Source organism: Micromonospora palythoicola, assembly GCF_036689795.1.
Taxonomy (GTDB): domain Bacteria; phylum Actinomycetota; class Actinomycetes; order Mycobacteriales; family Micromonosporaceae; genus Micromonospora; species Micromonospora palythoicola.
The window spans coordinates 1-57,671 of the sequence record NZ_JBAGKI010000019.1 but is presented as its reverse complement, the minus strand read 5'-3'; the positions used below and the strand labels follow the sequence as shown (position 1 = coordinate 57,671).

The window sequence follows — 57,671 nt, the reverse complement described above, 5'->3', positions numbered from 1 at the left end:
AGCAGCTCCCCGCTCTGGCGGCTGGTCCTGATCCCCTGCCCACCGACCACGCGCCGGACCACCCGCATCCGCAGCTCGTGGGACTCCTCGGTGACCGCCCGGGACAGGAACCAGAAGCCTGACCGCCAGCCCATGGTGAGGGCGGTGAACAGCGCGAAGATGCCCAGCACGGACCAGAGCATCGCCGAGGTCGACCCGGTTCCGACGGCCTGGTCGATGACCAGGCCGATGGCCACCGGGACCAGAGCCTCACACAGCTGGTGCAGTGACCAGAAGGCGGCGCACAGGGCGGTGTCGCGACGCTGCCGCCAGAACATCCGGCGGATCAGTCGCCCCGTGGTCTGTGTCATGCCCCCGCCTCACGCTCGCTGAGTTAGGGCAGGCTAACCCGCTGTCCGCACGGAACGCCATTTGCGGGGTGTCCGGTGCTGGCCGGGGCTCAGAAGTCGGCGTGCGGAAGCGGCGGCCGGTCGAGCCCGGCCCAGGAGCGCAGCAGCCGACCGCCGATGGAGTCGGCCGGCCCCGAGCCGGGACCGTTACGGATCCGCTCGACGATCTCGGCGCGGGTGAACCACCGGGCCTCCGTCAGCTCCCGTCCGTCCACGGCGATCGTGTCGTCGACGGCCCGGGCGACGAAGCCGACCATCAGGCCGGCGGGGAAGGGCCAGCCCTGGGAACCCTGATAGGTGACCACACCGACCGTCACCCCGGCCTCCTCGCCGACCTCGCGGCGGACGGCGCCCTCCAGGCTCTCGCCGATCTCGACGAAGCCGGCGAGCAGCGAGAAGCCGTCCGGGCCGGCACCGTGATGGCGGGCGAGCAGGCAGCGTGGCCGCGGGCCGGGGTCTTCCACCAGCACGATGACGGCGGGCTCGATCCGGGGAAACAGCTGCCGACCGCAGTCGGGCCCCTGGCAGACCCGCAGGTGACCGGCTTCGGCACTGACCGTGCTCGCGCCGCAGGTGCCGCAGTATCTGGCGTGCCGGTTCCAGTGGAGCAGGCCGCGCGCGTACGCCAGGGTCGCGGCGACCGGGCCGGGCAGGGTGCTGGCCAGTGCGCGCAGGTCGGCGCTGACCTGTGCGGCACCCAGGCGCAGCGCCTCGGTCTCCTCGACCTCGCTGAGGTCGGCGGCGAAACTCGCCGTGGTGCCGTCCAGGCCGAGCAAGGCGGTCTGCCCGGCCCTCGCCAGCAGAGTGCGGGCGGGCGGACCGGTGAGCCGCACCGGCCGGCCGTCGGCCGTGAGCAGTGGCCGGCCGCGCCACATCGGTAGCACCTGGCTGTCGTCGCGGCCGAGCAGGTCGGCGACCCAAGCCGGGTCGGCGCGCAGGCTCGCCGCCCGGTCGTGCGTTGTCGCGGTGTACGCGAGCCCGTGAAACACCATGCTGCCGATCGTGCCGGAAGCCCCTGGTGGCGCGGTCACCGGCTCGACGCTCCCTTACCTATTGTACTATCACCGTAGTACAAGAGGTAAGGGAGCGTCGGTGATCGAATTCGTACTGGACGGCCGGACCAAGGTGAACACCTACGTACAGCTGGTGCAGCAGGTCAAACAGGCGTTACGGGTGGGGTTGCTGGCGCCCGGCGACCAGCTGCCGAAGGTCCGCGAGGTGGCCCAGTCATTGGCGATCAACCCCAACACGGTGCTCAAGGCGTACCGCGAGTTGGAGCTCGAAGGACTGGTGGAGGGGCGGCCCGGTGTCGGCACGTTCATCACCGCGTCACTGCATCGTGAGGCGCTGGTCAACCAGGCCGAGCTGCGCGCCGAGCTGGTCGACTGGGTGCGTCGGGCGCAGGCGGTGGGGCTCACGGCCGAGGAGGTCACCGCCCTGGTGGCGACGACGATGCGGGCCACCTTTCCCGCCTCGGTGACGGAGGAACCCGCGTGAGAGGAAGCGGTATGGAGTTGGTGCTGGAGGCCGACGGGCTCGGCCGAAAATACGGCGGCACCTGGGCGCTGCGCGACTGCTCGCTGCGGCTGCCGGCCGGGCGGGTCGCCGCGCTCGTCGGGCCCAACGGGGCCGGCAAGAGCACGTTGCTGCACCTCGCGGTTGGCCTGTCCCGGCCGGACGCCGGCGAGGTACGGGTCTTCGGTCAGGTGCCGTACGGCAACACGGAGCTGCTGGCGGAGATCGGATTCGTCGCGCAGGACACCCCGATCTATCGGGACCTCACGCCGGAAGAGCTGGTCATCATGGGCGGCAGGCTCAACCGGCGGTGGGACGCGACCCTGGTACGGACCCGGCTCGCGCAACTGGGCATCTCGCCCGGTCGGCCGGTCGGCAAGCTTTCCGGTGGGCAACGGGCCCAGGTGGCGCTCGCCCTCGCGCTGGCCAAGCGGCCCCGGCTGTTGCTGCTCGACGAGCCGGTGGCCAGCCTGGATCCGCTCGCCCGCCGCGAGTTCATGCAGTCGCTGATGGGCAGTGTCGCCGAATCCGGCACCACGGTACTGCTCTCCTCGCACATTCTCGGCGACCTCGAACGGGTCTGCGACTACCTCATCGTGCTGCACTCCGCAGAGGTGAAGCTCGCCGGCCCGGTGGAGGAACTGCTCGACGACCACCGGCAGCTCACCGGGCCGCGCGCGGCCGGTGAGCGTCCGATCGCCGGGGTCGCGGCGGTGGTACGGGCCAGTCACACCGACCGGCAGTCGACCCTGCTGGTCCGAGGCGACGGAGACCCCATCGACCCGGAGTGGACGGTCCGCGACGTCACCCTGGAGGACCTGATCCTGGCCTATCTCACCGACGGCAAGACGGCGTCGGCCAGCCACGAGGCGTGGGGAGTTCCGGCATGATGTGGGTCGCCTGGCGCCAGCACCGCAGGCAGGCGCTGGTCACGCTGATCGGGCTCGCCGTCCTGGCTGCCGTGCTGGTCCCGACCGGGCTGGCGATCCGGGGCAGGTTCGCCGAACTCGGCCTGCCGCAGTGCCTGCGCCAGGACGCCGAGACGGCTGAGTGCGTCCGGGCCTTCAACCAGTTCAACAGCCAGCACGACACGACGCTGCTCGTCGGCATCCTCTTCCTCGTCCTGCCGCTGCTGGTCGGGCTCTTCTGGGGCGCGCCGCTGGTCTCCCGGGAGGTCGAGCAGGGCACCCACCGGTTCGTCTGGACGCAGGGGATCAGCCGAACTCGGTGGGCGGCGACCAAGTTCGGGCTGGTCGGCGCGCTCACGCTGGGCGCGGCCGTCGGGTACGGGCTGGGCATGGCGTGGTGGCTGTCGCCGCTGGTGGCGGGCGGTGGCCGGAGCCGCTTCGACGTGCTCTTCTTCGACATGCAGGGCGTGGCACCGATCGGCTACACCCTCTTCGCGGTCGCGCTCGGGGTCTTCGCCGGCACCGTGTGGCCCCGCATGCTGCCGGCCATGGCGGTGACCCTGGCCGGGTTCGCCGCCGTACGCGTGGCGCTGACGGTCCTGGCCCGGCCGCACTACCTGCCCGGCCGTGAACACGCCACGCCGTTCGTCTCCGCCGCCGGCCTGGACGAGACCGCGCTGCGGGGTACCTGGACCATCTCGAACGGCATCCGGGATGGCAGCGGAGCGATGGTGGCGCCGGGCGCCCAGATCATGTGTCCACCGGGCGCGACCGCGCCGACAGGTGGGCCGTGCGGTGGTGAGTTCGGCGCGGGCGCGTACAACTGGGTGCTCTACCAGCCGGCCGACCGGTACTGGTTGTTCCAGGGCATCGAGACCGGGGTCTTCGTCGCGCTCGCCGCGATCCTGCTCTGTCTCGCCGTGTGGCAGGTCCGTCGGATCGCCTGAGCATCCGGTTGGTGCCCCCGACGAGGGGGGCACCAACCGGACCCACGGCCCGCCGTGCGGTCAGGGCAGGGTCGCGTCGACGTAACCACCGTCCACCCCGATGTCCGGCACCGGTCCGCTGGACGGACCGGTGCCGGACGGTCGCTTTGATCAGCTAGCCGTGCAGGTCGGCGTGGGTGTGCTGGATGTGCCGGTGGTGGCGCCGAGGAAACCGAACGTGGTGCTGGCACCGGCGACGAGGTTGCCGTTGTAGCTGACGTTGCGGGCGGTCACCGTCGATCCCTGGCTGGTGACCGTCGCGTTCCATGCCTGCGTGACCGTCTGCCCGGCCGGGTACGTCCAGGTCACGGTCCAGCCACGGATCGCCGAACCGCCCGCGGTGACCCGTACCTCGCCCTGGAAGCCGCCGGACCACTGGTTGGTCACCGTGTAGGTCGCCGTGCAGCCGCCAGCGCCGGGCGGCGGCGTGGTGGGCGGTGGGCTGCTCGGCGGCGGCGTGGTGGGCGGGGGAGTGGTGGTCGGCGGGGGCGTGGTCGGCGGGGGAGTGGTGGACCCGCCCCAGCCGGCGGTCGAGTCCAGCCAGGCCGCGCGGCGCAGCATCCAGTCCCGCATGTACTGGACCTGTCCCTGCCAGGTCGGCGCGGTCGGTGTGATGAACGGCCCGACGTTCCGGTTGCTCAGGTTGGGCCAGCGCTGGAAGTTGCGCTGTGCCCCGTTGGCCAGCGGCCCGGTGAGGGCGTCGATCCGCGACTGCAACGACGCGTCGGACAGCGGGCCCCGGCGTAGCGTCTGCCAGCGCAGCCGCACCTCGTTGACGAAAGCCGGGTCACGCATCAACTGCGTGTACCAGTCGTTGGCCACCGGTTGGCGGATCTGCTGGTACTGCCAGCCGGCGGTCTGGTCGTTCTGGAAGAAGCCGCCGACGCCGAAACTGAGGTCGTAGTCCCAGAGCGGCCCGGCGAAGATCTTGGTGTCGCGGTCCTTGTAGAAGTAGGCGCTGCGGATGTAGGAGTCCATCTCCCGGCTCAGCTCGTTGACGATGAGCTGGTCGATGAAGGAAGCCACGTCGATGTACGCCCGGTACCCGGTTGTCGGATCGGCGAAGTTGGGCGCCCGCAGCACGTTGTGGAACTCCTGGATGTGGTTGCGCAGCCAGTCGCGTTGCTCGGGTTGCAGCGGTGACGGGTCGGCGACCTCGAGGTAGTTCCAGCAACTCGCCGCCGGCCCGGTGCAGGGCAGGGTCGGCTCCTCGGCGGCCATCCACTCGAACTTCCAGATGTAGCCGCCGGTGATCCTCGGCAGGGTCACGTCGTCCTCGCGGAGCTGCTTGAGGTCGAGACGGTCCTTGGAGTTCTTGATCGTCTCGACGATCATGTAGACACCCATGTAGTCGTCGGAACCGACCGGGCCGGCGTCGGTGTTCAGGTAGAACTCCGCGAAGGCGTACCGGGGCGCCGGCAGGCCCATCTGCCGGCCGAGGTCGTAGACGAACGCCTCCCGGATCAGGGACTTGTCGCTGAACGGCCCGCGCAGTACCCAGTCGGAGTCGGCCGGCATACCGAGCACCGGGTAGTCGGCGTCGTCGTCGGCGTTGTCCCAGAATTCGAGCCGGAACGGCGTCTTGGCGAACATCGCCGACGACTGCCCGCGCAGCCGGAACCCGGCCCGGGTGGCCACCGTGGGTGCGGCGGCCAGGGAGGTGCTGCCGCCACCCGGCTCGAAGATCATCGTGGTGGCGTCGAAGTACTCCCGGTCGGGCCGGCCGGCACCGTACGAGTCGATCAGGACGACCGGCAGGTCGTGTGCGGTGCTGGTGTTGCGCGCGACGTACATGGCGGTGCCCGGCGCACCCGAGGCGGTCTGCCCGACGAACGCCTGGGCCCGCAGTTGCGTCGTACGCGTGAACCGCAACGCCGATCCGGAGTAGAGGGGCGACTGTGCGTTCGGCAGCGCTCCGTCGGTGGTGTAACGGATCTGGGCACCGCTGACGGTGGTGCTCAGCGACACCGAGACCTCGCCGGAGAAGGTGCCACTGGGTACCGAGAAGCCGATGTCGCCGATCAGGTCCTCGGCGGCGTCCGCGGCGGCGGCGGCGTCCGCGGCGGTCCGGTCGACCGGTGTGGTGGAACTCGACGTGTCGGCGAGGGGCTCGGCGCCGGCCGGTGCCGGCGACGGGACGAGAAACGCGGTGACCAGCATGGCGACGGCCGCGATCCCCGCGATGCGCAAGCGGGGTGCCGTCGAGGTGCCGACGCTGGGGTCGGTCAGACGCACGATGCCTCCTGGACGGGACGGTGGGTGGTGGCGGTCGGTGCCGTGCCCACCGACGGGGTGGTGCGGAAGTGCCGACGGAGTGTCCGGCGCCAGGGCGAGTCCGGCAGCTCCGGGCGCAGCGCCGCCAGGCCCGTGGCGTACTTGGAGATGCGGGCGGGCCGCAGCCCGCGCTGCCACAGCAGCCGGTCGGCGGGCGACGCGGCGGCGCTGGTCTTGGTCTCGACCACGGCCAGGTCCGGCAGGTGCAGTGCGGTGTCGCCGGCCTGCCAGGAGAGCCCGGTGTCGATGGTGACCCGGCTGGCGGTCGCCGGCAGCAGCAGCGTCACCCGTCGGTAGCTGGTGACCAGCACCGGGTCGAGGGCGCTGCCGGCGGGCGGGCAGATCGCCTCCCGCACGAGCGCCTCGTCGACGAACTCGCGGCCGGGGACCACGGTCGTGCGGTGGTGCGGCTCGTACGGCAACCGGTGTTTGGTGATGCTGTCGCGCGCTCCACTGATCTTGACTTCGAGCCAGCACTGCGCCGAGTCGAGGTAGGTGCGGGTACGTACCTTGAAGCGGCGTCGCCGCCGGTAGGCCGCGCAGTGGTAGCTGGCCAGCAGCGGGGTGTCGAAGTAGACCGACTCGTAGCGGAAGCTCCGCGCGCCGTCGATGTCCAACACCCGCGCGTACGGGGTGAGCTGGTCCAGCAGGTGGGGCAACCGGTCGAGGGGGACGAGGTACTTGCGGTCCACCCGGGTCTGCAGCGCGGCCCGGTCGATGAGTTCGGCCAGCCCGATCGGGTCCATGGCCGTCAGCGGCGCGGTGATCGGCTGGATGCTCATCGGGCGGCTCCCGCCGTCGCCGGAGTCGCGGACGCCCTGGTGGAGCGGCCCTTGACCGAGTACCGGACGTCGACCACGGTGGTCTCGTTGACCAGGTCGAGTCGTTGCACCGTGGCGACGTGCACGCGGGCGCCGAGCAGTTGCTCCAACTGGGCCACGAGGGTCACGTGGTCGGTCACCGCCGAGTCGAGCACCATGATCTGGTGTCGGTAGTGGCGGAGCAGCCGTGGGTGGTCACCCAGGAACATCACCACGACCAGGAGACCCATCAGTCCGGCGCTGAGCCAGATCGAGGTGGTGCTCAACGCGCCGAGGATGCCCAACGCCAGGGCGGAGAAGTAGTACGCGACCTCGTGCTGGTCCAGCTCCGTCGACCGCAGGCGGATGATCGACAGTACGCCGAACAACGCCAGCCCGAGCCCCAGCCCCGCGCCGACGTTGCTGGCGCTGAGCGCGCTGGCCACCGCGAGGACGCCGACGTTGACGCCGAGGTAGGCGACCACGAGATCGCGGCGGCGGTGCCTCGGAAAGTAGAGCCCGAAGACGAGTAGCACCACCGCGCCGATGTCGATCGCGAACAGGATGAGCTGCGACATCTGCTGTCTTCCTCCTGGATCGCTGCCGCGCCGGCCCCCGTCTCATCTCGTCGGCACGAGCTGCGGTCAGGCGACCGAACGCAACCGAAAATCTCGGTAAACTTGCGGGAACTATTCCGGGAAGCGTAATGGCACACATTGAAGTAGGTCAATGGTCATGTGGTGCCAACCTGGACTTTTGGCGCGCTCGATGCCGTCGTGGTCGGCGGCTCGCGACTGGTCATCCGGCTCGACGGCGGATCACGCCTAGGTGAACCCATCATGTACCAGAGGTGAATCAAGGGTAAACGGCCCTGGCGGCACGCCGCTCGTCGCGGGTGTGTCCGGGCAGCCACCGAGCCGCGCCGGTGGGTCGTCGTTCCGGTCGGCCCGCGAGGGGGTGCCGTGAGTCACGGTCGGGGTGGGCCGACCGGGTGGCGGGGACCGGTAATCACCGAAACCATATTGACATGTTTCGTTTTTGTGTTCGAAACTTACCCAAGGTCTATCGACATTGATCGATTGAGTCCGATGGTGTCTCGCCGTCTCCCCGAAGGGGGCCCGAGTGATCAGCAGGTTGGGCCGCTCCCGTAACCGTTCGATACCGGTGCTGGCGGTGACGGCACTCACCCTCGTGGCGGCGACCTGGTCGATGGCCGAGGGCGGTGCGGCCCGGGCCGCCGCCGGGCTCACGACCGCCTCTTCGGTCGAGGACGAGGGTGTCGACTGCCCGACGTCGAATCCCGGAACGCCCTCGGCCAACCCCAGGCTGCCCGACCCCTTCCGGCGGCTCGACGGCAGCCGGATCTCGGCCAAGGCCGACTGGCGTTGTCACCGTGCGGAGACCAAGCAACTGGCGCAGCGGTACGTCTACGGCGACAAGCCGGCGAAACCGCAGACCGTCAGCGGTACGGTCTCGAACACCAGCATCACGGTGAACGTGGCCCACAACGGCCGTACCGCCAGCTTCTCCGCGAGCGTGCAACTGCCCAGCGGCGGCAGTGGGCCGTATCCGGCCGTGGTGGTGCTGGGTGGGTTCGGCGCGGACACCGCCACCATCCGGTCCGCCGGCGCTGCCGTGATCAGCTACGACCCGCTCGCGGTCGGTCGGGAGGGCACGCCCCGCACCAACAAGCAGGGTGCCTTCTACAGCATCTACGGCTCGTCCAGCAGCAGCGGACTGCTGGTCGCCTGGGCCTGGGGGGTCAGCCGGATCATCGACGTGATCGAGCAGTCGGGCGGCGCCATCCTGCGCGCGGACGCGACCGGCGTCACGGGTTGCTCCCGCTACGGCAAGGGTGCCTTCGTGACGGGCGCCTTCGACCAGCGCATCGCCCTGACCATGCCGATCGAGTCGGGCAGTGCCGGTTCGCCGATCTTCCGCGGCATCCCGGGCGAGTCCGGCGCCCAGCCGTTGAGCAGCGCGTACGGCGAGCAGCCGTGGCTGGGCGACGCCTTCGGGTCGTACACCGGCAACCCGGCGAACCTGCCGATCGACACGCACCAGACGGTGGCCATGGTGGCGCCGCGTGGACTGCTCATCATGGACAATCCGCACATCGACTGGCTGGCCGCCCGATCCTCGAGTGTCGCCGCGCTGGCCGGAGCGGAGGTCTACCGGGCACTCGGCGCCGGTGACAACATCAGCTACTGGTCCGACGTCCAGGACGGCACGCACTGCGCCTCCCGGCCTGAGTGGCGTACCCCGTTGCAGCAGAACATCCAGAAGTTCCTGCTCAACACCGGCAGCTCGACGGGCGTGTTCCGGATCTCCAGCCGGAAGGCCGGCAACCTGTCGCAGTGGCGGGACTGGCAGACGCCGACCCTCGCCGACGGTCCGACCACACCGCCGACCACACCGCCCACCTCCGCGCCACCGACGACGCCACCCACCACGCCTCCGACGACCCCGCCCACCACGCCACCGGCGAGTGGTGCCTGCTCGGCTTCGATCTCGATCAACCAGTGGACGGGTGGCTTCGTCGCCACCGTACGGGTCACCGCCGGTGCCGCCCCGGTCAACGGCTGGACGGTGGCCGTGACGTTGCCCTCCGGCGCCAGTGTCACCAACACCTGGAACGCCCAGCGCAGCGGCTCCAGTGGCGCGGTCACCTTCAGCAACGTCAGCTACAACGGTTCCATCGCCGCCGGGCAGTCGACCGAGTTCGGCTTCCAGGGCACCGGTACCGGTGGTGGGACGAACCCCGCCTGCTCGGCCCGGTAGCAACCGTTGCGGGCGCGGCGACGAAAGGTCGCGTGTCCAGTAACTCTCCGAAACTTCCGGGCCAACTTCCGGAAATCATTGACGCGCGTGAAATCTCGCTGCAATACTTCGGCCCAGTAAGGCCGATGCGATCCCTTTGGCCGGGATACGCCTCACCCATCCTCTTCGCACACACACGTCCGGGTTCATGCTGCCCAGCGCGGGCCACCGGACCCCGGAAGGAGCGTCATGGCCAACTCTTCCCGAGCACCCGGACGGTCGAGGCGACTGCGCGCCGCGCTCGTCGTCTCGGCCGCCGTCGGCCTGCTCGCCACCGCGGGCGCCGTGGTCCTGCCCGGCAGCGCCAGCGCCGCGAGCACCCTCGGTGCCTCCGCAGCGGAGCGCGGCCGTTACTTCGGCACCGCGGTCGCGGTGAGCAGGCTCAACGACTCGGCGTACACGACCATCCTGAACCGCGAGTTCAACCAGGTCACCGCCGAGAACGAGATGAAGATCGACGCGCTCCAGCCGAACCAGGGGCAGTTCAACTACGGCAACGCCGACCGGCTCGTCCAGCACGCCCGTAGCCAGGGCATGCTGGTCCGCGGACACACTCTGGCGTGGCACTCGCAGCAGCCGGGCTGGATGCAGAACATGTCCGGCACCACGCTGCGCAACGCCATGCTCAACCACGTCACCCAGGTCGCCACCCACTTCCGCGGCCAGATCGAGTGGTGGGACGTGGTGAACGAGGCGTTCCAGGACGGGTCGAGCGGCGCTCGCCGTGACTCGAACCTCCAGCGCACCGGCAACGACTGGATCGAGGCGGCCTTCCGGGCCGCGCGCCAGGCCGACCCGAACGCCGACCTGTGCTACAACGACTACAACATCGACAACTGGAACGACGCCAAGACCCAGGCCGTCTACCGGATGGTCCAGGACTTCAAGAGCCGCGGCGTGCCGATCGACTGCGTCGGCCTGCAGTCGCACTTCACCGGTGGCTCGAACTACCCGAGCAACTACCGCACCACGCTGTCCAGCTTCGCCGCCCTCGGCGTCGACGTGCACATCACCGAACTGGACATCCGCAACGCCCCGACCGACGCGTACCGCAACGTGGTGAACGACTGCCTCGCCGTCGCGCGCTGCAAGGGCATCACCGTGTGGGGCATCCGCGACTCCGACTCGTGGCGTTCCAGCGAGAACCCCCTGCTGTTCAACGGCAGTGGCCAGAAGAAGCCGGCGTACGACGCCGTGCTCGCCGCGCTGAACAACGGCACCGCGCCGCCCACCGGCAACCCGACCACTCCGCCGCCCGGTGCCGGGTGCACCGCGACGGTGACGCCCGGCCAGGTCTGGGGCGACCGCTACAACACCTCCGTGACGGTCAGTGGGGCCAGCACCTGGTCGGTGGTCGTCGCCATCACCGCGCCGCAGAAGATCTCCTCCACCTGGAGTGGCAACCCCACCTGGGACAGCAGCGGCAACGTGATGACGATGCGCTCCAACGGCAGCGGCAACACGTTCGGCTTCACCACGATGATGAACGGCAACTCCAGCGCCCGACCGCAGATCAGGTCCTGCACCGCAGGCTGACCGAGTCGAGCCACACCGGCCGTGCGGGGGGTTCGCCCCGCACGGCCGGTCCTCGTTCGGTCACGGCGTCGTCGGCGCACCCGGCGCGCCGGTCGCCGCCGGCTGGTAGTCGAACCAGTCGAAGGCGGCACTTCCGTCGGTGACGTAGAGGCCGAAGACCCGGCCGGTGAAGCCGGCGGCGACCTCCGTGGACAGATAGCGGCCGTCGAGTTCGGCAAGCACCACGGGGCCCTGCTCGGTGTCCACCACGAAGGTGACCATGTCGCAGGCGGCGGGGCGTACGCCGAAGGGGGTTCCCGGTGTCGCCGCCTGGTCGGCGGCGGTCGCCGTCGGCGGCAGCAGGTCGTGCGTCCTGGTGGAGATGGTGAGCGTGACCGGCCCGGCCGGCACCTGCCGCTCACCGAACACCTGACGGAACGGTCCGACCCGGCCGATCACCCGTACGGTGCCGTCGGCGACCTCCAGGTCGTAGTGGTGGGCCTCGTCCAGGCGCAGGGTCAGCCCGGCCCGCCCGGTACCGGGATCGACCCGGACGGCGGCCCGGCAGTCGTGATGCAGTTGCCGGTGGGCGACGAGCGTCGCCCCGGCGCGGTCGAGGGTCGTACCGTCGGCGTGCAGGGTGAGCCATCCCGGCCGTTCGGTGAGCGACAGGCTCGTCCTCGGCCGGTGCCGCACCGAGATCCAGCGCGGCGACAGTTCGCCGCCGTCGAAGTCCTCGCGGTACCCGCCAGCGTCGGGGGAGGGAGCCAGCGCGGGCGGGCTGCCGGCGGGGGCGGCCATGACCTCCTCGACCGGGTCGACCACAGGCCAACCGTCCACCCACCGTACCGGCACCAGAAACGTCTCCCGACCGAGCACGTGGTACGGCGGCCACTGGCCCTTGGCGCGAATGCCGAGGAGCACCATCCACCAGCTGCCGTCTCCGGCCTGGACGAGGTCGGCGTGGCCGGTGGCCTGCACGGTACGCCTCATGCCGCGGTGGGTGAGGAAGGGGTTGACCGGCCCCGGCTCGAACGGCCCCCGAATACTGCGGGACCGGGCGATGGAGATCGCGTGTCCGGTGTGGGTCCCGCCTTCGGAGACGAGCAGGTACCACCATTCGCCGATCCGGTACAGGTGCGGGGCCTCGGGGTACTGCCCACCGGTGCCGGACCACATCGGCACCGGCCCTTCCAGGACCGTGCCGGCCTGCGGATCGACGCGATAGGACTCCACCCTCGACACGGTCAACCAACAGTCACCGTTGTCGTCCCAGGCCAGCGACGGGTCGACGTGCGGCAGGTCGAAGTAGACCGGGTCCGACCACGGTCCGGCCGGGTCGACGGTCGAGCACGTTGCCGATCTGCCGCCAGTTCACCAGGTCCCGGCTGTGGAAGATCGGTACGCCCGGAAAGTACTCGAAGCTCGAACAGACCAGGTAGTAGTCGTCGCCGACGCGGCAGATACTCGGATCGGGATGGAAGCCCGAGAGCACCGGGTTCCGGAACGTGGTCGAGGAGGCCGTCATGCCGACCGATGCTATGCAGCTCGGTGCCGGCGGCGTCAGCTCCGGACGGGCCCGATCAGCCGTGGCCTGTCGATTTCGGTGATCCCGAGTAGGCCGGCCCCTGAGGCGCGGGCACGGTTCATTGACTGTCGCCTGACTGCCGTCGTACCGTCGCAGCGACGGCCATCGATGACGGGCGGGGCGACCGGGCCGGCGCCGTGTCCACCGGGCGACTACCAGGGCACGGTCGCCGGGCGCGATGGACCGCGACGGCCGAGGCGGCGCCGCAGGCGTGGTCCGGCCACGCGTACGCCGCTGCCGGCTGCCGCCTCAGTTCGTGATCACAACCTGCCCGGCGGGATCCGGTTGTGAACGCGAACAGTCCCGGTCGCCCGGACCGCGGCCGGGACTGAAGGAGAGAGCAATGGTGAAACGGAAGCGCATCGCCCTGCTCGCCGCCGCGGTGGCCAGCACGGTCGTCACCGCCGTCGTCGGGGTCGCGGTGGCACACGCCGCGACCGTCGCCTGCGCGGTGCGATACACGGTCTCCGCCCAGTGGCCGGGCGGATTCAACGCCGACGTGACCATCACCAACCTCGGCGACCCGGTGTCGTCGTGGCGCCTGACCTGGGCCTACGCCGGCGGACAGCGGGTGACGCAGGCGTGGAACGCGACCGTGACGCAGGACCTCGCGCAGGTGACCGCGGCGAACATGCCGTACAACGCGACGATCGGCCTCAACGGCACCGCGAACTTCGGTTTCTCCGGCTCGTGGAGCGGCGGCAACCCGGTGCCGACCGCGTTCGCGCTCAACGGGGTGACCTGCACGGGCTCCGGCAACCCCGGTCCGACCCCGACGCCGACCCGCACCACTGCCCCGCCGATACCCGACTATCCCCCCACCGGTCGGCTGTGCGACAGCGACGATCTGATCGAGATCGGCAAGTACTGGATTCCCAACAACCAGTGGGGCGCCACCGGTGCCACCGGCAGCCAGTGCATCTGGTCCAACGGAGGCCCGGGGGACCCCATCTACTGGGGGACCAGCTACACCTGGAGCGGCGACCCGAGCAGCGTCAAGTCGTACGCCGCGGCGATCCTCGGCTGGCACTGGGGTTGGCGGCGGCCGAACACGGGGCTGCCGGTGCAGGTCTCGGCGAACCGTGACGTGACCACCAACTGGCGGTTCAACGTCACCACCAACGGCTCGTCGAACATGAACGTCGCATACGACATGTGGTTCCACCCGATGGCCGACCCGGGCTCGGCGGACCAGCCGACCGACGAGTTGATGATCTGGCTCTACCGTGCCAACGCGTCGCCGGCCGGCAGCCGCCAGGGCACCGTCACCATCGCGGGTACCACCTGGGAGGTCTGGCGTGGCCACGTGGGCACCTGGAACGTCTACTCCTACGTGCGGACCAGCAACACCACGAGCGCGACGCTCAACATCCGCGACTTCACCAACGACGTGGTCTCCCGGGGCTGGATGAGTAGCTCGAAGTACCTGACCAGCGTCCAGGCGGGACCGGAGATCTTCACCGGCAGCGGCGAGGTCAGCACGACGCTGTACCAGGTGACCGTCGGCTGAACCGGACCGATGGTGCTGATCGAAGGACATCATTGACCGTTACCGTTAACACTCTTTAAGATTTGGCTGCCTCGAGGAACCCAGCACCCGTACGCCACGGCCGGTCATCGGCGGCTCCACAACGACCGGCCGTGGCGGCACGGCACCCGCACCTGTCACGGGAAGGTCCCCGATGTCCTCACCACGTCCCCGGCCGCGCTCGGCCCTGGCCGCCGGTCTGCTCGCGCTGGTCACCGCCGGTGCCACTCTCGCCGTCACCCCGACCGCCGCGCAGGCGGTGGTGCTGCCCGACAACTTCAAGAGCGTGGGCTATCTGCCCTCCTGGACCGGCAACGTCAACTCGGTGCAGTACACAAAGCTCACCCACATCAACTACGCCTTCGTGCTGCCGAACAGCAACGGCACCCTGCGCGCGGTGGAGAACCCGAGCAAGCTCACCTCGCTGGTGTCGCTGGCCCGGGCGAACAACGTGAAGGTCTCCATCGCCATCGGCGGCTGGAACGACGGGGACGACTCGGCCTTCGAGGCCCTCGCGGCCAACGCCGGCACCCGCACCACGTTCGTCAACAGCGTGGTCAACTTCGTCAACCAGTACGGTCTCGACGGTGTCGACATGGACTGGGAGTACCCGGACCCGGGCGCCTCGGCCAACAACTTCGGCCTGCTGATGCAGCAGTTGAGCAACGCGTTGCGCCCGCAGGGCAAGCTGCTCACCGCGGCGGTCGTGGCGGAGGGCTACTACCGCGAAGGCGTACCCACGTCGGTCTTCAACCACGTCGACTTCCTCAACATCATGGCGTACGACGGTGGCAGCCCACACGCCAACTACGACTGGTCCATCAACGCGGTGAACGGCTGGAAGGCCCGGGGCCTGCCGGCCAGCAAAGCCATCCTCGGCGTGCCCTTCTACAGCCGGCCCGGGTACTACACCTACACCCAACTGGTCGGCATGGACCCGGCCAACGCCAACCGGGACTGCACCACCGTGGGCGGCGCCCAGCAGTGCTACAACGGCGTACCGACGGTCAAGCGCAAGACCCAGTGGGCGATGGCGAACGCCGGCGGCATGATGAACTGGGAACTCACCCAGGACACCAGCGGCTCGACCTCGCTGGTCAGCGCGATCTACGACACCGTGACGGGCGGCTCCCCGCCGCCGACCGGCCGGACCGGCCAGATCACCGGCATCGCCGGCAAATGCGTCGACATCGCCGCCGCCGGCACCGCCAACGGCACCGCCATCCAGCTCTACACCTGCAACGGCACCAACGCGCAGCGCTGGACCGTGGCCACCGACGGCACGCTGCGCGCCCTCGGCAAGTGCCTGGACGTGACCAGCGCCGGCACCGCCAACGGCACCCCGATCCAGCTGTGGGACTGCAACGGCACCGGTGCCCAGGTCTGGCAGGCCCAGTCCAACGGCACGCTGCGCAATCCGGCGTCGAACAGGTGCCTCGACGCCACCGGCAACAGCTCCGCCGACGGCACCCGGCTCCAGATCTGGGACTGCTTCGGCGGCGCCAACCAGGTCTGGCGCCTGCCGGCCTGACCCCGCCTGCCCCGCAACGCCTCGGCGGCCCCGTCCCGGTCGGGACGGGGCCGCCTCGGCCGGCGGGCACTCATCGGCCGGGATCGGCGGTCACCGGCCCCACAGCCGCCAGGTCTGGTTGAGCGGGCCGCCCTGACCCACCGGGTTGCAGGTCCACTGGTGCACGGGGGCGCGGGGCGCGGTGGAGATGGTGCTGACGTCCACGCACTTGCTGCTGTGCCGAGCCACCAACTGGTAGTCGTGTGGGTCGTTGCCCGAGTAGGTCACCTTGCGCAGGGTGAACTGCTGGTTGAGGCCACCGTGGCAGCTCCACTGGAGCACCGCCGCGCCGTCGGCGGTGGACACCCCGCTGACGTCCAGGCACTTGCCGGTCTGCTGGTTGACCACGGTGAAGGTGTTCGCCACCCCGGCGACCGGCTGGAAGTTCCACAGCTGCTGGTCGCCGCCCACGCAGTGGAACTGCTGCTGCACGTTGCCGTCGGCGGTGTTGCGGTCGGTGTTGTCGAGACACTGCTGGGAGTGCTGCGCCACGGCCACCGACTGGAAGCCGCCGTCGGCGGGTGGCAGCAGGGTCAGCGTGTAGGTGTCGGTCTGGTTGGAGTAGGGCACGGTCACCGTGGCGTTGTTGCCGCTCACACCCACCACGCCGTTCGAGACGGTGATCGGGCCCTGCACCGCGCCGCCACCGTTGTGCGGGATCCGTTGGGTGAGCACCCGGACCTGGTTGTTCTGCACGATGCCGGTGGTGTCGAGCCGGTTCAGGTTGACCGTCAGGTTTCCGGTGGTCCGGCCCCCACCGAGCAGCACCTTCGCCGAACCTGTCGTCTTCGTGGCGAAGGCGTCGTACGACGGGCTGGCCGAGACCGGGACGATCTGCCCGGTCTGCGAGCCGTGGAAGCGGTAGGCCCACCACTCGCCCTTGGGCTGGTGCTGCCCGGCCGAGTTGCGTACCAGCAGGTTGCCGAGGTCGTTGTGCAGGTTGCCGGCGCTGGCCCAGTTCGCCCGCAGGCCGTCGGCCCGGGCGCGTTCCAGGCGGGCGATGTACCAGGCGCCGTCGGCGGGGTTCTGCTCGTCCGGGGCGGCGTACTCGTTGATCTGGTACGGCCGGGGGTGGGGGATGCCACGCGGGTCGAGGGTCGCGTTGGCGGCGGCGACGTTGGCCACCGGATCACCGGGCAGGGCGTGCCAGCTGACGATGTCCGGCACCGTGTTCGTCGAGCGGACGAAGTCCAGGTACTGGTTCCAGAAGGCGTGGTTCGTGGACGGAACGCAGGCACAGCTGGGCCCGACGATGAGCTGGTTGGGGAACTCGGCCCGGATGCGCTGGTAGGTGCGGCGCCACAGCTCGAAGTACTGGGAGATCGGGCGGTTCCAGAACAGCGTGATGTTCGGCTCGTTCCAGATGTCCCACTGCACGGTCAGCCCGGCCGCGCGTACGTCACCGATGACCCGGTTGAGGAAGTTGTCGTAGTCGGTCCAGTTGCCGTTGTCGCCGGGAAAGCGGGAGATCGCCGCGCCGTCGGCGCCCCACAGGTCGTGCGGCAGGATGATGAACTCGCCGCCGAGAGCGTTGGTCCGGCGGGCCTGGGCGAGTGTGGAGTTCCACCGGCGCTCGTAGGTGCCGCCGACCCAGCCGCTGCCGGGTAGCTGCGCGCCGCCGGCGCGCATGTAGCGGAACTTCACGTCCCGGTAGAAGTGGTCGGCCGGGCCGGAGGCGTTCTCGGTCATGCCGTAGATCCAGCCGGCCGCGCGGTACGTCGGTGTGCCGCTGGTGACCGAGAAGTCGACGCTTATCGCCTCGTCGGCGGCCCGGGCCGGCGCGGACACCGCGACGACGGAGGTGGCCGCGAGGAACCCGATCGCGAGCCGGGCGGTGAGACGGCGGACAGGTCCTGATCTGCTCGTGCGGGGGAGGGGCACTTGGACTCCTTTGCGACGGGAGCACGTCTGAAGGGCGATGGGCTGCGGCCGAATCGATTCGCTGCGGAGCGTAGAAGTTCATCGTCGTAAATGTCAACGCCGTGGCGGTGACGTGAAGCGGTTGTTTCGCCACCGGTCTCGTCGTCGCACTGCGCGCTCTTGACCGGGCTGCGCGGCCGGGCCTATGGTCGGCGAACCGATTCCGCGAATCGGTTCGACAGCGAGTTGATGTTGCGCACCCGTCCGCCACAGCTATCGAAGCGAGGCGTCAGATGACCCGATCCATCCCGCGCGGGCGCCCCGTCGGTGCCGCCCTGTTGGCCGTGGCCCTCGCCGCCACGGCTGCCGCCTGCTCCGCGGAATCCCCGCCGACCGAGGCTGGCGGGACGTACGCCATCTGGGACCCGTACCCGCAGTTCACCGATGACTCCGACTGGGTCGGGCTGCTGAAGGACTGCGGCACGGCGGCGGGGGTGACGGTCGAGCGGACCGGCTACGACACCACGGACCTGACGAACAAGGCGTTGCTCGCCGCCCAGCAGGGCAACGCACCGGATGTGCTGATCATCGACAATCCGGTGATCTCCACCTTGGCCGAGGCCGGCGCCCTGACCACCACCGACGAGACGAATCTCGACGTGTCGGCGATGGAACCGAACCTGCTCGGCGCCGGGCAGAGCGACGGCAGGACGTACGGGGTGCCGATCGGCGCGAACACCCTCGCCCTGTACTACAACAAGGAGCTGCTGACCGAGGCGGGTGTGGACGTCGCCTCGGTGACGGACTGGCCCTCCCTCACCGCGGCGCTTGTCAAGGTCAAGGCCGCCGGCAAGAAGGGCATCACCTTCTCCGCGATCGGCACCGAGGAGGGCAGCTTCCAGTTCCTGCCCTGGTTCTGGGGCGCCGGTGCCGAGCTGACCGCGCTGGACGCGCCGCCGGCGGTGGCGGCGCTGACCCTGTGGACCGACTGGCTGGCCGCCGGCCACGCGCCCAACTCGGTGATCAACAACACGCAGACCACCAGTTGGCAGGAGTTCGCCAGCGGCGACTACGCGTTCAGCGAGAACGGCACCTGGCAGCTGGCCAACGCGGCGAAGTTGGACTTCGAGTACGGCATCATCCCCATCCCGGCCCGCACCGGCGGCACCGCACCGGCACCCACAGGTGGTGAGTTCGTCTCCATCCCGGTGCAGGAGGACACCGGGCGGTACGCCACCTCACGGCAGTTGGTCACCTGCCTGACCAGCGGCGACAACCTGCTCACCACCGACAACACGCTGTCCTACATCGCGCCGGTCGCGGCGGTGCAGGAGCAGCAGGTGGCGGCGAACGCCGAGTTGAAGGTCTGGGTCGACGCGGTGCGGGCGGCGAAGGGCCGCACCGGCGACAACCTCGGCACCCGGTACCCGCGAATCTCCGAGCCGCTGTGGACGGCGGTGCAGTCCGCGCTCAGCGGCGCGCAGCAGCCGCAGGAGGCGCTGTCGGCCGCCCAGCGGACCGCCGCGAGCGCGACGAGCTGAGCAGGCGCGCCGGCGACATGGGAATCGACGTCATCCGTAATCCGCGATCGGAGACGGCGCCCGAGCCCGGTGGGGCGGCGAACCCCGCCCCACCGGCACGCCGACGCCGTCGTACCGACGGTGCCCGGTGGACGGCGTGGGCCTTCCTGGCCCCGGTGGTCGGCTACCTGGCCGCGTTCTACGCCTATCCGCTGTACCGCAACGTCGAGCTGAGCCTGCGCGAGTACACGGTCCGCTCCTTCGTCCAGGGTGGCGCGCCGTTCGCCGGGCTGGACAACTACCGGACGGTGCTGTCCGCGCCGACCTTCTCACCGGCGCTGCTCAACACCGTCGTCTTCACCGTCACGTCACTTGTCTTCCAGTTCGCCCTCGGGCTGCTGCTGGCACTCTTCTTCCATCGGCACTTCCCGCTGTCGCGCACGCTGCGCGCGCTGTTCCTCGTACCCTGGCTGTTGCCGTTGATCGTGTCGGCGTCCACCTGGTCGTGGCTGCTCAACAGTGAGGCCGGCGTGGTCAACGCCGCGCTCGCGGTGCTCGGCGTGGAGCAGGTGAACTGGCTGACCTCGCCCCGGTGGTCACTGGCGTCGGTGATCATCGCCAACATCTGGATCGGCATCCCGTTCAACCTGGTCGTGCTCTACAGCGGCCTGCAGGCGATTCCCCGCGTCCTCCACGAGGCGGCGGAGCTGGACGGCGCCGGTCGCTGGCAGCGCTTCCGATGGATCACCTGGCCGTTGCTACGGCCGGTCTCGGCGATCACGCTGCTGCTCGGGCTGGTCTACACGCTCAAGGTCTTCGACCTGATCTGGATCATGACCAGGGGTGGCCCGACCGACTCGTCGACCACCCTGGCCACCTGGTCGTACCGCCTCGGGTTCGGCAACCTGCTGCCCGAGTTCGGTCCCGGAGCGGCCGTCGGGAACCTGCTGATCCTGCTGGCGGTGGCCGCCGGTGGGTGCTACCTCGGCTTCGAGCGTCGGCGGCGGCTGTCATGAGCCGTCGTCGCGACTGGGGGCGAAGCGTTCTCGGGATCATCCTGACCGGGCTGATGCTGTTCCCCGTCTACTGGATGATCAACGTTTCGTTCACCCGGGACCAGGACATGCGCAAGAGCCCGCCGCAGCTCGTCCCGATCGAGGGCACCCTCGACGGCTACCGGGCGGTGCTCACCCAGCAACTGCCGTACGTCGGCACCAGCCTGGTCGTCGGGCTCGGCACCGTGCTGCTCACCCTGCTGCTGGCCGCCCCCGCCGGGTACGCGCTGGCGAAGCTCCGGCCGCCCGGCGGCGGAGCGGTCCGGTTCGTGCTGCTGATCGCGCAGATGATCCCCGGCATCATCATGGCGATGGGCTTCTACGCCATCTACCTGAACCTCGGTGTGCTCAACACCGTGCCCGGGTTGATCCTGGCCGACTCGACGATCGCGGTGCCCTTCGCGGTGCTCATCTTCACCGCGTTCATGTCCGGGATACCCGACGAGCTGATCCAGGCCGCGCTCGTCGACGGTGCGAACCGGCTGCGGACGTTCTGGTCGGTGGTGCTGCCGCTGAGCCGCAACGCGACAGTCACCGTGTCGCTGTTCGCGTTCCTCTGGGCCTGGTCCGACTTCGTCTTCGCCGCCACGCTGGCCGGCGGCGGCGCTCATCGGCCGATCACCCTCGGCATCTACCAGTACATCGGGAACAACAACCAGCAGTGGAACGCGATCATGGCGACCGCCGTGGTGGCGTCCATCCCCACCACCCTGCTGCTGGTCCTGGCCCAACGCTACGTCGCCGCCGGAGTCACCGCCGGCGCCGTCAAGGACTGATCCGGCCGATCCTCGGAGCAGTCGCACCATCCGTACCCGGAAAGGCAGCCACCCGACATGACCGTCGTCCGTACCGGCCCGACCTTCTCCATTCAGGAGATCCCCTTCAGCTACCACGGGTCCTGGTTCAGCATCTCGCCGGTGGTGGCGGCGCACACCCGCGCACCCGAGCTGCATCTGGTCTCGCACCAGACGGGGATGCATCCGGTGCTCCGGCTGACACCGTCGGCGCGGACCACGGTGACGGCGAGCGCGGCGCTGCTGACCTGGCGCAACCGCACCGGTCTGATCGAGTTGACCTACGACGGCCGGGACACCGTGCGGTTGCGCGGGCGCGGCCTCGGCCTGCGGATCGCCGCGGCCCGGGACACCCTCACCCCGTTCAGCGGCACCTACCTCTTCCACGACCCGGTGACCGACGCGTACGTCTTCACCTCGTACGAGACCGGCCGCCGCTACCGGATCACGTCGCTCCACGGCCACCTGAGTGCGCGGGGCGTCGAAGCGCTGGGCACTGCCGAGCGGGTCGTGCAACTGCCGGCCGACCAGCCGTGGGAGATCGCCGTCGAGGAGTACGAGTCGGCCCGCCGCCGCTACCCGGGCGACCGTGACTTCGATCAGCTCGTCGGGTCGACGGCCGCCGAGTTCGCCAGCTTCGTCGACCGGTTGGCACCCTGGCGCAGCGCCGAGACTCCCGCCGCCGAACTGGCCGCGTACGTCCTGTGGTCGGCGACTGTCGCGCCGGGCGGTTTCCTCACCCGGCCGGCCGTGCTGATGTCCAAGCACTGGATGAACAAGGTGTGGAGCTGGGACCACTGCTTCAACGCCCTGGCCCTCGCCGAGGCGGACCCCGAGCTGGCCTGGCACCAGTTCCAGCTGCCCTTCGACCATCAGGACCCGACGGGTGCGTTGCCGGACTCCGTCGCCCACTCCGAGGTGCTGCACAACTACGTCAAGCCGCCGGTGCACGGCTGGGCGCTGCGGCAGCTGCGGCAGCGGTTGCCCCGGCCACTGCCGCGCGGCGAACTGTCCGACATGTACCGCCGGATCGCCCGCTGGACGGCCTTCTGGCTCGACCAACGCCGGGTCTCCGGTCATCATCTGCCGCACTACCAGCACGGCAACGACAGCGGATGGGACAACGCGACCACCTTCGACGGTGCTCGGACCGTCGAGACACCGGATCTCGCGGCCCTCCTGCTGTTGCAGCTGCGTCAGCTCGCGGACCTGGCCGGCGAGTTGGGGCTGCCGGAGGAGGTGGCCCAGTGGAGCCGCACCGCTAGCCAGATCCGCGCCGAACTGCTCGGCGAACTCTGGGACGGCCAGCGGTTCGTGGCCCGCAGCGCCAGGACCGGGCAGCCGAGGTCGAGCACCAGTCTGCTCGACCTCATGCCCATCGTGCTCGGTGCCGACCTGCCCGTCGGGGTGAGCGCCGGGCTCGCCGGCGGTCTCAAGCGCCATCTGACCGCACATGGCCTCGCCACCGAGCCTGTCGACTCTCCGCACTACGCGGCCGACGGCTACTGGCGTGGGCCGATCTGGGCGCCGGCGACCGTCCTGATCGAGGACGGCCTGCGCCGGGCCGGGCACGTCGGGTTCGCCGACGAGATCAGCCACCGGTTCCGCGCCCTGTGCGAGAAGTCCGGCTTCGCGGAGAACTTCGACGCCGAGACCGGCGCGGGCCTGCGCGACCGCGCCTACACCTGGACCGCCAGCAGCTACCTCATTCTCGCCGCCGCCCACCAACGCCGTCGCCCGCACCACTCACCCGGTTGATCAAGAGGTTTTCGTCGCGCCGCGCCGCCGGGCACGGCGAAAACTTCTTGATCAACGCTGCGGTCGGGGGGCGGGGGGGCGGGGGGCGGGGAGGTCGGGGGTCGAGCGGGTCAGGGGGTGGGCGGTGGGGCGGTGCTGGCTCGCAGCGAGATGGGCGGCTGGTAGAGGTGGTGGCGGGGGGCGGCGGTCGGGGCGGCGATCCGCTCCAGCAGCAGCGCCACGGCTTCGGCACCCATCTCCAGGGTGGGCACGTCGGCCGCCGTCAACGGCGGGCGGAAATCCTCGGCCCAGTGCGCCGCGGCGACTCCGACGACGGAGAAGTCGCGAGGCACCAGCCTGCCCTCGGCCTGCAGGGCGCGCTGTACGCCGGGCAGGGCGGCCTCGTTGATCGTGGCGACGGCGGTGACCTCCGGACGGGTGGTCAGCAGCCGGCTCATGGCGGCCTCGCCGGCGGGCGCGTCGTCGCCGCAGCACAGGTCGACGCCGGTCAACCCGCGTTCGGCCACCGCGTGCGAGAACCCGACCAGGGCGCGGTGCCCGGGACCGTAGCCGGCGGCCACCAGCTCGGCCGAGCGGTTGACCAGGGCGACGTGCCGGTGCCCCAGGTCGGCCAGGTGGTGCACGCACCTGGCGATCAGACCCTCGTAGTCCACGTCGACCCAGCTGGTGCCGGTCGGCTCGGCCGTGCGGCCGATGGTCACGAAGGGCAGCCGACTCTGCCGCAGCCGGGTCACCCGGTCGTCCTCCAGCCGGATCTCCATGAGGATCACCCCGTCCACCCGGCGCCCGGTCACGATCCGCTCGAACGACCGGTCGTGGTCACCGCCGGACGGGGAGAGCAGCACGTCCAGGTCGGCACGGGCGGCGGCCTCGACCACGCTGGCGACGAAGCCGAGCTGCATGTCGGTCAGCCGCTGGCTGGCCGGGGGGATGACCAGGCCGAGGGTGCGGGTACGGCCCTCCTTCAACGCCCGGGCGTTCGCGTTGGGGCGGTAGTCCAACTCGTCGATGACGGCCTGGATCCGCTGCCGGGTCGGCTCCGACACCGTCCGCTTGCCGCTCAACACGTACGACACGGTGCTGCGGGACACGCCCGCACGGCGGGCGATCTCCCCGATGTTCATCCCGCTCCTCGCAGTCGAATCGATTCACCCAGGCTATGGGGGGTGCCGGGCAGGGTCAACGCCGGCGGCAGCGCCCGGGACCGATGGCCCGACCCTGGTGTTCTGCCCGTGCGCTTCGTGTCGTCAGGCAGCCGCACCGCGCGTACGTCACGCGATCAGCATGCTCCGGGCCTGGGCGAGGCCACCCACCAGCTCGCGCAGCGCCGCGACGATCGCCGCTTCGAGTTCCGGGCTCAGCCGGCCGACCGGGACCGAGACGCTCACCGCGTCGACCGCCGGGCGGGCCAGCGGTACGGCCATCGCCACGCAGCGGATGCCCTCGGCGTTCTCCTCCCGGTCGACGGCGTGGCCGGTGGTCCGCACCGCTGCCAGGGCGGCGTGCAGGGCCTCGGGGTCGGTGACCGTGTGCGGGGTGAGGCGGGCCAGCGGCCAGGTCAGCATCCGGTCGACGTCGGTGTCCGGATGCTCGGCCAGCAGGGCCTTGCCCAGCGCGGTGGCATGCGCCGGCAGCCGGCGGCCGATCGCGCTGTACAGCCGCAGCCGGTGCACCGACTCCCGTTTGGCGAGGTAGACGACCTGGTCACCGTCGAGTCGACCGAGATGCACGGCTTCGCCGAAGCGGCGCGACAACTCGTCGAGCACGCCGGACAGCAATCCGACCAGGTCGTCTCCGTCCAGGTAGGCGGCGCCGACCCGCAGCGCCCGCAGGCCGAGCCGGAACCGGTTGCCGCTCTCGTCGGTCTGCACCCAGCCGCGACCGACAAGCGTCCGTAGCAGGCCGTGCAGGCTGCTCTTCGGTATGCCGAGGGCGCGGGCCAGGTCGCCCAACGCCCAGGGTTGTGGCTGCTCGGCGAGCAGTTCGAGCAGGTCGAGGGTGCGGCCGGCCGACTTCACGGGCTGGAAATCCTCGGGCGCGGTGGGCACGCGGCCACTCTAGCGAAGGGCGTACCCCTCCAGTAAGGTCACGTACGTGACCAACGTTCATGGTTCTGAACATCTGCCGGTCGGTCGGGTGCTGCCGGTGGTGGTGCTCGACGACGCGCGGCACGCCGACCCGCTCGGTGACGCCCTGGTCAAGGGTGGCCTGACCGCGGTCGAGGTCACCCTGCGTACCGCCGCCGGGCTGGACGCCATCGCGGCGCTGGCCGCCCGCGACGACCTGACCGTCGGCGCCGGCACGGTGCTCACCGTCGAGCAGGCCGAGCGGGCGATCGGGGCCGGTGCCCGGTTCGTGGTGACCCCCGGCTTCGCGCCGGCCGTGGTCCGCGCCTGCCAGCGGGCCGGCGTGCCGGTGGTGCCCGGAGCGGCCACCGCGACCGAGATCCAGATGGCCCTCGACGCCGGCCTGAACGTGGTCAAGTTCTTCCCCGCCCAGCAGCTCGGCGGGGCGGCCATGATCAAGGCCCTGGCGGCGCCGTTCCGCGACGTCAGGTTCATCCCGACCGGCGGCATCACCGCCGCGGTGATCGCCGACTACCTGGCCCTGCCGGCGGTCCTGGCGGTCGGGGCGAGCTGGATGGCCTCGGCCGACCTGATCGCCGGCGAGCAGTGGGACGAGATCGCCAACCGCACCCGGGAGGCGCTTGCCGCCGCAGGGGGTGCGGTGTGAGTGCGGTGGAGCCTCGGCCGAAGGCCGACTGCCGGTACGACCTGGTTTCGCTCGGCGAGGTCATGCTGCGGCTCGACCCCGGTGAGGGTCGCGTCCGCACCGCCCGCCAGTTCCGGGTCTGGGAAGGTGGCGGCGAGTACAACGTCGCCCGGGGGCTGCGCCGCTGCTTCGGCCTGCGCACCGCCGTGGTCACCGCGTTCGCCCGCAACGAGGTCGGCCTGCTGCTGGAGGACCTGATCCTCCAGGGCGGCGTGGACACCAGCCTGATCACCTGGCTGCCCTACGACGGGATCGGCCGCACCGTCCGCAACGGACTGAACTTCACCGAGCGCGGCTTCGGCGTCCGGGGCGCGGTCGGCACCTCCGACCGGGGCCACTCCGCGGCCAGCCAGCTCAAGCCGGACGACGTCGACTGGGAGCACCTCTTCGGCGCGCTCGGGGTGCGCTGGCTGCACACCGGCGGCATCTACGCCGCACTGTCCGACACGGCCGCGCAGACCGCCGAGGCCGCGATGACCGCCGCCCGCCGGCACGGCACCCTCGTCTCGTACGACCTGAACTACCGACCCAGCCTCTGGAAGGCCGTCGGTGGTCAGGAGCGGGCGCGGGAGGTGAACACCCGGCTCGCCGGCCTGGTGGACGTCATGATCGGTAACGAGGAGGACTTCACCGCCTGCCTGGGCTTCCCGGTGCCGGACACGGACATCCACAGCGGTGCGTTGGACGCCGGCAACTTCAAGGCGATGATCGAGGCGGTCGTGCGGGCGTACCCCAACTTCAAGGTGGTGGCGACCACCCTGCGCGGGGTGCGCAGCGCGACGGTGAACGACTGGGGTGCCGTGGCCTGGGCCGGCGGCGCGTTCGCCGAGGCCACCCACCGACCCGGCCTGGAGATCCTGGACCGGGTCGGCGGCGGGGACAGCTTCGCCTCCGGGCTGATCTACGGCCTGCTCGAACGCGACGGCGACCTGGCGCTCGCGGTGGAGTACGGTGCCGCCCACGGCGCGCTGGCGATGACCACGCCGGGCGACACGTCCATGGCCAGCCTGGCCGAGGTGGAGGCGTTGGTGCGCGGCGGCGGCGCCCGGGTGCAACGCTGACCCGGGTCGCTTCGGAGTGTCATTCGTGTTCGGTTGGCGTCAGTGCGGAAATTGACACACGTGTTGTGGTCCCGGCCGGGTGGCCGAACGATGAGCTGCATGAGTGACAAGTCATTCGATTGACCGACCTCCGGAGAGGAGTGCCGGTCATGCCGGACGAATTCATCATGGGCGTACCCGAGGAACTTCGCTTCGATGTCATCGAGCTGCTGCCCCCGGAAGCGCTCGCCAGCCTGGCGAGAGAACCCTATTCCAGGGAGCTTCTCCAGGAGTACTTCCAGAAGGCCGATGTCTACTTCGTCGACAGGCCCCGCGACGTGGCGGATCGGAAGTCGGTCGACGAGCTGATCGACGGCCTCCGGAACAATCTCTATTTCCGGGGGCCCGCCAACGAGACGCTGAACAAACTGTTCTACAAGACGCTCATCAGGCTGCCGAGCTGGGTGCCCCGGCCGGACGGCGGAGAGCGGGGCGACCAGGTCGAATTCGTGGCTGCCTGCGTCAGTGGCGGAATCCCGCGAAGCTCCGACGCGATCAACCGCCGGGAGGCGCTTGAGGAGTTCACGAAGACCGCCATCCGGCTGAACCTCTTCTCGTACTCCGACACGGGCGAGCGGTATCCGGGCCAGGACCTGTCGACGGTCGTCGACGCCTGGACCAGCGGCAAGATCGTGTACCTGTTCAACCCGGAGCAGCCCGGCAACTAGCCTGGTTTCAGGTCCAGCGGACGGTAGACGCCGCACCCGGGACCGGTCCGCTCAGGGGAGCAGATCGGTCCGGGCGGCACCGGTGGCCGGGTCGAACGGGTAGGACAGGTGCTGGTGCACCAGCTGCCAACCGCCGTCGCGGCGCGCGAAGACCCGGGTACCGCGCGACCAGCTCTCGACGGTCCCGTCACGGGGCGGGGTCACCCGTACCCGGTTCAGGCCCCAGGACACGGCGAGATCACCGTCGACCACGAGCGTCTGGTCGGGCACCTCCCAGCTCACCGCGCCATCACCCGACGCGTCCAGGCCGGCCTGACAGATCTCACGTACCGCCGGTTCGCCGACATACCGCAGCGGCGCCTCGTGCTCGTACGACACGACGTCGGCGGCGATCGGCTCCATCAGGGCGTCGAGGTCCTTGTCCGCCGTCGCCGCGAACCACCGCTCGTGCAGTTCGTGCAGTTCCCTCTCGTCGGCGGCGGAGTTGCGGTCGGCCACCGGGTCGAGGGCGAACGAATGATGCTCGTGGGTGACCACCCACCGACCGTCGTCACGGCGTAGGCCCAGGGTGAGGCGCAACCGCCGGTCAGGCGCCTCGGCCAGGTCCGCCGGAGTGCCACAGCGCAGCAGGGCGTACGCGAACGCCACGTCGTCGCCGGCGGTGACCTCCAGCGACTCGATGTCGAACGACGCACCCTGGGCCTGCCAGCGGAAGAACGGCGGCCAGGTCTGCCGGTACGCGTCGAGGCCACGCACCCCCTGCTGCGGTGGCGGCACGTCGAACATCACGATGTTCTCGGCGTGGTCGGCGAGCACTGTGGCGAGATCCCCCTGGTGTACCGCCCTGGCCCAGCGTTCGATCAGTTCGCGGATCTGTTCTTCAATGGTGGTCATGCTCGGCTCGGTCCTTCCGGGGATGATTCACTCCGTCACACCTACAACCCCGGCCGGAGCGGAAACTCACCGCCGGACGGCGGTTTCGTCCTCGGAAAGTCGGTCGGGCAGGCCGAAGGCCGAGAACGGGGCGTCGAGGAAGGAGACCACCTCGGTGACCCGGGCACCGTCGAGCGCCAGCAGGTCCAGGCCCGCCGGCAGGTAACTCCGTCGGGCGTCGTCCCACAGGTACGTGCCGAACGCGAGCTGCCCGTTGGCCCGGGCGGGCAGGAACCGCCACCGGTGCGACAGCACCGCCTCGACCAGGAAGTCACGGATCGCGGCGCGGCCCTCGTACCAGACCCGCTGCGGCGGCATCGAGTACCGCGCCTCGTCGGTCAACATCGCCACCAGGGTCTCGACGTCGCCGCCCTCCCAGGCTGCCGCGTACCGCCGGGCCAGCTCCTGCCGTGCCGGGTCACCGAGCGTGCCCAGGGTCCGTTGCTGGGTCCGGTCCGGCAGCCGGTCCGCGAGCACCACGCGAGCCCGTCGCAGGGCGCTGTTGACCGCCACGACTGTGGTGCCCAGCAGGTCGGCGACCTCGCGTGCCGGGAAGTCGAGCCCGTCGCGCAGCAGCAGGACGGCACGTTGCCGGGCCGACAGGTGTTGCAGCGCGGCGACGAACGCCAGCTCCACACTCTCCCGGGCGATCACCCGCGCCGCCGGGTCCAGGTGATCGGCCCAGGCCATCAGCCGATCCGGGTACGGCTGCAACCACGCCACCTCGGCCGCCGCGTCCGGACGCAGGGCGGCGGGCAGTTCACGGCGGCGTCGCCGCTCGGCCAGGGTCAACGCCCGGTTCGTCGCGATCCGGTACAGCCAGGGCCGGATCCCGGTGTGATCGTCGAGGCGGTCCAGCGCGCGCCAGGCCCGATCCAGCGTCTCCTGTACCGCGTCCTCCGCCTCGTGCGGCGAGCCCAGGATCCGGTAGCAGTGCGCCCGCAACTCGTCCCGCACCGGCCCGACGAGACGACCGAAGGCCACACCGTCACCGGCCCGCGCCGCCGCCAGTAGCTCCGCGTCCGACCCGTCCGCCCGGCGCGGTCGCTGCCCAGGCGTCCGATCAGGCTCCACACCGGCACGGTACGCCGGCCGAACCTCGGCGTGTCGGTCACTCCACCTGCCGGCCCGCCGGACCCGGGACGCGTCGATCGTGCGACGATGCGCCTGTGTTGATCGCTGCTGGCCAGTGGCGGCCGGCGGGCCGGTCCGCCGGGTGCCCTGTCGACAATCCGGACCGGTCGAGGGCACGGTCGTCCGGCCGGGGCGGACGACCGTGCCTCTGCTGACCCGGCGACCCGCGTGGCAGCGACGCGGTGACCGCTTCCGACATCCGGCGCAGATGATCGCCGTGGGATTCGCCGGTGCGATCGCGGTGGGCACCGGTCTGCTGTCCCTGCCCTGGGCAACCCGATCGGGAGATCCTCCCGACCTGGTGGACGCGCTGTTCACCGCCACCTCGGCGGTGTGCGTCACCGGCCTGGTCACGGTCGACACCGGCAGCTACTGGTCCGGCTTCGGGCAGGCGGTCATCCTGCTGCTCATCCAGATCGGCGGCCTCGGCATCATGACCCTGGCCACGCTGTTCACCGTGCTGCTGTCCCGTCGGCTCGGGCTGCGTGCCCGCTTCCTCGCCCAGGCGGAGACCAAGAGCCTCAACCTGGGCGACGTACGCGGCGTGGTGCGTCGCATCGTCGTGTTCAGCCTGGTCAGCGAGGCGGTGGTGGCCACGCTGCTCACCATCCGGTTCGCCACCACGTACCAGCGCCCGTTCGGCGCCGCGCTCTACGAGGGCGTCTTCCACGCGATCTCCGCGTTCAACAACGCCGGCTTCTCCACCTACGCGGACAGCCTGATGGGATACGTGACCGATCCCTGGATCACCCTGACCGTCACGGCGGCGGTCATCCTCGGTGGCCTCGGCTTCCCGGTCGTGTTCGAGCTGGTCCGCACCTGGCGCCGCCCGGCGTACTGGTCGGTGACGACCCGGATAACCGTCGCGCTGACCGTGGCGCTGCTGGCCCTCGGCACGGTGGCGTTCACCCTCGCCGAGTACTCGAACCCGGCCACGTTCGGCCCGCTCGGCGGTCCACAGAAGCTGCTCGCCGGGTTCTTCGCCTCCGCGATGACCCGTACCGCCGGGTTCAACAACGTCGACATCGGTGCGATGCGTCCGGAGAGCCTGCTCGCCAGCGACGTGCTGATGTTCATCGGCGGTGGCAGCGCGGGCACGGCCGGCGGCATCAAGGTCACCACCTTCGGACTGCTCGCCTTCGTCCTGTGGTCCGAGATGCGGGGCGAGACCCAGGTCAACGTCGGTCACCGGCGGATTCCGGCCAGCAACCAGCGGCAGGCCCTCGCGATCGTCCTGCTCAGTGCCGGTGCGGTCGCCGTGGCCACCTTCATCCTCCTGGCCATCACCCCCTACCGGCTCGACGCGGTGCTGTTCGAGGTGGTGTCGGCCTTCGCCACCGTCGGCCTGTCCACCGGCATCACGGCTGACCTGCCGCCGCAGGCCGACGTGCTGCTCGTACTGCTGATGTTCGCCGGCCGGATCGGACCGCTCACGTTGGCCTCCGCGCTGGCGCTGCGGGACCGTAACCGGCGTTTCGAACTACCCGAGGAGAGGACGATCGTTGGCTGACATCCGTAACGAGCCGGTCGTCGTGATCGGCTTGGGCCGCTTCGGCAGCGCGCTGGCTCTCGAATTGGCCAAGCGGGGCACCGAGGTGCTCGGCATCGACAGCCAGCCGAAGATCGTGCAGAGCATGGTCGGGCAGCTCCCGCACGTGATCACCGCCGACTCGACCGACATCGAGGCGCTGCGGCAGCTCGGCGTGGGCGACTTCCACCGGGCGGTGGTGGCGATCGGCACCGACATCCAGGCCAGCATCCTGACCACCAGCCTGCTCGCCGAACTCGGCATCCCCGACATCTGGGCCAAGGCCATCAGCGGGCAGCACCGCAACATCCTGACCCGCGTCGGCGCCCATCACGTCATCGCGCCCGAGCACGACATGGGCGAACGCACCGCCCACCTGCTCACCGGCCGCATCCTCGACTACGTGGAGGTGGACGCGGACTTCGCCGTCATCAAGACCAAACCGCCGGGCGACGTGGTGGGCATGCCACTGCGCGAGTCCCGGCTGCGCAGCCGGTGGGGGGTGACCGTGGTGGCGGTGAAGCCGGAAGCGGCCGTCGGCGGGCGTCGACCGGGCTTCACCCACGCGACCCCCGACACCGTCCTGAGTTACGGGGATCTGATCCTGGTGGTCGGCCCGGTCGACAACGTCGAGAGGTTCGCCGCCGCGGAGTGAGCGGGCCCGACACTTGACGGCGGTCCGACTTCTCCGCTGCGTCCACGGACCGGCCTGTTGCAGAGGATTGTCGGACTTGGCGGCTATCCTCACGCGTCGTGACCGCACAGCTGAACGAGATGCCGCCTGACCTGCTGGAGCTGTTCGTGGACGCCGCGGCGCGCCCCCGGACGTTGTCCGTGCCGCTGCCGCCCGGCCGGACCATCCGCGGCGGGGAGGGTGACGCCGACCGGCCCACGCTGTGGCTCAGCGACGACCCGCCCCCGGCCGGGCTGTGGCCGCGGTTGCACGCCGCCCATCAGCAGTCAGGGTTGTGGCCGTTGCTGCTGGACGGCTACGACGGTGAGCCGACGCGGCCCTGGCAGGACGGCGAGTTCTGGCCCGGGCGCGGGTCGTCGCCGGCCGAGCATGATCCGGAGCGGCTGCTGGCCGCCTGGTGGGCCGACCAGACGGCCCCCTACGACGGCGACGACCAGCTGTCCAACGACCGGCGGGCCGCCGTCACCGCCCCGTACGGGCGGGACTGGCCGGGGCTGGCGCCGCCCGGCGAGCCGTGGACGACGCCGCAGCGGCACGCGGACCACTGGGCCGAGCAGTTGCGGCTGGCCCAACCGGCGATGCGCCTCGGCCTGGTCCCCGCCGGTCGGGGCAGCGACGCCCTGGCCGTCCTCGGCTGGCAGGGCGCGATCAACCACACCGCCGATCCCGGCCGGCTGTCGGCCGTGCTGCGCAGCTGGGAGGACCGGTTCGGGGTCCGGGTGATCGGGGTCGGCTTCGCCGAGCTGTACCTCAGCGTCGCCGCGCCGCCGGAGCAGACCACCGAGGCGCTGCGGGTGGCCGCCGAGCATTTCGCCTTCTGCCCCGACAACGTCTGGCAGGGGCAGCGACCGTGCACCCTGGCCGCGTACGCCGAACGGATCGTCGACGCGCCGACCTGGGCGTTCTGGTGGGACTGACCCGGATGTTCCTCAGTGGGCCGGGTCGCCCCGACCGGGCAGCGTGAGCGTCACCAGGAAGGCCGCGTGGTCGGTCGTCCGTTCCATGCTGACCGATCTGGTGGACTCGATCGGCAGGTCCGCCGTGGCCATGAACTGCTGCACCCCGCCGTCGTGCCGGTGCCGGTAGTCCGCCGGTACGCACGAGCGCACGTCGGGGGTGCCACCCTGCCGCAGGTTGAGGTCGCCGCTGACCACCGTGGGCTGGTAGCGACCGTCGGCGTGCAGTTGCGGGATCGCCGTGCCGACCAGGTGGGAGCACTGGGCGAGGGCCAGGGTCGAGCTGGTGTACGCCAGGTGGGTGGTGCAGGCGAAGAAGAGGGTGCGGGCCTCGACACAGAGCCAGGCCCGTTGCTCGGGGTCGGCCGGGTCCTGTGCCGGGTAGATCCCGGCGTGCACCTCGTGCCCGGCGTCGGGCGCCGCGATGTGCGTCAGCACTCCGACGCCGTACCGCTGCCCGTTGACGCAGCGGTACGGCTCGCCGGTGCGGCCGTTGCGCGCCGGCTGGAAGGCGGCCACCACCGTGCCGGCGTGCACGTCGGTCATCACCCGTTCCAGGGTGTCCACGTCGCCGGAGCAGATCTCGTTGAGGGTGACGACGTCGGGGGCCTCGGCCCGGATCACCTCGGCGGCCCGGGCCACCGCGCGACCCGTGTAGCACCCGGTGGCCATGCCGCTGTTGCACAGGTTCAGTTGGAGCACCCGCAGCGGTGCCGGCGCGACCGGTGCGACGACGGAGCAGCCGGCCAGCAGGGCGGCGACCGAGACCAGGGCGGCGGCGGCCACCAGTGGCCGGGGAACTGTCGGACGAGAAACCATGCACCAGCCCTGGGCTCGCGGAGGGGCTGAAAGTGTATCCGTACCGGCGGGCGGGGGTCAGGTCCGCAACGGGTACGGGATGAAGGTGCTGCGGTTCTCGTCGACGTCCAGTTGCCGGCTGATCGGCGGCGCCGCCCGCTGCGGGCAGGTCATCCGTTCGCAGGTCTTGCAGCCCGGCCCGATCGGGGTCGCGGCCTCGGCCGCGTGCAGGTCCATCCCGGTGGAGTAGACCAGCCGGCTGGCGTGCCGCACCTCGCAGCCCAGCCCGATGGCGTACACCTTGCCGGGTTGGCCGTAGCCGCCGTGGTGGCGGGTGATGGTGCGGGCGATCCACAGGTAACGCTGCCCGTCCGGCATGGCCGCGACCTGGGTGACCACCCGCCCCGGCGCACCGAACGCCTCGTACACCGTCCACAACGGACATGTGCCACCGGTACGCGAGAACGGGAAGCCGGTGGCCGACTGTCGTTTCGACATGTTGCCGGCCCGGTCCACCCGGACGAAGGAGAACGGCACGCCACGCGCCCGGGGCCGCTGCAACGTGCTGAGCCGGTGGCAGACCGTCTCCCAGCCCATCGCGTAGTGCTGGGTGAGCAGGTCGATGTCGTACCGACGCTGCTCGGCGGCGGCCAGGAAGTGTTCGTACGGCAGCAGCAGCGCCGCCGCGAAGTAGTTGGCCAGGCCGACCCGGGTGAGGATCTGGGTCTGCACGTCGTCGAACTCCTCCGACTCGACGATCTCGTCGATGACGTCGGCGAACTCCAGCAGTGCGATCTGCGCCGCCATCCGCATCGCCTCCTGCCCGGCGCGCAGCGACGTGGACAGGTGCAGGGTGCGGGTCTGCGGGCGGTACCGGTGCAGCTCACCACCGAGGGCGGCGGCGTCCTCGCGGGCGACGTGGACGCCGTGCCGTTGCGCCAGCCGGTCGCGGAGCAGAGCGCGGACCTCGCCGCGACGCAGCCCCATCCGCCCGGCCAGCCGCTCGGCCTCCTCGTCGAGATCCGGCACGTAGTTCTGCCGCCGGTAGAAGAACTCGGTTACCTGGTCGTGCGGGCTGCGGCCGATCCGCTCGCGGTCACCGACCAGCTCGGCGAGCTGCTCGTCGGCCTGCTGGTAGCGCCGGTGCAGCTCGATGACCGCCGCCGCCACCTCCGGCAGCCGGGTGGCCAGCTCGGTGAGTTCGGTCAGGCCGGCGCGTCCGGGCAGCGCCTCGCGTAGCCCGGCGACCAGCCGAGGGGTGTCGTGCGCGGCGAACACGGTCGGGTCGACGCCGAACAGTTCGGTGATGCGTAACAACACCGGCACGGTAAGTGGTCGGCTGTCGTGCTCGATCTGGTTGAGATAGCTCGGGGAGATGCTGAGGTGCCGGGCCAGCTCCGTCTGGCTCAGCCCGCGCTCCTCACGCATCCGGCGCAGCCGCGCGCCGGCGAACGTCCTGGCGACCGCCCTCACCTCCCTGCTCCGGCGACCGGGTCCGGTCACATTAGCACTGCTGCGAATAGCCGCTTTCACAACTTCGCAGAATCGCCCGTTGACTTTTCAATAATTGGCTTTTTCCGTCCCTCGACCACCTCCGGCCTGCCATGTGACCGTTGGCTGCACACCCGGCGGCCCGGCGTCTCGCGCAGCGTCACCAGGTGACGACGGAATTCGAAGGGAATGAGAAACGATGGTTACCGCGGTCGAGCAGTTGCAGCACGAATGGGACACCAACCCTCGCTGGCGGGGTGTGCGACGCAGCTACCGCGCCGAGGACGTGGTGCGGTTGCGTGGTGCGATCCAGGAGGAGCACACCCTGGCCCGGCACGGCGCGAACCGGCTGTGGCGGCTGCTGAACAGCGAGGACTACATCCACGCCCTCGGTGCCCTCACCGGTAACCAGGCCGTGCAGATGGTCCGGGCCGGGCTCAAGGCGATCTACCTCTCCGGCTGGCAGGTGGCCGCCGACGCGAACCTGGCCGGGCACACCTACCCCGACCAGAGCCTGTACCCGGCCAACTCGGTGCCCGCGGTGGTGCGTCGGATCAACAACGCCCTGCTGCGCGCCGCGCAGATCACCACCGCCGAGGGTGACCCGTCCGGCATCGACTGGCTGGCGCCGATCGTCGCCGACGCCGAGGCCGGCTTCGGTGGCGTGCTCAACGCCTACGAGCTGATGAACGCGATGATCGCGGCCGGGGCCGCCGGGGTGCACTGGGAGGACCAGCTCGCCAGCGAGAAGAAGTGCGGTCACCTCGGCGGGAAGGTGCTCATCCCCACCGGCCAGCACATCCGCACCCTGGAAGCGGCGCGGCTGGCCGCCGACGTGGCGGGCGTGCCGTCGGTGGTCATCGCCCGCACCGACGCCCAGGCCGCCACCCTGCTCACCACCGACGTCGACGAGCGGGACCAGCCGTTCGTCACCGGCGAGCGCACGGCCGAGGGCTTCTACCGGGTCCGCAACGGCGTCGAGCCGTGCATCGCCCGTGGCCTGGCGTACGCGCCGCACGCCGACCTGCTGTGGATGGAGACCAGTACCCCGGACCTGGAGGTCGCCCGCCGCTTCGCCGAGGCGATCAAGGAGGAGTACCCGGACCAGCTGCTCGCCTACAACTGCTCGCCGTCGTTCAACTGGCGCAAGCACCTCGACGACGCGACCATCGCGAAGTTCCAGCGGGAGCTCGGCCACATGGGATACAAGTTCCAGTTCATCACCCTGGCCGGCTTCCACGCCCTCAACTACTCGATGTTCGACCTGGCCCGGGGCTACGCGACCGACGGCATGTCGGCGTACGTCTCGCTCCAGGAGCGGGAGTTCGCGGCCGAGCCGGCCGGCTACACCGCGGTCAAGCACCAGCGCGAGGTGGGTACCGGTTACTTCGACCTGATCAGCACGGTGCTCAACCCGGCCGCCGAGACCACCGCGCTGCGTGGCTCCACCGAAGAGGAGCAGTTCGCATGAGATACGAGATCATCGGCCCGATGGCCGAACGCTTCGACGAGGTCCTCACCGGTGCGGCGCTGGACTTCCTGGTCGCGCTGGACAGCGAGTTCGCCGCCCGCCGGGTGGCCCTGCTGGACACCCGCCGGGCCCGTCGCGACCGCTACGCCACCGGCCAGCTGCCCGACTTCCTGCCGGAGACCGCCGCGGTCCGGGACGACCCGACCTGGCAGGTGGCGGCGCCCGCACCCGGCCTGGAGGACCGGCGAGTCGAGATCACCGGACCGCCGGACCGCAAGATGACCATCAACGCGTTGAACTCCGGCGCCAAGGTGTGGCTCGCCGACTTCGAGGACGCCACCGCGCCGACCTGGCAGAACGTCATCGGCGGCCAGCTCAACCTGATCGACGCCCTGGACCGCCGGATCGACTTCACCGACGCGCGGGGCAAGCGGTACGCGCTCGGCGACGACCTCGCCACGATCGTGGTGCGACCGCGCGGTTGGCACCTGGTGGAGAAGGGCATCGTGGTCGACGGCCGACCTATCTCAGCCAGCCTGGTCGACTTCGGGCTGTACCTGTTCCACTGCGCCCGGCGGCAGCTCGACGCCGGCAAGGGTCCGTACTTCTACCTGCCGAAGCTGGAGAGCCACCGCGAGGCGCGGTTGTGGAACGACATCTTCGTCTTCGCGCAGCGCTACCTGGGGCTGCCGCAGGGCACCATCCGGGCGACCACGCTGATCGAGACGATCACCGCCGCGTTCGAGATGGAGGAGATCCTCTACGAGCTGCGCGAGCACTCGGCGGGCCTGAACGCCGGGCGGTGGGACTACATCTTCAGCATCATCAAGAACTTCGGCCAGTGGCCGGACTTCGTCCTGCCGGATCGCGCCGAAGTGACGATGACCGTGCCGTTCATGCGCGCGTACACCGAGCTGCTGGTGCGCACCTGTCACCGGCGTGGCGCGCACGCGATCGGCGGGATGGCGGCCTTCGTCCCGGCTCGTGACCCGCAGGTCAACGAGATGGCGTTGAGCAAGGTGCGGGCGGACAAGCAGCGCGAGGCCGGCGACGGCTTCGACGGGTCCTGGGTGGCCCACCCCGGCCTGGTGGCGACCTGCCGCGAGGTCTTCGACGGGGTGCTGGGCGAGCGCCCGAACCAGCTCGACCGGCGTCGTGACGAGGTGACGGTCACCGCCGCCGAGCTGCTCTCGGTGGACAAGACGCCGGGACAGGTCACCGAGGCGGGGGTGCGCGCCAACGTCGCGGTGGCGCTGCGCTACATCGACGCCTGGCTCGGCGGCGCGGGGGCGGTGGCGCTGTGGAACCTGATGGAGGACGCGGCCACCGCCGAGATCGCCCGCTGCCAGTTGTGGCAGTGGCTGCACCACGGCACCCCGCTGGCCGGCGGGGGATCGGTGACCGAGGAACTGGTCCGTTCGATGCTCGCCGAGGAACTGGCCACGGTGACCGAGGGGCGGGCGGACGCCGAGCGGGAACGCGCCGAGCAGGCCGCGCGGATCGTCGAGGAGACCGCCCTCGGTGAGAACCTGCCGGCGTTCTTCACCACCAGCGCGTACGCCCGGCACCTGGGGCCGGCGCGGGCGCTCGCGCTGGCGGCGGGCTGAGGCTGATCGTCCCGACGCGACGGCGCCGGTTCCGGGGCTCGGACCCCGGCCGGCGCCGTCGCGTCCCGTCAGCCGTCGATGCGGGTGATGTTGCGGATCTTGTTGGAGGCGTCCAGGGCGGCCACCTTGTACGCCTCGGCCAGTGTCGGGTAGTTGAACACCGTGTCGACCAGGTAGTCCACCGTGCCGCCACAGCCCATCACCGTCTGCCCGATGTGCACGATCTCGGTGGCGCCGGTGCCGAAGACGTGCACGCCGAGCAGCCGGCCGTCCGCCGGCGAGACGAGCAGCTTCAACATGCCGTACGAGTCACCCACGATCTGGCCGCGCGCCAGCTCGCGGTAGCGGGCGATGCCCACCTCGAACGGCGTCGCGCTGTCGGTCAACTCCTCCTCGGTCTTCCCGACGAAGCTGATCTCCGGGATGGTGTAGATGCCGATCGGCTGCAACTCGTGCATCGGGCGGTCCGGCTCGCCGCAGGCGTGCTGCGCGGCCAACCGCCCCTGCTCCATCGACGTCGAGGCCAGCGCCGGGAAACCGATGACGTCGCCGACGGCGTAAATGTTCCCCACCGCGGTGCGGTAGTTGGCGTCGACCTCGATGCGACCGCGTCGGTCCGCGGTCAACCCCGCCGCGGCCAGGTCCAGGCCATCGGTCTGGCCCTGCCGGCCGGCCGAGTACATGACCGTGTCGGCGACGATCTTCTTGCCGCTCTTGAGGACGCAGAGCGCGGCGGTCTGGTGCTTCTCGACCGAGGCCACCTCCTCGCCGAACCGGAACGTCACGGACAGGTCCCGCAGGTGGTACTTCAACGACTCGACGACCTCCTCGTCGCAGAAGTCGAGCATCCGCTCCCGTCGTTCGACCACGGTGACCTTCGTGCCGAGCGCGGCGAACATCGAGGCGTACTCCATGCCGATCACGCCGGCGCCGACCACGACCATGCTGCGGGGTACTGCCTGCAGGTTGATGACGCCGTCGGAGTCCACGATGGTCCGGTCGTCGAAGTCGACGCTGTCGGGGCGCGCCGGCCGGGTGCCGGCGGCGATGATGGCCTTGTCGAAGGTGACCTTGGACTCGCGTCCCGAATCGCCGTCGACCCAGACCGAATGGGCGTCGGCGAACCGCCCGGTGCCGGTGATGATCGCGACCCGGTTGCGGGCCAGCTGGTTACGGATGACGTCGGTCTGCCGGTTGATGACGTGCTGGGTCCGCGCGGCGAGATCGCTCACCGTGATCTCGTCCTTGACCCGGTAGCTGCTGCCGTAGAGGTCCCGCTGGCTGAGGCCGGTCAGGTAGAGCACCGCCTCGCGCAGCGTCTTGGACGGCACGGTGCCGGTGTTGATGCACACCCCACCGAGCATGTCGCGCCGCTCCACCAGGCCGACCCGCCGGCCGAGCTTCGCCGCGGCGATGGCGGCCTTCTGACCGCTGGGCCCGGAGCCCAGCACCAACAGGTCGTAGTCATACACGATCACCAGCGTCGCAAGATGTCGCGGCCAGCACCAGACCTGTCGCGTACGCGGCAGGTGACGTTAACCAGGTTGGAACAAACACGGCGCCGCTGCCGGGCCGACTGCCCGGCAGCGGTGCCGTCGTCGACTGTTCAGCTGGCCGTGGTGCCGGCGAGAGCGGCCGGTCCCATCCGGAAGTCCGGGTCGATCTGCGTGGTGAGATCGACCCCGGTGCGCTCGTTGGCCCAGGCTCCGGCGTTGCGCCGGTGGAACTCGTGGGCCCAGCGGGTGAACGCCGCCCAGTCCTGCGTGGTGCCGTCGACGGCCTCGGTCATCAGGCCCAGCACCGCGCGGTTGGCGTTCTCGAGGTCGTGCAGCGGGCCGACCGTGCCACGCTCGGCGCGGCGCACGTAGGCCGACCGGCTCATCCAGGCGAGCAGGTCCGCGCCGACGTGCTCGTGGAGGAACGCCACATCGGCGGCGTCCTCGACCTTGTTGCCGATCACCGACAGGGCCACCCCGTAGTCACGCGCGTAGCCCGCGTACTGCCGGTAGACGCTGACGCTGCGCACCGTCGGTTCGCAGACCAGGAAGGTGCGGTCGAAGCGGGTGAACAGTCCCGAGGCGAACGAGTCGGCACCGGCGGTCATGTCCACCACCACGTACTCGCCGGGCCCGTCGAGCAGGTGGTTCAGCAGCAACTCAACCGCGCCGACCTTGGCGTGGTAGCAGGCCACCCCCAGATCCTCGGCGCTGAACTCGCCGGTCGCCGCCAGCCGGACGCCGCCGACGGTGGTCACACACTCGGCGTAGATCGGGTTCTCCTCCGCCACCCGCAGCAGCCGTGACCCCCGTCCGGGCGGGGTGGTCTTCACCATCTGCGTCGCCGAAGCGATGCGCGGGTTGTCGCCGCGCAGGTACTCCTTGATCGCCGGCAGGTGTTCACTCAACGGCCGCGCCGCGCTCACGGCGCCCGGACCGCCCAGGGCCACCGCGAGATGCTGGTTGATGTCGGCGTCGATGGCCAGCACCGGGTGTCCCTCGGCGGTGAGCTGGCGGGCGTGGAGCGCGGCGAGGGTGGTCTTGCCGCTGCCACCCTTTCCGACGAAGGCGATCTTCACCGGCACCCCTCCACCCAGTTGCTAACGGTAACCGTTTCCATGAGACGCATGGTAGCGGGCCGTCGCGCCGCCCGACGCCGAACCCGCCTGACTCACCGGCACCGGTGTGTCAGGCCCGTCGTCGCCGACCGGCACGAGGTCGAGCACGTCGGTGGCCAGCCGGCGAATGTTGGCCAGGCCGACCTCGGGGCCGCCGCCGGCCTCCACCATGAACAGCAGGTGGCGTACCCCGGGCAGCGCCGCCGCCCGCGCGACCGCCTGCCGGCAGCGGTCCGGCGCGCCCACCGGATGGATGTCGATCAGATGCTCCACGTAGCCGGCCGGATCCCGTGGTCCGGCCGGTGCGCCGTCCAGGCGGACGTACTCCCGGGTGCCGGCCAGCAGTGGGGGAAGTCCGCTGCCGACCAGCCGGGCCGCTTCCGCGTCCGTCTCCGCCACCTGGGCGAGATGGGCGCTGGCATGCTCGATGCCGGCCGGATCCTGCCCGTGCGCCTCGGCGACCCTGGCGTAGCGGTCGAGCAGTTCGGCCTTCTCGGCGAGATCGGCGTGCAGGCCGAGCAGCAGCGGCAGGCCGTGCCGGGCGGCCAGATCGACCGTGCCGGTCGAGGTGGCCGCGACCCAGACCGGCAGCCGGCCGGACGGTCGCGGCACCACCGGCACCGCACGGAACGGGAAACGAGGGTTGCCGGCCACCGTCGGCTGCCCGGACAGCCACCTGGTCAACAGCTCCAGCGAGTCGTGGAACCCGTGCGTGAACCGCTCCGTCCCGGTGCCGAAGACCTCCAGGTCCACCCAGGGCCCGCCCCGGCCGACGCCGAGCCGGAACCGCCCGCCGGACAGCTCGTGCAGCAGCGCCGCCTCCTCACCCAACGCCACCGGGTGCCGGTTGGACAGGATGCAGGCGGCGGTGCCCACCGTGATGCGGCGGGTGGCCCCGAGCAGGTGTGCGGCGAAGGTGGTCGCCGACGGGCAGACGCCGTAGGAGATGAAGTGGTGCTCGGCGATCCACACCCCGGCGAACCCGGCGGCCTCGGCCGCGCGGCCGTAGTGGTGGGCGGTGACCAGTGCCTCGGTGTGCGAGTCGCCGGGGCGTTGCCCGGCGAGCAGGAACAGGTGCGCGGGTACGCCCCGACCGGCTCGCCGGGTTTCGCTGGGATCAACAGTCACGCAGCTCGGGGGACTGGTTGAGCAGCTGGCCCCGCGTCGAGGTGAACCGGCGGTAGGTGTCGGAGTCGACGGCGGACGGTCGGAACGCCGCGATCCGGTGGCAGTTCTGGAAGGCGAGCTTGACGCCGAAGTGACGCTCCAGGCTGGACCGGATGGCGTCACTGGCCAGGGCGCGCAACAGCTGGCCCCGCTCCGCCTCACTGGGTGGCGGCACCTGGTTGTCGGCGAACTCGGCGTCGGAGGACGCCAGCTCCGACGCCACCCGGCTGACGGTCTGCCAGGCGTACGGCAGTGACTCGCGGACGCAGGCCACGAATGCCTCGTCGTCGACGGGGCCGGACTCGGCGGCCCGCAGCAGGCTCGGCGGCACGGTGAGAGACATGCTCCTCCTCAGCTAATGATCACGGTTGTCATTACCGCTACGTACGGAGCACATCACGTCACTGTCGGGAGTGTCAATGCCGTCGCGCCGGACCCGGTCAGCCGAGGGCGCGCAACCGAACGGCGAGGGTGTCCTGGAAGAAGTCGAGGAAGCCGTCCGGGTCCGGGCCGGCGTTCTGCAGCACCACGTGGTCGAAGCCCGCGTCGACGTAGGTCCGCACCGCCTCGACGTGCACGTCCGGGTCGGGACCGACGGCGAACTGCTGGCGGATGTCGTCCTCGGTGACGGTGCGCGAGGCCGCGTCGAAGTTCACCGGGTTCGGCAGTTCGCTCATCACCTTCCAGCCGGTGACCGCCCAGCGGCTGGTCTGCCAGGCCGCGCGTACGGCCTGCGCCTCGTCGGGGGCCCAGGCCAGCGGGACCTCGGCGTAGCGGGGGCCCTGCCCGCCGAGCCGCTGGTAGGTCCGCACCAGGTCGGCCTCGGGTTCGGTGGCGAACAGGCCGTCACCGAGTTCCGCGGCGATGGTCGCGGACACCTCACCACTGGCGGCGACGGCGATCACGGGCGGCTCCTCCGGGAGGTCGAACACCCGGGCGTCGTCCAGCTGGAGATGCCTGCCCTCGTACGAGTGGTAGCCGCCGGACCAGAGCAATCGGATGATCTCCAGTGCCTCGCGGAGTCGCTCGTGCCGTCCCCGTGCCCCGGGAAAGCCCTGGCCGACGATGTGCTCGTTGAGGCGCTCGCCCGCACCCACGCCGAGGGTGAACCGATTGTCGGAGACCAGGGCGAGCGTGGCGGCGGCCTGCGCGATGATCGCCGGGTGGTACCGTACGCTCGGGCAGGTGACCCCGGTCGCCAGTTCGATCCGGTCGGTCCGGGCGGCGATCGCCCCGAGCACCGTCCAGGTGAACGACGAGTGACCCTGGCTGTCCAGCCAGGGGTGGAAGTGGTCGCTCATCTCGACGAAGTCGAACCCCACCTGCTCAGCGCGCACCGCCTGCCGAATGATCTCGTTCGGCCCGAAGCCCTCGCTGGACAGCTTGTATCCGATCCGCATCAGCTCTCCCGATCATGAACCCAGTCCGTCCCTGCCACTTTTGCACTAGTAAGCCCGGTACGGTGGTGGAAATCCGGTGAGCGGCGCTTCGTTTGTCGGCCGTCAGAGCGGGGGCGGTGGGGTGGCGCCGGGTGGCTGCCGCCCCCATTCCCGGCGGCGGTCCGCCTACGACCGCACGTCGAGGGTGTACTCGACCCAGACGTTGAGGTCGCCCGCGAGCCCACGAAGGACGAGCTGGTGCTCGCCCGGATCGGGCGGTTCCAGCGCGACCCAGAGCCCGCAGGCGACTCCGTCGAAGGTGCCACCGTCCGAGCCGAACAGCGGGCTTCCGGCGACCACCTCGAAGCGGACGGGCTCGCTGGCCATCCGGGCCGGTGTCACCCGCTGCATGTCCAGCACCGCCCAACCGTCCGCCTCGTCGAGGAAGCCCTCGCAGTCAGCCGGATCGTCGGACACCAGATTCACCAACGGCGCGATGATCGGCCGGCCGGCCGGTACCGCGCAGCGGCGTTCAGCTCGACCACCGAACGTGCCGGCGACGAACCAGACGTCGCCCGGTTGATTGCGGGCGCAGTCCCCACCGTCCGGATCGGCGACGGGGTTGGTGGCGGTCGGTTCGGCGGCGGCCCAGGCCCACCAGCGTTGCTGAACCAGCGGCGACATCTCCGGCCGGTCCGGCCCGGGGGACACGGCGCTCGCGGTGTCGGCGGCCGGCGTACCGGACCCGTCCACTCCGGAGCAGGCGGACAGGGCGAACGCGCCACACACGAACGCCGCGACGCGGCGAGTGATCTTCGAGGTCACGACCGGCAGCGTACGCATCCCACGCCGGTCCCGCCGCCCGTCGGTGCAGCCGGGCACCGCGACCTCCCGTCGCGGCGTGCCGTCATCGACCGCGCCCACGCGCCTGCGCCGGGCCGGACGGCCTGAAGCGTAACTGATGGGTTACACTTCGACGGTGGACGACGTGGCCGCCGCGATCGCGGACCCGGTGCGGCGGCGCATCCTCGAACTGCTGCGGGAGCGTCGGCTGCCGGCCGGACGGATCGCCGAGGAGTTCGAGATCAGCCGGCCGGCGATCAGCCGGCACCTGCGCGTGCTGCGCGACTGCGGCCTGGTCCGCGACACCGTCGTCGGCCGCCGGCGACTCTACGAACTGGATTCGACCCGGCTCGTCGAGCTGATCCGGTGGCTGACCCCGTTCACCCGGACCGACCTCTGGGAACGCCGCCTCGACGCCCTGGAGACCGAGGTCTACCGTGCCCGCCGCGACCGCCGTACCGGCGACTCGCCATCCGCCACTGAGGAGCGCACCGCATGACCCGAATCCCGACCGGCCGACTCTTCGGCGCCGAGGACGGCGTCGACCTGGTCCTCACCCGCACCTTCCCGGCCCCGATCGACGACGTGTGGGCCAGCCTCACCGAGCCGGAACGCACGGCCCGCTGGTTCGGCCCCTGGAAGGGCGACGCCGCACCCGGCCGCACCGTCCGGGTCCAGATGGCCATGGAGGAGGACGCACCCTGGTCCGACCTGCGGATCGACGCGTGTGAGCCGCCCCGGCGGCTGGCCGTGTCCATGCGCGACGAGTACGGCCACTGGGTGCTGGAGTTGCTGCTGACCTCACACGGCGAGCGCACCGAGCTGCGCTTCGTGCAGCATCTCGACGACGCCACCGGCATCGGCGAGGTCGGGCCGGGCTGGGAGTACTACCTCGACTGTCTGGTGGCCGCGCGCGACGACACGGCGCTGCCGTCGTTCGACGACTACCACCCGCCGATGAAGGCGTACTACGAGCAGCTCCGGCCGGAGTGATCGAAGGTACCCACATCCGTGCCATTCGTTCCGTTTTGCTCGATCCACCCCGGGTACCGCCCTGGTCATCTGGCTCTCGTGCCCCAGGGAGGTACCCGTCGAGATGAACGCCCGCAACCCCGCCGAGGCGGTAAGAAATGTCGTGGAAGCCGCGGCGGAGAAGGTGACCGACGCCGGCACCCCGCAGGTGCCCGGTGCGCCGGGCAGCGCCCCGCCACCACGCGACGAGCCGACCACGCCACACGAACCGCTGCCGCCGAAGCCCGAGCAGGGCGCCCCGCAGACCCGTACGCCGACCGGCGCCGAGACCGGCGCGCCGGCCACCGCCAACGGCCAGCAGGGTGCCTTCCTCACCACCGCGCAGGGCGCGCGGCTAAGGGACACCGACCACTCCCTCAAGGCCGGCCCGCGCGGGCCCGTCCTGCTGCAGGACCACCACCTGCGGGAGAAGATCACCCATTTCGACCACGAGCGCATCCCCGAGCGGGTGGTGCACGCCCGTGGCGCGGGTGCCCACGGCGAGTTCACCGCCTACGGCACCGCCGAGGCCGTCACCCGGGCGGGCTTCCTGGCCAAGGGCCGCACCACCGAGGTCTTCGTCCGCTTCTCCACGGTGCTCGGTTCCCGGGGCTCGGCCGACACCGTCCGCGACACCCGGGGCTTCGCCACCAAGTTCTACACCGACGAGGGCACCTTCGACCTGGTCGGCAACAACATGCCGGTCTTCTTCATTCAGGACGCCATCAAGTTCCCCGACATCATCCACGCCGGCAAGCCGCATCCCGACCGGGAGATCCCGCAGGCCCAGAGCGCGCACGACACCTTCTGGGACTTCGTCTCGCTGCACACCGAGGCGCAGCACCACGCCATGTGGAACATGTCCGACCGGGGCATCCCGCGCTCCTACCGGACGATGGAGGGCTTCGGCGTGCACACCTTCCGGCTGGTCAACGCCGCGGGTGAGACGGTGCTGGCCAAGTTCCACTGGAAGCCGAAGCTGGGCGTGCACTCGCTGACCTGGGAGGAGGCTCAGCTGCTCGGCGGCATCGACCCGGACTTCCACCGGCGTGACCTCTACGACGCCATCGAGGCCGGCGCGTTCCCCGAGTGGGAGCTCGGCCTCCAGGTCTTCCCCGACACGCCCGAGGAGACCTTCGCCGGCGTCGACCTGCTCGACCCGACGAAGATCGTGCCGGAGGAACTCGCGCCGGTGCAGCCGGTCGGCAAGCTCACCCTGAACCGCACGCCGACCAACTTCTTCGCCGAGACCGAGCAGGTCGCCTTCCACGTGGGACACCTGCCGCCGGGCATCGACGTCACGAACGACCCGCTGCTGCAGGGGCGGCTCTTCTCGTACGTCGACACGCAGTTGACCCGGCTGGGTGGGCCGAACTTCGCCCAGATCCCGATCAACCGGCCGCACGCCCCGGTCAACGACATGCTGCGCGACGGCGTCCACCAGCACGCCGTGCACGCGGGTGTGGCACCGTACCGGCCGAACTCCCTCGACGGTGGCAATCCGTTCCCGGCCGGCGACGACGACAACGCGTTCGTCGACGTGCCGGTACAGGTCGCGCAGGCGCCCAAGGTACGCGCCAACCCCGCCTCGTTCGACGACCACTTCAGCCAGGTACGCCTGTTCTGGCTGAGCATGTCCCCGGTCGAGCGGGAGCACATCATCCGGGCGTACACCTTCGAGCTGGGCAAGTGCTACCACCAGGCGATCAAGGAACGGCAGCTCCAGTGCCTGGCCAACATCGACCCGGTGCTCTGCGCCCAGGTGGCCACCGGTCTCGGTCTGCCCGCGCCGGAGCCGACGGTGCCGTTGGCGGACGTCGAGCCCAGCCCCGCGCTGTCCCAGGTGGGGCGGCAGTGGCCGGCCGACGGCCGGATGGTCGGCATCGTCGTCGACCCTCAGGCCGACCTCGACGGCGTCCGGGCGGCCCGCGAGGCGGTCTTCGCCGCCGACATGGTCCCGCTGCTGATCGCGCCGCACGGCGGCACGATCGGTGACCTGCCCGCGCAGCGGAGCTTCGCCACCGGCCGCTCGGTCGAACTCGACGCGCTCCTGCTCGCCTCGGCGCCCGCGCCGGCACCGGACGCGTTGCCGGCCCGCGACGCCAAGGCGGGTGCGGCCGGCTCGGCCGCCGTCGACCCCCGGGTACTGCTGATGGTCGAGGAGTGCTGGCGGCACGCCAAGGCCATCGGTGCCTGGGGGACCGGTGTGACCGTGCTGGACCAGGCCGGTGTCACCGGCACACCCGGCGTGGTCACCGGCGACTCCGCCAGCGAGGTCCTGACCGCCGTCCAGCAGTTGATGGCCGACCACCGCGTCTGGCACCGATTCCCCACCTCCGTCGCCTGACCCACTTCGCGCCGTAGGAATCTTGGTCCGTGAGCGCCCCCAGGAGGGTGCTCACGGACCAAGATCTACACGTCCACGCTCGTGGCAGCGGGACCACGTGGGGTTTGGCGGGTCAGGTGTCGGTCAGTACCTTGTGCAGGCGGCGGGCTTCGGTGACCAGGCGGCTCGATCCGCCTCGGGCGGCGAGGTCGGCCAGGCCGGGCACGTCGATCCGTACGCCGGTCAGGGTTGCCGTCTCGGCGGCCAGGGTCAGCAGGTCCGGTGCGCCACGCGGTGCCGTGGGCGCGGCCAGCACCGCCGGGAGCGCGGCGGCCAGCAGCCGCCACACGGTCAGCGGCGCTCCTGCCTGCGCGGCGTCGCGTAACGGTTCGACCACCCGGGACAGCTTCACCAGTTGCCGGGCGGCCAGGGTGCCGAGCTGCTTTCCGGTGCCGGCGGCGTCGAAGTCACCGGTGGCGGCGAGGGCGAGCAGCGCGTCGACCGTCGCCACCCGGTCCGGGGCGTGCCGGGCAGCGAGCCCGTAGGCCACCGCCAGGTCGAAGGCCGCGCCGCCCGGGCCCTCGATCTCCGCGAGCAGGGGCAGCACCGCGGCGCCGTCGCGTTCGTCCATGTCCGCGGCACCGGCGACCAGGGGCAGGGCGTACGCGGTGACCACGCCCCGGTGTCGGGGCAGCAGCGACGGCCACAGGTGCACCCAGCCGGAGTGGTCGCCGCCGAGCGGCGTGGCCGGCGCGGTCAGCAGCCCGTACCGGTCGATCGTGCCGGCGGGTGGTGCCAGCTCGACAAGGATCCGCTCGGCCGGCATGTACGCCCACTCCCAGTGGCGGTTGCCCCGGCGCGGGTCGCGGGTGACGGTCCGGGACCGGATGACCGGCTGGGGGAGGCCGCCGTCGCGCAGCCAGGCGGCGAGCCGCCGGCCGGCCGCGGTGCCGAGCGCCGCCGCCTTCGCGGCGAGGGTCTCGTCGGCCGCGGTGGGCAGCCGCAGCAGCGCCTGAGTGAGATCCCAGTGACCGGGCTCCCGGTCACCCAGCGCGGCGAGCCGTGCCACGAGCGCCGTCGGGTCGAGCAGACCGTTCGTCGAGGTGGGCAGGGCCAGCAGGCCGGACCGTCCCGGCTCGTCGAGGTACGCGCCGATCTCGGCCAGCCGGGCCCGCAACAGCCGGTGGACCGGTGGCACCTTGGGATCGGTGACCGCCAGCTCCGGCACCGCGCCGGGTCGGTGCACCGCCGTCAGGAGTTTCCCCCACCGCTCCCGCCGCCGGTCGGCGCGGCTGACTCCGGCGCTGCGGAACACCTCGACCACCGTCTCGCAGAGACAGAGCGGATCCCAGCGGTGTTCGTTGGCCCAGGACCAGTGCCGCCGCTCGATCACCGGGTCGAGGGCGGCGCGCACCCGGGGCCCGTCGGCCGCGGTGAGTCGGACCAGCCCGTCGAGGATCCGCTCCAGCGGTGCTCCCTGGTACGGCGTGCCGAGCAGGGCGGCAACCTCCTCGGTCAACTCGTCCAGGTCGGAGACCGGGTCGGGGACCGGTGCGGGCGGCGCGGGCGGGGGCAGGTCGTCGCCGCGCGGCCGAGTCAGCGCCGGGCCGACCGGTGCCGGCTCGACGCCGTGGCGGGCGGCCAGAGTCGACGCCCGCTCCCGCAACTCCACCGCCGGATGCTCGGCGGCCACCGCGATCACCTCGGCGATCTCGGCGGCCCGGTCCCGGTGCCGGCGGGCGAGTTGGTCGAGCCAGGTGAGCTGGGTCCGGACAAGTGTCTTGTCGGGCCGGGTGAGCAGCTGCCGGGAGGCGTCGAGGATGGACTCCAGCTCCAGCTCGGGCAGCTTCCGCAGCGCCTTCTGGGCCATGGTGGCCACCGGTGCGGGAGCGTCGACGAGCAGCCGCAGGTAGTCGGTGACCCGGGCGGTGACCTCGGTGGTGGTCGGCGCGAGCTGGTCGAGCAGGGCGGTGAAGGCGCGCAGCGCGGCGGGCCGGTCGCCGCGCAGCAGCCGACCGATCGAACCGTCGAGCAGCGTCACCCGGTCGACCACCCCTTCGCTGGCGAGCTGCGCGAGGGCGGCCGGCAGGGCGGACCGGCCCGGTTCGTCCCAGTTGTCGTGGCCGGCGACGAACATCATCTGGACGCCGATGCCGTCCACCTCGAACAGTCGGGGCAGCATGGCGGCCAGGAACGGATCGTCGCGCAGCCGGTCCACCACCGGCGCCGGCTGGCCGTGGTGGCGCTGGTCCGGGGACTCGACCGCGGTCAACCACAGCTGCACGCACCGGTCGTCGGTCGGTGGCGCGCCGCCCTCGGCGTGCAGCAGGGTGGCGACGAAATGCCACCGGCCGACCCAGGTGTCCGGACGGAACCGGGCGGCGATCCGGTGGGCCAGGTCGGTCAGCCAGTCGACGCCCCGCTCCTGTGCCACGCCGCGGACCAGTCCGGCCGCGCGGCGACCGTGCGGGTTGACCGAGGGACGACCGAGGATCGCCGCGGCCTGGGCGGCGGTCGGCAGGCAGCCGACCACGGCGACCGCCAGGGCGGTCCCGGTGCCGGCCGACCACCAGGTGTCCCGGTCACGCTGCTTGAACCAGGCGGTCAGCTCGACGCCGATCTCCCGGCGGCGCTGCTCCGGCAACCTTTCCAGCGCTGCCGCGACCGACTTGGCGTCGCCGCCGCTCACCAGGGCGAACAGGTTGCTCGTGTCACCGGCCGCCAGCTCCTGCCGACGCCGTACGGTGCGCTCCGCCGGCCGCGTCACGCCGGCTCCTCGACCCGCTCGGTGGCCAGCATCCGGGTGGCCAGGGCATGCCGGCACGGCCCGCGTTGCCCCCGGTGTTTCGCCCACCAGGGACAGGTGCAGGTCAGACCGCCGTCGGGGAGCTGGCGGACCCGGTACACCTGGTCGCCGCTGCGGACCGTCGCTGACGGCCCGTCGCGCCGGACCGCCCCGGCGTCGAGCAGCGCACGGGCACCGACCAGCCGCGGATTGTCCCGCTCGGCCCGGCCCGCGTCGTACGGCATGACCCGGTGGAAGTACGCCGCCTCGGCCACGTCGTAGCCGACCCGGCCGGCGGTGCCGAGCTGGGCCAGTGCACCCCGGACCCGTTCCGCGTCGATGCCGGCCTGCTCGGCCAGCCGGTCGGGCTCGATCGTCGGATCCCAGGACAGCAGGGCGGAGACGAGGTCGGCGTCGTCGACGACGTCGTCACCGGCGAGCGCGGCGAGGGCGGCTCCCTCGCCGGAGAAGCCCCGGTACGGCTCGGGGGAGAGGGTCAGCGACAGCCGCAGCGCGCCGGTGTCCAGTTCCCAGACGCTGGGTGCCGGGGCGGCGCCGGCAGCCACCGTCGGGCCGTACACCCGCAGGGTCTTCGCGAAGCGCAGCATCGGGTGCAGCGCGGCCAGCCGGCCGGCCCCGGCCAGGCAGACCGCTCCGGCGACGGGGCGGGAGGTCAGCCGCAGTGACCGGCCGGCCGGCACCACCCAGAGCACCGACCGGTCACCGCCTCTGGGCAGCCGGCGCAGGAAGGCGGCGGCCTCGGCCGCCGGCAGCTCCGCCCGGGGCTCGAACCGGGCCGCGAGGACCTGCACCTCGGCGAAGCCGCGTAACCAGCGCGCCGGCAGCGGCACCTTCTTCTCCACCACCTCGCCGTCCAGGGTGGAGACGGTGAGATCGTCGGGACCGACCGACAGGTGCAGCGGATCCAGACCGCCGACCCGGGCCAGTGCGTCGCGCAGTGGGGTGTTCACGTCGACGTTCGTCGTGCCGTGCTCGGACACCGCACCGTCGAGCCCGGCGGGCAGCACGTCGAGCCGCGCGTACACCCCGCAGCAGCCGGAGAAGGACTCGAAGCGGAGCCGGTCGCGACTGCCGGTGACCACCGGGTCGAGGCTGGCCGGGCTGACCGGCCGGTGGTATCGGGTGCGGGCCACCTCGGCCACGGCCAGCAGACCGACCGCGGCCGCCTGCCCGGTGGTGAGGAAACCGGTGAAGAAGCGGGGATTGGGCGTGGGACCGCCGCTGGTCTGTAGCGCGAGCGACCGCTGCCGGAGCGTGGAGGGGGCGAGGTACCGGTACGTCTGCACTGCGTTCACGCCGCCGCACGGTAGAGCATCCCACCGACACCGGCGGGCCGGAGTCCTCAGTGGGCGGCGACGGCAATCGCCTCCACCGGCGCCGGCACGGAGAGCCGGCCGGGGCGGACCACCACGACGAGCACGACGAGAGCCGCGACCATCCCACCGGCGATCACCAGGGCCATCGCCACGGCACCGGTGCCGAGCACACCCACAAGTGGGGCGGCCACCGCTCCGATACCGAACTGCACCGCGCCGAGCAGCGCGGAGGCGGTGCCGGCCGCCTCGCCGTGTCGGGTCAGGGCCAGCGCGGGAGCGTTCGGCAGCGCCAGGCCGGCCGCCGCGAGCACCACCCAGAGCGACGCGAGCAACGCCGGCAGGCCACCGATGCCGGTCGCGGCGAGGCCGAGCAGCACCAGGCTGGCGGCCGAGCCGACGATCAGGGCGGTCACCAGGATCCGCTGCGGGGACCAGCGACGCAGCAGGCGTACGTTGCCCTGGGTGGCCGCGATCAGTCCCACCGCGCCGGCACCGAACGCCAGCCCGAACTGCTGCTCGTCGAGCCCGTACCGCTCCTGCAGGACGAACGAGGAGCCGCCGACGTAGGCGAACAGGGCCGCCATGGCCAGCCCGGCCACCAGCACCAGCCCGACGAAGGCGCGGTCACGCAGCAGCGAGCCGTAGAGCCGGACGGTGGGCAGCACACCGCCGCGCTGGCGCCGCGGCGGCGGCAACGTCTCCGGCAGGCCGAACATCGCGATCAGCAGCAGCAGTACGCCGAAGACCGCGAGGGCGGCGAACACGCCGCGCCACTGCGTCCACCGCAGCAACTCGCTGCCCAGGGTCGGCGCGAGGATCGGGGCGGCACCCATCACGAGCAACAGGCGGGACAGCAGCTGGGCGAAGGCCGTGCCGCTGAACAGGTCACGGACCACGGCCATGGCGATGACGGCGGCCGCCGCCGCACCCAGGCCCTGGACCACCCGCAGCGCGCCGAGCACGGTGATGTTCGGGGCGAGGGCGCAGCACACGGACGCCGCGATGTGCAGCGCTGTGCCGGCGATCAGCGGTGCCCGCCGGCCGACGGCGTCGGAGAGCGGGCCGATCAGCAGCTGTCCGAGGGCGAGGCCGATGAGCGTGCCGGTGAGTGTCAGTTGGACCGCCGCCGAGGTGGTGCCGAGGTCGTCGACGATCGAGGGCAGCGCGGGAAGGTACATGTCGATGGTCAGCGGGCCCACCGCGATCAGTGAGCCGAGGACGAGGATGAGGCGCAGGCGCTGGCGGCGGCTCATCAGGTCGCCCGGCATCAGCGCGGCCGGCGGTGCGGCGGCGTCGACGCCGCTCACCGGAGGACCTCCCGCCGGCCGGGGGACGGGGCGGGACGTGGTGCGATGCTCATACCTGGCTGCAACCCGCCTGCGGCGGGCTGATTCCCGCTTGATCCAGAGGTAAGCCACCTCACACCTGCGGCCCGCTCGTCGGACCGGCGGACCGGGCCGCCGCCTACGGCCCACGGCCGGTCGCCGGCCCCAACGTCGATGGCGGGACCGGCGACCGGTGGTTCTCGGTACGGAGGTGGGTCAGGCGGCTTCGGTGGCGGTGCCGGCGGTCACCTCCCGCCGGGCGGCCGGGTAGCGGATGCTCTCCACCATCTCGACGATCTCGTCCGGCGGTGGCGCCGTCATCTTCGACACCACGACGGTGACGACGATGTTGACGATCGCGCCGATGGTGCCGATGCCCTCCGGGCTGATGTCGAAGATGTGCGGGTTGGCCGCGGTGCCGAACACCGGCAGGGTGTAGATCATGTAGCTGGCGGTGAACACCAGACCGGTCACCATGCCGGCCGCCGCGCCGGTGGCGTTACATCGTTTCCAGAAGATGCCGAGCACGATGGCCGGGAAGAAGGTGGACGCCGCCAGGCCGAAGGCGAAGGCGACCACCTGCGCCACGAACGCGGGCGGGTTGATGCCGGCGTAGATGGCGACGAGGACCGCCAGACCCATGGCGATCCGACCGGCGAGCAGTCGCTGCTTGTCGGTGGAGTCCCGCTTGACCCGACGGAAGTACAGGTCGTGCGAGAAGGACGACGAGATCACCAGCAGCAGTCCGGCCGCCGTGGACATCGCGGCGGCCATACCGCCGGCCGCCACCAGACCCACGATCGGTGCCGGCAGGCCGGCGATCTCGGGACTGGCGAGGACCAGGATGTCGTTGTTGACGATCAGGTCGGCGCCGGAGGTCGGGCTGTTGCTGACCGTGTTGATGGTCGTCGCGCCGTCGCTGACGGTGACCAGCCCGGTCGCCGCCCAGTTCTCGATCCACCTGGGCAGCGCGTCGGCCGATACCCCGTTGACGTCCTGGAGCAGGTTGAGCTTGGTGAAGGCGCCCACCGCCGGGGCGGTGGTGTAGAGCAGGGCGATGAAGAACAGCGCCCAGAACGCCGAGTAGCGGGCACCGCGTACGGTCTTCGTCGTGTAGAACCGGACGATGACGTGCGGCAGACCGGCCGTACCGATCATCAGCGCCATCGTCACCAGGAACACGTCGATCTGCGGCCGGGCCGCGAACGCCTCGGTGTACTGGTTCAACCCCATCTCGACGCTTATCGCGTTCAGCTCATCGAGGATCTGGCCGAACGACACCTGGGGAATCGGAATTCCGGTCATCTGCTGGGCGACCGCGAACGCGGGAATCAGATAGGCGACGATCAGCACCGTGTACTGCGCCACCTGGGTCCAGGTGATGCCCTTCATGCCGCCGAGCACCGCGTAGAGGCCGATGATCACGGCGGCGAGGATGACGCCCTGGGTCACGTCCAGCTTCAGGAACCGACTGAAGACGATGCCGCCACCGCGCATCTGCCCGACCACGTAGGTGAAGGAGATGATGATCGCGGCCACGGCGGCGATGGTGCGCACGGTCTCCGAGTACCGGTCACCGACGAACTCGGGCACCGTGAACTTGCCCCACTTGCGCAGGTAGGGGGCGATCAGCAGGGCCAGCAGTACGTAGCCGCCGGTCCAACCCATCAGGTAGATGGTGCCGTCGGAGCCGAGGAACGCGATCAGGCCGGCCATCGAGATGAACGACGCGGCCGACATCCAGTCGGCCGCCACCGCGGCACCGTTGGCGATGGTGGGGATGCCCTGTCCGGCGACGTAGAAGCCGGCGGTCTCCTTCACCCGGCTGCGCCAGGCGATGTAGAGGTAGACGGCGAAGGAGCCGACGATGAAGATGAGGGTCCAGATCTGGATCTGACTCATTTGTCAGCCCCCTCGGTCTCCTGCTCGTCCACGCCGAACTGGTTGTCGAGGCGATCCATCATCTTCGCGTACACGAAGATGAGAATGACAAAGACGTAGATCGATCCCTGCTGGGCGAACCAGAAGCCGAGCGGGAATCCGGCGATGACGATGTTGTTGAGCGGTTCGACAAGCAGAATTCCGAAGCCGAACGAGACGATGAACCAGACGGCCAGGAGAATCACCATGAGCCGCAGGTTGCGGCTCCAGTATTCCTTGCGCCAGCCGTTGTCCGGCGGGGACGCCGGTGGTGGTGCCGCCGGTGGCGGTTCACCGCCACGGGTCTCCTTGTCGGGGGTTACCTCGGTCATGTCTGGAGCCTCCTAGTCGGTATGGAACCGGTAGATCCGGCGAGGGGCCTGCGACACGGCGCCCGGTTGGTGGTGACGCGGTGCTGGTGCCGGGGCCCGACCCGCCCACCCGCGTCGCCGTACTGCTCGACGTGGCTGTGCGGTCGGTCACACCTGTGGTCTGCGAAGCGAACGTGACGCAGCCTGGCCAGGCAAGAGTTGATCCGGTCAGGTGCGGCTTCGGGTCGCTGAGCGGTCCGTTGGACTCCGCGAACGGTCGAGCGGTCCGTACGGAGGTGGTGAATCGCCCGGTTTCGTGGTTTTCCCGGGCCCGGTCCGCCCGCCCACCGACCCCGCCCGACCGCTCACCGACTTGCCCGTTCGGTCAACGGCGCACAGCGCCTAACATCCGGACATGGCCGACACCGCATCCACCGCCGCCCCGGTTCGCCGGCGCGTCTTCCACGCCGGCAGTCTCGGCATGATCGTCGGCGGCGTGCTCGCGCTTGTCGGCTCGCTGCTGCCCTGGGTCATCACGCCGTTCGGGTCACTCTCCGGTGCGGCCGGTCCCGGTCTGTGGACGCTGAGCATGGCGTTCCTCGCCGTCGCCGGTGCCCTGCTGCCGTACCGCAAGGTGGCCATCGCGCACAGCCTGATCCCCGGGCTGGTCGTCGCCGCCATCGTCGGGTGGCAGGTGGCCCGCCTGATCAGCCTCAGCGCCAGCACCGGCGCCTGGGGGCAACTGATGCCCGGCGTCGGTCTGGTCATGGCCGCCGGTGGCGCGGTGGTGCTGATCCGCACCGGCATGCGCCTGGTCAAGCTGAGCTGACGGCCGGCCCCGCCGCGCCGACGGCGCTGCCCGGCCGGCCGCGCCGGACGGCCGGACGGCCGGACGCAAAGATCCGGCCGGCCCGTGAAACCTTCCGCCACCCGTACGCGTCATCCCGCTGAATCGACCGAGGACCACCCGCCACCCGGCGGTCGGCCCCGGTGCTGAGCAGCTCGGGAGGAATCGTGTTGCTGGGTAGGTGGCTCGCCGCTGCGGGCCTGGTGGTGCTGACCGGTACCGCCGTAGGGGTGTACACCATGGGCCCGGCCGCCGGCGACGGGCCGGCCGGCGGTACGCCGGCGCCCGCCGACGGTACGTCGGCGCCCGCCGACGGTCCGGCGGTGGCCGCCGACGGTCCGGCGGTGGCCGCCACGCCACGACCCACGGCGACGGCGACGGCGACGGCGGACCCACTGTTGTCGGGCAAGCGCCGGGTCACCATCGTCCGGGTCGGCGCCTTCGAGTCGGGGCTGGCGCTGCTCGACGGCGGCCGGTTGGCGGAGGTGGACGACGACCGGGGCCGGCAGGTGTTCGTGCCGACGCCGGTGGGCTCGGGACAGTTCCTCGTCAAGGCCTACCACGGCGGCGGCACCGGCCAGCCGGTCTGCTGGCAGGTGCGCAACCCCGGCGACACCCGGCCGCTGTACGTGCGGGGCGCCACCTGCCGGGCCGACGACCCCGCCCAGCGCTTCGAGATCACCGCCGTGACCGACGGTGGCCCCCGGGAGTACCTGATCAGCAACCGGTGGGCGTACCTGCGGGACTCCGCGCGATCCGGTCTGATCATGGAGGAGTTGGGGGACGCTCCTCCGGCGAGTAGCTTCCGGTTCACCGACACCGGACCGGCACCCCGCAGGTAGGACCCGCCTGACGCCCCCGGTCCCGGCCCGGGGGCGTCCGGCGTCCGCCGGGCACCATCAGCAGCGACAGTACGGGTGGGAACGTGAGTGAAACGCGACGCTGAGGAGTTCGACGCCTTCTACGCGGCGTCGGCACAGCGGGTGCTGGGCCACCTGGCGGCGATGACCGGCAGCCGGGCCGAGGCCGAGGACGCGGTGGCGGAGGCGTACGCCAGGGCCTGGGACCGCTGGGCGTCGGTACGGGAGTGTGACAGCCCGGAGGCGTGGGTGCGCCGCGTCGCGTACCGGATCGCGGTGAGCGCGTGGCGCAAGACGGTCAACCGGTTCCGCGCCCACCGCCGGGAGATGGCCGGCCAACAGGTCGAGCCGACCTCGGTCGACCATGTGGCGGTGGTGTCGGCGCTGCGCCGCATCTCCGCCGAGCAGCGGCAGGTGGTCGTGCTGCACCACCTGGTCGGGCTCAGCGTGACCGAGATCGCGACGGAGATCGGCAGCAACGTGAACACCGTCAAGACGCGGCTCGCCCGGGGACGCCGGGCCCTCGCCGTGCACCTGAGCGACGACGCGTACGAGATCACCGGCGGGGGGAGGCAGTGATGGGTGGTGAGCCGCAACTCGACGAGGCCCTGCGCGCGTTGGCCGGGCACGGCCGGCAGGGAAAGGTGCCGGCCGCTGCCGACATCCGCCGCCGGGGTGACCGTCGTCGTCGGCGCCGACGGGCGGGTACCGCCGCGCTGGGTGCCGTACTCGTCGGTCTGCTCGGTGCCGGCGTGGTCCTGGCCCGTCCCGCCGGGGACCCGAATTCACTGCCGATCGGGCCGGCCGGCCCGACGGCGGCGTCGGCCGGTGCCGGCCCCGCCCCCACCGCCCGGCCGCCCCCCCGCGCGACGGGGGGGGGGGGCCGGGCCCCCACCACCCGCCCCGCCCGGGCC

Annotated in this window: 49 protein-coding genes and 2 pseudogenes (1 of these 51 running past the window's edge); 26 read left to right on the top strand and 25 right to left on the bottom strand. The window is 71.1% G+C overall.

Annotation, left to right across the window (positions count from 1 at the left end; translation table 11 throughout):
* Together V5O40_RS11520 and nudC are read right to left on the bottom strand one after the other, a co-directional pair.
* Nucleotides 1-350 carry the 5' portion of an ABC transporter ATP-binding protein gene (locus V5O40_RS11520; protein WP_332905422.1) on the bottom strand. Its footprint begins 1,327 nt before the window's first position, so the window shows 350 of its 1,677 coding nt (coding positions 1-350); the start codon lies at nt 348-350; its stop codon lies off the left edge, out of view.
* Nucleotides 351-439: 89 nt separating this feature from the next.
* The gene (gene nudC / locus V5O40_RS11515; RefSeq protein WP_332905421.1) at nt 440-1,381 is read right to left on the bottom strand and encodes an NAD(+) diphosphatase; all 942 of its coding nucleotides are present in this window, start codon (nt 1,379-1,381) and stop codon (nt 440-442) included.
* A gap of 100 nt (nt 1,382-1,481) precedes the next feature.
* Between nudC and V5O40_RS11510 the strand changes: the two genes are divergently transcribed.
* From V5O40_RS11510 to V5O40_RS11500, 3 genes are read left to right on the top strand one after another with little or no spacing between them, the layout of a single operon-like run.
* Entirely contained in the window at nt 1,482-1,886 is a 405-nt protein-coding gene (locus tag V5O40_RS11510) for a GntR family transcriptional regulator (protein ID WP_269741243.1), read from the top strand.
* A gap of 11 nt (nt 1,887-1,897) precedes the next feature.
* Entirely contained in the window at nt 1,898-2,794 is an 897-nt protein-coding gene (locus tag V5O40_RS11505; protein WP_332905451.1) for an ABC transporter ATP-binding protein, read from the top strand.
* Entirely contained in the window at nt 2,791-3,759 is a 969-nt protein-coding gene (locus tag V5O40_RS11500) for a transporter (RefSeq protein WP_332905420.1), read from the top strand. Before V5O40_RS11505 ends, V5O40_RS11500 begins: the two co-directional genes overlap by 4 nt.
* A gap of 150 nt (nt 3,760-3,909) precedes the next feature.
* On the opposite strand, the gene V5O40_RS11495 is transcribed toward V5O40_RS11500, so the two are convergent.
* From V5O40_RS11495 to V5O40_RS11480, 3 genes are read right to left on the bottom strand one after another with little or no spacing between them, the layout of a single operon-like run.
* The gene (locus V5O40_RS11495; RefSeq protein ID WP_408631861.1) at nt 3,910-6,033 is read right to left on the bottom strand and encodes a CotH kinase family protein; all 2,124 of its coding nucleotides are present in this window, start codon (nt 6,031-6,033) and stop codon (nt 3,910-3,912) included.
* Complete coding sequence (locus tag V5O40_RS11485) at nt 6,024-6,854, bottom strand: polyphosphate polymerase domain-containing protein (RefSeq protein WP_332905419.1); 831 nt, start codon at nt 6,852-6,854, stop codon at nt 6,024-6,026. Before V5O40_RS11485 ends, V5O40_RS11495 begins: the two co-directional genes overlap by 10 nt.
* The gene (locus V5O40_RS11480; protein ID WP_332905418.1) at nt 6,851-7,450 is read right to left on the bottom strand and encodes a DUF4956 domain-containing protein; all 600 of its coding nucleotides are present in this window, start codon (nt 7,448-7,450) and stop codon (nt 6,851-6,853) included. Before V5O40_RS11480 ends, V5O40_RS11485 begins: the two co-directional genes overlap by 4 nt.
* A 631-nt stretch (nt 7,451-8,081) precedes the next feature.
* Here V5O40_RS11480 and V5O40_RS11475 point away from each other — a divergent pair.
* Entirely contained in the window at nt 8,082-9,653 is a 1,572-nt protein-coding gene (locus V5O40_RS11475; RefSeq protein WP_408631863.1) for a glucuronyl esterase domain-containing protein, read from the top strand.
* A gap of 228 nt (nt 9,654-9,881) precedes the next feature.
* Nucleotides 9,882-11,228, top strand: coding sequence for an endo-1,4-beta-xylanase (locus V5O40_RS11470; protein ID WP_332905416.1), 1,347 nt, complete (start codon nt 9,882-9,884; stop codon nt 11,226-11,228).
* Between the two features lie 60 nt (nt 11,229-11,288).
* Here the strand turns inward: V5O40_RS11470 and V5O40_RS11465 are convergent, their stop codons facing one another.
* Nucleotides 11,289-12,008 (bottom strand): beta-xylosidase family glycoside hydrolase, encoded by a 720-nt coding sequence (locus V5O40_RS11465; protein ID WP_332905449.1) that lies wholly within the window; start codon nt 12,006-12,008, stop codon nt 11,289-11,291.
* Nucleotides 12,009-12,092: 84 nt separating this feature from the next.
* Nucleotides 12,093-12,735, bottom strand: a pseudogene (locus tag V5O40_RS11460) (family 43 glycosylhydrolase); the annotation flags it as partial.
* 403 nt (nt 12,736-13,138) lie between these two features.
* On the opposite strand from V5O40_RS11460, the gene V5O40_RS11455 reads away from it, so the two are divergent.
* Together V5O40_RS11455 and V5O40_RS11450 are read left to right on the top strand one after the other, a co-directional pair.
* Nucleotides 13,139-14,305: a GH12 family glycosyl hydrolase domain-containing protein gene (locus V5O40_RS11455; protein ID WP_332905415.1), complete on the top strand. Its 1,167-nt coding sequence runs from the start codon at nt 13,139-13,141 to the stop codon at nt 14,303-14,305.
* Nucleotides 14,306-14,477: 172 nt separating this feature from the next.
* The gene (locus V5O40_RS11450) at nt 14,478-15,854 is read left to right on the top strand and encodes a glycosyl hydrolase family 18 protein (protein ID WP_332905414.1); all 1,377 of its coding nucleotides are present in this window, start codon (nt 14,478-14,480) and stop codon (nt 15,852-15,854) included.
* A 90-nt stretch (nt 15,855-15,944) separates the two neighbouring features.
* Here the strand turns inward: V5O40_RS11450 and V5O40_RS11445 are convergent, their stop codons facing one another.
* Entirely contained in the window at nt 15,945-17,774 is a 1,830-nt protein-coding gene (locus tag V5O40_RS11445) for an RICIN domain-containing protein (RefSeq protein WP_332905413.1), read from the bottom strand.
* A gap of 272 nt (nt 17,775-18,046) precedes the next feature.
* Between V5O40_RS11445 and V5O40_RS11440 the strand changes: the two genes are divergently transcribed.
* The 4 genes from V5O40_RS11440 to V5O40_RS11425 are packed head-to-tail and all read left to right on the top strand — an operon-like array spanning nt 18,047 to nt 22,880.
* On the top strand, nt 18,047-19,294 hold the full coding sequence (locus tag V5O40_RS11440) for a sugar ABC transporter substrate-binding protein (RefSeq protein ID WP_332905412.1): 1,248 nt from the start codon (nt 18,047-18,049) through the stop codon (nt 19,292-19,294).
* Between the two features lie 17 nt (nt 19,295-19,311).
* A complete protein-coding gene (locus V5O40_RS11435) occupies nt 19,312-20,289 on the top strand; it encodes a carbohydrate ABC transporter permease (RefSeq protein ID WP_332905411.1) in 978 nt (325 codons plus the stop codon).
* Complete coding sequence (locus tag V5O40_RS11430) at nt 20,286-21,104, top strand: carbohydrate ABC transporter permease (protein WP_332905410.1); 819 nt, start codon at nt 20,286-20,288, stop codon at nt 21,102-21,104. The genes V5O40_RS11435 and V5O40_RS11430 overlap by 4 nt, the downstream gene beginning before the upstream one ends.
* A gap of 57 nt (nt 21,105-21,161) precedes the next feature.
* Complete coding sequence (locus V5O40_RS11425) at nt 21,162-22,880, top strand: amylo-alpha-1,6-glucosidase (protein WP_332905409.1); 1,719 nt, start codon at nt 21,162-21,164, stop codon at nt 22,878-22,880.
* A gap of 110 nt (nt 22,881-22,990) precedes the next feature.
* Here the strand turns inward: V5O40_RS11425 and V5O40_RS11420 are convergent, their stop codons facing one another.
* Together V5O40_RS11420 and V5O40_RS11415 are read right to left on the bottom strand one after the other, a co-directional pair.
* Complete coding sequence (locus tag V5O40_RS11420; RefSeq protein ID WP_332905408.1) at nt 22,991-24,004, bottom strand: LacI family DNA-binding transcriptional regulator; 1,014 nt, start codon at nt 24,002-24,004, stop codon at nt 22,991-22,993.
* 147 nt (nt 24,005-24,151) lie between these two features.
* On the bottom strand, nt 24,152-24,928 hold the full coding sequence (locus tag V5O40_RS11415; protein WP_332905407.1) for an IclR family transcriptional regulator: 777 nt from the start codon (nt 24,926-24,928) through the stop codon (nt 24,152-24,154).
* 46 nt (nt 24,929-24,974) lie between these two features.
* Here V5O40_RS11415 and eda point away from each other — a divergent pair, with 46 nt between their 5' ends.
* The 3 genes from eda (at nt 24,975) to V5O40_RS11400 (ending at nt 27,420) form a co-directional block, all read left to right on the top strand.
* Complete coding sequence (gene eda / locus V5O40_RS11410) at nt 24,975-25,613, top strand: bifunctional 4-hydroxy-2-oxoglutarate aldolase/2-dehydro-3-deoxy-phosphogluconate aldolase (RefSeq protein WP_332905406.1); 639 nt, start codon at nt 24,975-24,977, stop codon at nt 25,611-25,613.
* The gene (locus V5O40_RS11405) at nt 25,610-26,713 is read left to right on the top strand and encodes a sugar kinase (protein ID WP_332905405.1); all 1,104 of its coding nucleotides are present in this window, start codon (nt 25,610-25,612) and stop codon (nt 26,711-26,713) included. The genes eda and V5O40_RS11405 overlap by 4 nt, the downstream gene beginning before the upstream one ends.
* Nucleotides 26,714-26,862: 149 nt before the next feature.
* Nucleotides 26,863-27,420, top strand: a complete 558-nt coding sequence (locus tag V5O40_RS11400) for a hypothetical protein (protein ID WP_332905404.1) — start codon at nt 26,863-26,865, stop codon at nt 27,418-27,420.
* Nucleotides 27,421-27,471: 51 nt separating this feature from the next.
* On the opposite strand, the gene V5O40_RS11395 is transcribed toward V5O40_RS11400, so the two are convergent.
* Together V5O40_RS11395 and V5O40_RS11390 are read right to left on the bottom strand one after the other, a co-directional pair.
* The gene (locus V5O40_RS11395) at nt 27,472-28,314 is read right to left on the bottom strand and encodes a YybH family protein (protein ID WP_332905403.1); all 843 of its coding nucleotides are present in this window, start codon (nt 28,312-28,314) and stop codon (nt 27,472-27,474) included.
* Between the two features lie 66 nt (nt 28,315-28,380).
* Nucleotides 28,381-29,364 carry an RNA polymerase subunit sigma-70 gene (locus V5O40_RS11390; protein ID WP_332905448.1) on the bottom strand — a complete coding sequence of 328 codons (984 nt, stop codon included), beginning with the start codon at nt 29,362-29,364 and terminating at the stop codon, nt 28,381-28,383.
* Nucleotides 29,365-29,695: 331 nt separating this feature from the next.
* On the opposite strand from V5O40_RS11390, the gene V5O40_RS11385 reads away from it, so the two are divergent.
* The 3 genes from V5O40_RS11385 (at nt 29,696) to V5O40_RS11375 (ending at nt 32,626) form a co-directional block, all read left to right on the top strand.
* On the top strand, nt 29,696-30,997 hold the full coding sequence (locus V5O40_RS11385) for a TrkH family potassium uptake protein (RefSeq protein ID WP_332905402.1): 1,302 nt from the start codon (nt 29,696-29,698) through the stop codon (nt 30,995-30,997).
* A complete protein-coding gene (locus tag V5O40_RS11380) occupies nt 30,990-31,670 on the top strand; it encodes a potassium channel family protein (RefSeq protein WP_332905401.1) in 681 nt (226 codons plus the stop codon). Before V5O40_RS11385 ends, V5O40_RS11380 begins: the two co-directional genes overlap by 8 nt.
* A gap of 98 nt (nt 31,671-31,768) precedes the next feature.
* Nucleotides 31,769-32,626: a DUF4253 domain-containing protein gene (locus V5O40_RS11375; protein ID WP_332905400.1), complete on the top strand. Its 858-nt coding sequence runs from the start codon at nt 31,769-31,771 to the stop codon at nt 32,624-32,626.
* Between the two features lie 12 nt (nt 32,627-32,638).
* On the opposite strand, the gene V5O40_RS11370 is transcribed toward V5O40_RS11375, so the two are convergent.
* Both V5O40_RS11370 and V5O40_RS11365 read right to left on the bottom strand, forming a co-directional pair.
* Nucleotides 32,639-33,484 carry an endonuclease/exonuclease/phosphatase family protein gene (locus V5O40_RS11370; protein ID WP_332905399.1) on the bottom strand — a complete coding sequence of 282 codons (846 nt, stop codon included), beginning with the start codon at nt 33,482-33,484 and terminating at the stop codon, nt 32,639-32,641.
* A gap of 57 nt (nt 33,485-33,541) precedes the next feature.
* Nucleotides 33,542-34,936 carry a short-chain fatty acyl-CoA regulator family protein gene (locus V5O40_RS11365; protein ID WP_332905398.1) on the bottom strand — a complete coding sequence of 465 codons (1,395 nt, stop codon included), beginning with the start codon at nt 34,934-34,936 and terminating at the stop codon, nt 33,542-33,544.
* A 217-nt stretch (nt 34,937-35,153) separates the two neighbouring features.
* Here V5O40_RS11365 and aceA point away from each other — a divergent pair, with 217 nt between their 5' ends.
* Together aceA and aceB are read left to right on the top strand one after the other, a co-directional pair.
* Nucleotides 35,154-36,425: an isocitrate lyase gene (gene aceA / locus V5O40_RS11360; RefSeq protein ID WP_332905397.1), complete on the top strand. Its 1,272-nt coding sequence runs from the start codon at nt 35,154-35,156 to the stop codon at nt 36,423-36,425.
* Complete coding sequence (gene aceB / locus V5O40_RS11355) at nt 36,422-38,032, top strand: malate synthase A (protein WP_332905396.1); 1,611 nt, start codon at nt 36,422-36,424, stop codon at nt 38,030-38,032. Before aceA ends, aceB begins: the two co-directional genes overlap by 4 nt.
* A 68-nt stretch (nt 38,033-38,100) precedes the next feature.
* Here aceB and sthA read toward each other — a convergent pair whose 3' ends face one another.
* From sthA to V5O40_RS11325, 6 genes are all read right to left on the bottom strand, one after another.
* Nucleotides 38,101-39,504 (bottom strand): Si-specific NAD(P)(+) transhydrogenase, encoded by a 1,404-nt coding sequence (gene sthA / locus V5O40_RS11350; RefSeq protein ID WP_332905395.1) that lies wholly within the window; start codon nt 39,502-39,504, stop codon nt 38,101-38,103.
* Nucleotides 39,505-39,638: 134 nt separating this feature from the next.
* Nucleotides 39,639-40,613, bottom strand: a complete 975-nt coding sequence (locus V5O40_RS11345) for an ATP-binding protein (RefSeq protein WP_332905394.1) — start codon at nt 40,611-40,613, stop codon at nt 39,639-39,641.
* 15 nt (nt 40,614-40,628) lie between these two features.
* Nucleotides 40,629-41,774 (bottom strand): LLM class flavin-dependent oxidoreductase, encoded by a 1,146-nt coding sequence (locus tag V5O40_RS11340; protein ID WP_332905393.1) that lies wholly within the window; start codon nt 41,772-41,774, stop codon nt 40,629-40,631.
* Nucleotides 41,764-42,156 carry an SCO5389 family protein gene (locus V5O40_RS11335; protein WP_164447150.1) on the bottom strand — a complete coding sequence of 131 codons (393 nt, stop codon included), beginning with the start codon at nt 42,154-42,156 and terminating at the stop codon, nt 41,764-41,766. Before V5O40_RS11335 ends, V5O40_RS11340 begins: the two co-directional genes overlap by 11 nt.
* A gap of 97 nt (nt 42,157-42,253) precedes the next feature.
* Nucleotides 42,254-43,213 carry a TIGR03557 family F420-dependent LLM class oxidoreductase gene (locus tag V5O40_RS11330; RefSeq protein ID WP_332905392.1) on the bottom strand — a complete coding sequence of 320 codons (960 nt, stop codon included), beginning with the start codon at nt 43,211-43,213 and terminating at the stop codon, nt 42,254-42,256.
* Between the two features lie 165 nt (nt 43,214-43,378).
* Nucleotides 43,379-44,017 (bottom strand): hypothetical protein, encoded by a 639-nt coding sequence (locus V5O40_RS11325; protein ID WP_332905391.1) that lies wholly within the window; start codon nt 44,015-44,017, stop codon nt 43,379-43,381.
* 154 nt (nt 44,018-44,171) lie between these two features.
* On the opposite strand from V5O40_RS11325, the gene V5O40_RS11320 reads away from it, so the two are divergent.
* The 3 genes from V5O40_RS11320 (at nt 44,172) to V5O40_RS11310 (ending at nt 47,393) form a co-directional block, all read left to right on the top strand.
* Nucleotides 44,172-44,534: a metalloregulator ArsR/SmtB family transcription factor gene (locus V5O40_RS11320; RefSeq protein ID WP_332905390.1), complete on the top strand. Its 363-nt coding sequence runs from the start codon at nt 44,172-44,174 to the stop codon at nt 44,532-44,534.
* Complete coding sequence (locus V5O40_RS11315; protein ID WP_269741272.1) at nt 44,531-45,028, top strand: SRPBCC family protein; 498 nt, start codon at nt 44,531-44,533, stop codon at nt 45,026-45,028. The genes V5O40_RS11320 and V5O40_RS11315 overlap by 4 nt, the downstream gene beginning before the upstream one ends.
* Before the next feature lie 103 nt (nt 45,029-45,131).
* The gene (locus V5O40_RS11310) at nt 45,132-47,393 is read left to right on the top strand and encodes a catalase (RefSeq protein ID WP_332905389.1); all 2,262 of its coding nucleotides are present in this window, start codon (nt 45,132-45,134) and stop codon (nt 47,391-47,393) included.
* 112 nt (nt 47,394-47,505) lie between these two features.
* Here V5O40_RS11310 and V5O40_RS11305 read toward each other — a convergent pair whose 3' ends face one another.
* The 5 genes from V5O40_RS11305 to V5O40_RS11285 all read right to left on the bottom strand — a co-directional run bounded on the left by V5O40_RS11305 (nt 47,506) and on the right by V5O40_RS11285 (nt 55,071).
* Nucleotides 47,506-50,139 (bottom strand): DUF6493 family protein, encoded by a 2,634-nt coding sequence (locus V5O40_RS11305; RefSeq protein ID WP_332905388.1) that lies wholly within the window; start codon nt 50,137-50,139, stop codon nt 47,506-47,508.
* Nucleotides 50,136-51,473 carry an SWIM zinc finger family protein gene (locus V5O40_RS11300; protein WP_332905387.1) on the bottom strand — a complete coding sequence of 446 codons (1,338 nt, stop codon included), beginning with the start codon at nt 51,471-51,473 and terminating at the stop codon, nt 50,136-50,138. Before V5O40_RS11300 ends, V5O40_RS11305 begins: the two co-directional genes overlap by 4 nt.
* Nucleotides 51,474-51,520: 47 nt before the next feature.
* Nucleotides 51,521-52,747, bottom strand: a complete 1,227-nt coding sequence (locus V5O40_RS11295; protein ID WP_408631862.1) for a multidrug effflux MFS transporter — start codon at nt 52,745-52,747, stop codon at nt 51,521-51,523.
* 288 nt (nt 52,748-53,035) lie between these two features.
* Nucleotides 53,036-54,721, bottom strand: coding sequence for a sodium:solute symporter family protein (locus V5O40_RS11290; protein ID WP_332905385.1), 1,686 nt, complete (start codon nt 54,719-54,721; stop codon nt 53,036-53,038).
* Nucleotides 54,718-55,071 carry a DUF4212 domain-containing protein gene (locus V5O40_RS11285; RefSeq protein ID WP_269741278.1) on the bottom strand — a complete coding sequence of 118 codons (354 nt, stop codon included), beginning with the start codon at nt 55,069-55,071 and terminating at the stop codon, nt 54,718-54,720. The genes V5O40_RS11290 and V5O40_RS11285 overlap by 4 nt, the downstream gene beginning before the upstream one ends.
* Before the next feature lie 394 nt (nt 55,072-55,465).
* Here V5O40_RS11285 and V5O40_RS11280 point away from each other — a divergent pair, with 394 nt between their 5' ends.
* The 4 genes and pseudogenes from V5O40_RS11280 to V5O40_RS11265 all read left to right on the top strand — a co-directional run.
* Nucleotides 55,466-55,879: a hypothetical protein gene (locus V5O40_RS11280; protein ID WP_093402168.1), complete on the top strand. Its 414-nt coding sequence runs from the start codon at nt 55,466-55,468 to the stop codon at nt 55,877-55,879.
* A gap of 185 nt (nt 55,880-56,064) precedes the next feature.
* Entirely contained in the window at nt 56,065-56,739 is a 675-nt protein-coding gene (locus tag V5O40_RS11275) for a hypothetical protein (RefSeq protein ID WP_332905384.1), read from the top strand.
* Between the two features lie 87 nt (nt 56,740-56,826).
* Nucleotides 56,827-57,336 carry a sigma-70 family RNA polymerase sigma factor gene (locus V5O40_RS11270; protein ID WP_332905383.1) on the top strand — a complete coding sequence of 170 codons (510 nt, stop codon included), beginning with the start codon at nt 56,827-56,829 and terminating at the stop codon, nt 57,334-57,336.
* A pseudogene (locus V5O40_RS11265) lies at nt 57,336-57,671 on the top strand (RICIN domain-containing protein); the annotation flags it as partial. The gene V5O40_RS11270 and the pseudogene V5O40_RS11265, both read left to right, overlap by 1 nt.

Coding starts and splice junctions, on each gene's coding strand:
- nudC (WP_332905421.1), bottom strand. CDS start 1,381: ATGGTGTTTCACGGGCTCGCGTACACCGCGACAACGCACGACCGGGCG.
- V5O40_RS11505 (WP_332905451.1), top strand. CDS start 1,898: ATGGAGTTGGTGCTGGAGGCCGACGGGCTCGGCCGAAAATACGGCGGC.
- V5O40_RS11500 (WP_332905420.1), top strand. CDS start 2,791: ATGATGTGGGTCGCCTGGCGCCAGCACCGCAGGCAGGCGCTGGTCACG.
- V5O40_RS11485 (WP_332905419.1), bottom strand. CDS start 6,854: ATGAGCATCCAGCCGATCACCGCGCCGCTGACGGCCATGGACCCGATC.
- V5O40_RS11480 (WP_332905418.1), bottom strand. CDS start 7,450: ATGTCGCAGCTCATCCTGTTCGCGATCGACATCGGCGCGGTGGTGCTA.
- V5O40_RS11475 (WP_408631863.1), top strand. CDS start 8,082: ATGGCCGAGGGCGGTGCGGCCCGGGCCGCCGCCGGGCTCACGACCGCC.
- V5O40_RS11470 (WP_332905416.1), top strand. CDS start 9,882: ATGGCCAACTCTTCCCGAGCACCCGGACGGTCGAGGCGACTGCGCGCC.
- V5O40_RS11465 (WP_332905449.1), bottom strand. CDS start 12,008: ATGGCCGCCCCCGCCGGCAGCCCGCCCGCGCTGGCTCCCTCCCCCGAC.
- V5O40_RS11455 (WP_332905415.1), top strand. CDS start 13,139: ATGGTGAAACGGAAGCGCATCGCCCTGCTCGCCGCCGCGGTGGCCAGC.
- V5O40_RS11450 (WP_332905414.1), top strand. CDS start 14,478: ATGTCCTCACCACGTCCCCGGCCGCGCTCGGCCCTGGCCGCCGGTCTG.
- V5O40_RS11440 (WP_332905412.1), top strand. CDS start 18,047: ATGACCCGATCCATCCCGCGCGGGCGCCCCGTCGGTGCCGCCCTGTTG.
- V5O40_RS11435 (WP_332905411.1), top strand. CDS start 19,312: ATGGGAATCGACGTCATCCGTAATCCGCGATCGGAGACGGCGCCCGAG.
- V5O40_RS11430 (WP_332905410.1), top strand. CDS start 20,286: ATGAGCCGTCGTCGCGACTGGGGGCGAAGCGTTCTCGGGATCATCCTG.
- V5O40_RS11425 (WP_332905409.1), top strand. CDS start 21,162: ATGACCGTCGTCCGTACCGGCCCGACCTTCTCCATTCAGGAGATCCCC.
- V5O40_RS11420 (WP_332905408.1), bottom strand. CDS start 24,004: ATGAACATCGGGGAGATCGCCCGCCGTGCGGGCGTGTCCCGCAGCACC.
- V5O40_RS11400 (WP_332905404.1), top strand. CDS start 26,863: ATGCCGGACGAATTCATCATGGGCGTACCCGAGGAACTTCGCTTCGAT.
- V5O40_RS11395 (WP_332905403.1), bottom strand. CDS start 28,314: ATGACCACCATTGAAGAACAGATCCGCGAACTGATCGAACGCTGGGCC.
- V5O40_RS11385 (WP_332905402.1), top strand. CDS start 29,696: ATGATCGCCGTGGGATTCGCCGGTGCGATCGCGGTGGGCACCGGTCTG.
- V5O40_RS11370 (WP_332905399.1), bottom strand. CDS start 33,484: ATGGTTTCTCGTCCGACAGTTCCCCGGCCACTGGTGGCCGCCGCCGCC.
- aceA (WP_332905397.1), top strand. CDS start 35,154: ATGGTTACCGCGGTCGAGCAGTTGCAGCACGAATGGGACACCAACCCT.
- aceB (WP_332905396.1), top strand. CDS start 36,422: ATGAGATACGAGATCATCGGCCCGATGGCCGAACGCTTCGACGAGGTC.
- V5O40_RS11335 (WP_164447150.1), bottom strand. CDS start 42,156: ATGTCTCTCACCGTGCCGCCGAGCCTGCTGCGGGCCGCCGAGTCCGGC.
- V5O40_RS11330 (WP_332905392.1), bottom strand. CDS start 43,213: ATGCGGATCGGATACAAGCTGTCCAGCGAGGGCTTCGGGCCGAACGAG.
- V5O40_RS11315 (WP_269741272.1), top strand. CDS start 44,531: ATGACCCGAATCCCGACCGGCCGACTCTTCGGCGCCGAGGACGGCGTC.
- V5O40_RS11310 (WP_332905389.1), top strand. CDS start 45,132: ATGAACGCCCGCAACCCCGCCGAGGCGGTAAGAAATGTCGTGGAAGCC.
- V5O40_RS11295 (WP_408631862.1), bottom strand. CDS start 52,747: ATGAGCCGCCGCCAGCGCCTGCGCCTCATCCTCGTCCTCGGCTCACTG.
- V5O40_RS11290 (WP_332905385.1), bottom strand. CDS start 54,721: ATGAGTCAGATCCAGATCTGGACCCTCATCTTCATCGTCGGCTCCTTC.
- V5O40_RS11285 (WP_269741278.1), bottom strand. CDS start 55,071: ATGACCGAGGTAACCCCCGACAAGGAGACCCGTGGCGGTGAACCGCCA.
- V5O40_RS11280 (WP_093402168.1), top strand. CDS start 55,466: ATGGCCGACACCGCATCCACCGCCGCCCCGGTTCGCCGGCGCGTCTTC.